Source organism: Mycoplasma sp. 480 (assembly GCF_051353065.1).
Classification (GTDB): Bacteria; Bacillota_I; Bacilli_A; order Mycoplasmatales; family Metamycoplasmataceae; genus Mesomycoplasma_A.
In genome coordinates this window covers 57,672-115,342 of record NZ_CP195722.1, presented here as the reverse complement: position 1 = coordinate 115,342, position 57,671 = coordinate 57,672, and the positions used below count along the sequence as shown (strand labels likewise).

The 57,671-nt window shown below is 26.7% G+C and carries 49 protein-coding genes, 2 rRNA genes and 1 pseudogene (2 of these 52 cut by a window edge); 5 read left to right on the top strand and 47 right to left on the bottom strand.

The genetic code is table 4. The features are described 5' to 3' along the window. From secY to ACR34G_RS00370, 24 genes and pseudogenes are all read right to left on the bottom strand, one after another. On the bottom strand, window positions 1–908 hold the 5' portion of the coding sequence (secY, locus tag ACR34G_RS00485; RefSeq protein WP_436358826.1) for a preprotein translocase subunit SecY. It extends 520 nt beyond the left edge of the window; only the first 908 of its 1,428 coding nucleotides appear in the window; the start codon lies at window positions 906–908; its stop codon lies off the left edge, out of view. Between the two features lies 1 nt (window position 909). Then, window positions 910–1,353, bottom strand: a complete 444-nt coding sequence (gene rplO, locus ACR34G_RS00480) for a 50S ribosomal protein L15 (RefSeq protein ID WP_436358825.1) — start codon at window positions 1,351–1,353, stop codon at window positions 910–912. Between the two features lie 13 nt (window positions 1,354–1,366). Beyond that, a complete protein-coding gene (gene rpsE, locus ACR34G_RS00475; RefSeq protein ID WP_436358824.1) occupies window positions 1,367–2,032 on the bottom strand; it encodes a 30S ribosomal protein S5 in 666 nt (221 codons plus the stop codon). A 2-nt stretch (window positions 2,033–2,034) separates the two neighbouring features. Further along, window positions 2,035–2,388, bottom strand: coding sequence for a 50S ribosomal protein L18 (gene rplR / locus ACR34G_RS00470; RefSeq protein WP_436358823.1), 354 nt, complete (start codon window positions 2,386–2,388; stop codon window positions 2,035–2,037). Between the two features lie 27 nt (window positions 2,389–2,415). Next, window positions 2,416–2,955, bottom strand: a complete 540-nt coding sequence (gene rplF / locus ACR34G_RS00465; RefSeq protein ID WP_436358822.1) for a 50S ribosomal protein L6 — start codon at window positions 2,953–2,955, stop codon at window positions 2,416–2,418. Between the two features lie 3 nt (window positions 2,956–2,958). Next, window positions 2,959–3,351, bottom strand: a complete 393-nt coding sequence (rpsH, locus tag ACR34G_RS00460; RefSeq protein WP_436359213.1) for a 30S ribosomal protein S8 — start codon at window positions 3,349–3,351, stop codon at window positions 2,959–2,961. 8 nt (window positions 3,352–3,359) lie between these two features. Beyond that, window positions 3,360–3,545: a type Z 30S ribosomal protein S14 gene (locus ACR34G_RS00455; protein WP_436358821.1), complete on the bottom strand. Its 186-nt coding sequence runs from the start codon at window positions 3,543–3,545 to the stop codon at window positions 3,360–3,362. A gap of 7 nt (window positions 3,546–3,552) precedes the next feature. Then, the gene (rplE, locus tag ACR34G_RS00450; protein ID WP_436359212.1) at window positions 3,553–4,104 is read right to left on the bottom strand and encodes a 50S ribosomal protein L5; all 552 of its coding nucleotides are present in this window, start codon (window positions 4,102–4,104) and stop codon (window positions 3,553–3,555) included. A 16-nt stretch (window positions 4,105–4,120) separates the two neighbouring features. Next, window positions 4,121–4,441 (bottom strand): 50S ribosomal protein L24, encoded by a 321-nt coding sequence (rplX, locus tag ACR34G_RS00445; RefSeq protein WP_436358820.1) that lies wholly within the window; start codon window positions 4,439–4,441, stop codon window positions 4,121–4,123. A gap of 18 nt (window positions 4,442–4,459) precedes the next feature. Next, window positions 4,460–4,828 (bottom strand): 50S ribosomal protein L14, encoded by a 369-nt coding sequence (rplN, locus tag ACR34G_RS00440; protein ID WP_436358819.1) that lies wholly within the window; start codon window positions 4,826–4,828, stop codon window positions 4,460–4,462. Next, complete coding sequence (gene rpsQ / locus ACR34G_RS00435; protein WP_436358818.1) at window positions 4,828–5,097, bottom strand: 30S ribosomal protein S17; 270 nt, start codon at window positions 5,095–5,097, stop codon at window positions 4,828–4,830. Before rpsQ ends, rplN begins: the two co-directional genes overlap by 1 nt. Further along, window positions 5,097–5,303, bottom strand: a complete 207-nt coding sequence (gene rpmC, locus ACR34G_RS00430) for a 50S ribosomal protein L29 (RefSeq protein ID WP_436358817.1) — start codon at window positions 5,301–5,303, stop codon at window positions 5,097–5,099. Before rpmC ends, rpsQ begins: the two co-directional genes overlap by 1 nt. Beyond that, window positions 5,303–5,728, bottom strand: a complete 426-nt coding sequence (rplP, locus tag ACR34G_RS00425; RefSeq protein WP_436358816.1) for a 50S ribosomal protein L16 — start codon at window positions 5,726–5,728, stop codon at window positions 5,303–5,305. Before rplP ends, rpmC begins: the two co-directional genes overlap by 1 nt. Further along, a complete protein-coding gene (gene rpsC / locus ACR34G_RS00420; protein WP_436358815.1) occupies window positions 5,728–6,378 on the bottom strand; it encodes a 30S ribosomal protein S3 in 651 nt (216 codons plus the stop codon). Before rpsC ends, rplP begins: the two co-directional genes overlap by 1 nt. Window positions 6,379–6,387: 9 nt before the next feature. Further along, complete coding sequence (rplV, locus tag ACR34G_RS00415) at window positions 6,388–6,726, bottom strand: 50S ribosomal protein L22 (RefSeq protein ID WP_436358814.1); 339 nt, start codon at window positions 6,724–6,726, stop codon at window positions 6,388–6,390. After that, complete coding sequence (rpsS, locus tag ACR34G_RS00410) at window positions 6,726–7,001, bottom strand: 30S ribosomal protein S19 (protein ID WP_436358813.1); 276 nt, start codon at window positions 6,999–7,001, stop codon at window positions 6,726–6,728. The genes rplV and rpsS overlap by 1 nt, the downstream gene beginning before the upstream one ends. Then, a complete protein-coding gene (gene rplB, locus ACR34G_RS00405; protein ID WP_436358812.1) occupies window positions 7,001–7,846 on the bottom strand; it encodes a 50S ribosomal protein L2 in 846 nt (281 codons plus the stop codon). The genes rpsS and rplB overlap by 1 nt, the downstream gene beginning before the upstream one ends. 58 nt (window positions 7,847–7,904) lie before the next feature. After that, the gene (gene rplW / locus ACR34G_RS00400) at window positions 7,905–8,327 is read right to left on the bottom strand and encodes a 50S ribosomal protein L23 (protein WP_436358811.1); all 423 of its coding nucleotides are present in this window, start codon (window positions 8,325–8,327) and stop codon (window positions 7,905–7,907) included. Further along, window positions 8,327–9,040 (bottom strand): 50S ribosomal protein L4, encoded by a 714-nt coding sequence (rplD, locus tag ACR34G_RS00395; protein ID WP_436358810.1) that lies wholly within the window; start codon window positions 9,038–9,040, stop codon window positions 8,327–8,329. Before rplD ends, rplW begins: the two co-directional genes overlap by 1 nt. Window positions 9,041–9,159: 119 nt before the next feature. Then, window positions 9,160–9,837, bottom strand: a pseudogene (gene rplC / locus ACR34G_RS00390) (50S ribosomal protein L3); the annotation flags it as partial. 21 nt (window positions 9,838–9,858) lie between these two features. Further along, complete coding sequence (rpsJ, locus tag ACR34G_RS00385; protein ID WP_436358809.1) at window positions 9,859–10,167, bottom strand: 30S ribosomal protein S10; 309 nt, start codon at window positions 10,165–10,167, stop codon at window positions 9,859–9,861. Window positions 10,168–10,418: 251 nt separating this feature from the next. Next, a 23S ribosomal RNA gene (locus ACR34G_RS00380) occupies window positions 10,419–13,309 on the bottom strand. Between the two features lie 303 nt (window positions 13,310–13,612). Further along, window positions 13,613–15,137: ribosomal RNA gene (locus ACR34G_RS00375) — 16S ribosomal RNA — on the bottom strand. Together the 16S and 23S rRNA genes form the textbook arrangement of a ribosomal RNA operon. A gap of 262 nt (window positions 15,138–15,399) precedes the next feature. Continuing rightward, on the bottom strand, window positions 15,400–18,756 hold the full coding sequence (locus tag ACR34G_RS00370; protein WP_436358808.1) for an exo-alpha-sialidase: 3,357 nt from the start codon (window positions 18,754–18,756) through the stop codon (window positions 15,400–15,402). Window positions 18,757–18,969: 213 nt separating this feature from the next. Between ACR34G_RS00370 and ACR34G_RS00365 the strand changes: the two genes are divergently transcribed. Continuing rightward, window positions 18,970–24,876: a beta-N-acetylglucosaminidase domain-containing protein gene (locus ACR34G_RS00365; RefSeq protein WP_436358807.1), complete on the top strand. Its 5,907-nt coding sequence runs from the start codon at window positions 18,970–18,972 to the stop codon at window positions 24,874–24,876. Window positions 24,877–24,918: 42 nt separating this feature from the next. Here ACR34G_RS00365 and ACR34G_RS00360 read toward each other — a convergent pair whose 3' ends face one another. The 8 genes from ACR34G_RS00360 to fba all read right to left on the bottom strand — a co-directional run bounded on the left by ACR34G_RS00360 (window position 24,919) and on the right by fba (window position 31,158). Then, window positions 24,919–25,731, bottom strand: a complete 813-nt coding sequence (locus tag ACR34G_RS00360; protein ID WP_436358806.1) for a TIGR00282 family metallophosphoesterase — start codon at window positions 25,729–25,731, stop codon at window positions 24,919–24,921. Between the two features lie 23 nt (window positions 25,732–25,754). Further along, complete coding sequence (gene recA, locus ACR34G_RS00355) at window positions 25,755–26,738, bottom strand: recombinase RecA (protein ID WP_436358805.1); 984 nt, start codon at window positions 26,736–26,738, stop codon at window positions 25,755–25,757. Window positions 26,739–26,825: 87 nt separating this feature from the next. Beyond that, complete coding sequence (locus ACR34G_RS00350) at window positions 26,826–27,227, bottom strand: CinA family protein (RefSeq protein ID WP_436358804.1); 402 nt, start codon at window positions 27,225–27,227, stop codon at window positions 26,826–26,828. Then, window positions 27,227–28,057: an ABC transporter permease gene (locus ACR34G_RS00345; protein ID WP_436358803.1), complete on the bottom strand. Its 831-nt coding sequence runs from the start codon at window positions 28,055–28,057 to the stop codon at window positions 27,227–27,229. Before ACR34G_RS00345 ends, ACR34G_RS00350 begins: the two co-directional genes overlap by 1 nt. Before the next feature lie 2 nt (window positions 28,058–28,059). Beyond that, window positions 28,060–28,848: an ABC transporter ATP-binding protein gene (locus tag ACR34G_RS00340; RefSeq protein ID WP_436358802.1), complete on the bottom strand. Its 789-nt coding sequence runs from the start codon at window positions 28,846–28,848 to the stop codon at window positions 28,060–28,062. 2 nt (window positions 28,849–28,850) lie between these two features. Then, window positions 28,851–29,678 (bottom strand): Hsp33 family molecular chaperone HslO, encoded by an 828-nt coding sequence (locus tag ACR34G_RS00335; RefSeq protein WP_436358801.1) that lies wholly within the window; start codon window positions 29,676–29,678, stop codon window positions 28,851–28,853. A gap of 51 nt (window positions 29,679–29,729) precedes the next feature. Further along, complete coding sequence (locus tag ACR34G_RS00330) at window positions 29,730–30,278, bottom strand: thermonuclease family protein (RefSeq protein WP_436358800.1); 549 nt, start codon at window positions 30,276–30,278, stop codon at window positions 29,730–29,732. Between the two features lie 13 nt (window positions 30,279–30,291). Beyond that, window positions 30,292–31,158 carry a class II fructose-1,6-bisphosphate aldolase gene (gene fba / locus ACR34G_RS00325; protein ID WP_436358799.1) on the bottom strand — a complete coding sequence of 289 codons (867 nt, stop codon included), beginning with the start codon at window positions 31,156–31,158 and terminating at the stop codon, window positions 30,292–30,294. A 116-nt stretch (window positions 31,159–31,274) separates the two neighbouring features. Between fba and ACR34G_RS00320 the strand changes: the two genes are divergently transcribed. From ACR34G_RS00320 to ACR34G_RS00305, 4 genes are all read left to right on the top strand, one after another. Then, window positions 31,275–32,084, top strand: coding sequence for an alpha/beta fold hydrolase (locus tag ACR34G_RS00320; RefSeq protein WP_436358798.1), 810 nt, complete (start codon window positions 31,275–31,277; stop codon window positions 32,082–32,084). After that, the gene (locus ACR34G_RS00315) at window positions 32,077–33,057 is read left to right on the top strand and encodes an aspartate--ammonia ligase (RefSeq protein WP_436358797.1); all 981 of its coding nucleotides are present in this window, start codon (window positions 32,077–32,079) and stop codon (window positions 33,055–33,057) included. Before ACR34G_RS00320 ends, ACR34G_RS00315 begins: the two co-directional genes overlap by 8 nt. Window positions 33,058–33,149: 92 nt before the next feature. Beyond that, window positions 33,150–34,406, top strand: coding sequence for a GTPase ObgE (gene obgE, locus ACR34G_RS00310; RefSeq protein WP_436358796.1), 1,257 nt, complete (start codon window positions 33,150–33,152; stop codon window positions 34,404–34,406). Next, window positions 34,406–35,512 (top strand): hypothetical protein, encoded by a 1,107-nt coding sequence (locus tag ACR34G_RS00305; RefSeq protein WP_436358795.1) that lies wholly within the window; start codon window positions 34,406–34,408, stop codon window positions 35,510–35,512. Before obgE ends, ACR34G_RS00305 begins: the two co-directional genes overlap by 1 nt. Before the next feature lie 43 nt (window positions 35,513–35,555). On the opposite strand, the gene ACR34G_RS00300 is transcribed toward ACR34G_RS00305, so the two are convergent. The 15 genes from ACR34G_RS00300 to ACR34G_RS00230 all read right to left on the bottom strand — a co-directional run. After that, window positions 35,556–36,545: a glycosyltransferase family 2 protein gene (locus tag ACR34G_RS00300; RefSeq protein WP_436358794.1), complete on the bottom strand. Its 990-nt coding sequence runs from the start codon at window positions 36,543–36,545 to the stop codon at window positions 35,556–35,558. Next, window positions 36,529–37,545: a glycosyltransferase family 2 protein gene (locus ACR34G_RS00295; RefSeq protein WP_436358793.1), complete on the bottom strand. Its 1,017-nt coding sequence runs from the start codon at window positions 37,543–37,545 to the stop codon at window positions 36,529–36,531. Before ACR34G_RS00295 ends, ACR34G_RS00300 begins: the two co-directional genes overlap by 17 nt. Before the next feature lie 109 nt (window positions 37,546–37,654). Beyond that, entirely contained in the window at window positions 37,655–38,641 is a 987-nt protein-coding gene (gene galE / locus ACR34G_RS00290) for a UDP-glucose 4-epimerase GalE (RefSeq protein ID WP_436358792.1), read from the bottom strand. Between the two features lies 1 nt (window position 38,642). Further along, a complete protein-coding gene (locus tag ACR34G_RS00285; protein ID WP_436358791.1) occupies window positions 38,643–39,536 on the bottom strand; it encodes a UTP--glucose-1-phosphate uridylyltransferase in 894 nt (297 codons plus the stop codon). A gap of 67 nt (window positions 39,537–39,603) precedes the next feature. Further along, window positions 39,604–47,241: a hypothetical protein gene (locus tag ACR34G_RS00280; RefSeq protein WP_436358790.1), complete on the bottom strand. Its 7,638-nt coding sequence runs from the start codon at window positions 47,239–47,241 to the stop codon at window positions 39,604–39,606. 95 nt (window positions 47,242–47,336) lie between these two features. Then, the gene (locus ACR34G_RS00275) at window positions 47,337–48,023 is read right to left on the bottom strand and encodes a winged helix-turn-helix domain-containing protein (RefSeq protein ID WP_436358789.1); all 687 of its coding nucleotides are present in this window, start codon (window positions 48,021–48,023) and stop codon (window positions 47,337–47,339) included. An 86-nt stretch (window positions 48,024–48,109) separates the two neighbouring features. Next, on the bottom strand, window positions 48,110–48,271 hold the full coding sequence (locus ACR34G_RS00270) for a hypothetical protein (protein WP_436358788.1): 162 nt from the start codon (window positions 48,269–48,271) through the stop codon (window positions 48,110–48,112). Between the two features lie 6 nt (window positions 48,272–48,277). Continuing rightward, the gene (locus tag ACR34G_RS00265; RefSeq protein WP_436358787.1) at window positions 48,278–49,231 is read right to left on the bottom strand and encodes a carbohydrate ABC transporter permease; all 954 of its coding nucleotides are present in this window, start codon (window positions 49,229–49,231) and stop codon (window positions 48,278–48,280) included. Continuing rightward, window positions 49,197–50,210 carry a carbohydrate ABC transporter permease gene (locus tag ACR34G_RS00260; protein ID WP_436358786.1) on the bottom strand — a complete coding sequence of 338 codons (1,014 nt, stop codon included), beginning with the start codon at window positions 50,208–50,210 and terminating at the stop codon, window positions 49,197–49,199. The genes ACR34G_RS00265 and ACR34G_RS00260 overlap by 35 nt, the downstream gene beginning before the upstream one ends. Further along, the gene (locus ACR34G_RS00255) at window positions 50,210–51,943 is read right to left on the bottom strand and encodes an ATP-binding cassette domain-containing protein (RefSeq protein ID WP_436358785.1); all 1,734 of its coding nucleotides are present in this window, start codon (window positions 51,941–51,943) and stop codon (window positions 50,210–50,212) included. The genes ACR34G_RS00260 and ACR34G_RS00255 overlap by 1 nt, the downstream gene beginning before the upstream one ends. After that, on the bottom strand, window positions 51,924–52,682 hold the full coding sequence (locus tag ACR34G_RS00250) for a thermonuclease family protein (RefSeq protein ID WP_436358784.1): 759 nt from the start codon (window positions 52,680–52,682) through the stop codon (window positions 51,924–51,926). The genes ACR34G_RS00255 and ACR34G_RS00250 overlap by 20 nt, the downstream gene beginning before the upstream one ends. Further along, window positions 52,682–54,892, bottom strand: coding sequence for a P68 family surface lipoprotein (locus ACR34G_RS00245; RefSeq protein WP_436358783.1), 2,211 nt, complete (start codon window positions 54,890–54,892; stop codon window positions 52,682–52,684). The genes ACR34G_RS00250 and ACR34G_RS00245 overlap by 1 nt, the downstream gene beginning before the upstream one ends. Before the next feature lie 120 nt (window positions 54,893–55,012). Beyond that, window positions 55,013–56,833 (bottom strand): alpha-amylase family glycosyl hydrolase, encoded by a 1,821-nt coding sequence (locus ACR34G_RS00240; protein ID WP_436358782.1) that lies wholly within the window; start codon window positions 56,831–56,833, stop codon window positions 55,013–55,015. Beyond that, on the bottom strand, window positions 56,799–57,338 hold the full coding sequence (locus ACR34G_RS00235; RefSeq protein ID WP_436358781.1) for a hypothetical protein: 540 nt from the start codon (window positions 57,336–57,338) through the stop codon (window positions 56,799–56,801). Before ACR34G_RS00235 ends, ACR34G_RS00240 begins: the two co-directional genes overlap by 35 nt. Before the next feature lies 1 nt (window position 57,339). Then, a protein-coding gene (locus ACR34G_RS00230; RefSeq protein WP_436358780.1) for an ABC transporter ATP-binding protein crosses the window boundary here: on the bottom strand, window positions 57,340–57,671 show its 3' end. The gene runs 868 nt beyond the window's last position; only the last 332 of its 1,200 coding nucleotides appear in the window; its start codon lies off the right edge, out of view; the stop codon is at window positions 57,340–57,342.

Here is a 57,671-nt window from a genome sequence, read left to right as displayed (position 1 = left end):
GAAAAAATGATTGGCATAACACCTGCTGGATTTACTTTAATTGGTAATACTGAAATATCTTTAACATTTTTAGTCATTCCAGATCCTGTTTGTTGAATAGGTATTTTTCTTTCTGCAGTATAAACATATGCAACTATAAAAATTAAAACTAAAAAACCAATAATATAAACTCCAAAGAAAATTATATTACTAATCAAAGAGTCTGAATTAGATCCTGAAATAAAGTAATTAAAGGCTCCTTTTAATTTACTTGGTAAACGTGTTGCGATTCCTGTAAAAATTAAAAGTGAAGTCCCATTACCAACTCCTTTTTCAGTAATTTGTTCTCCTAAAAATAAAGAAAACAAAGAACCGCTAATAAGTATACAAGGTAAAATAAAGTATTTATAATAAGCTGCATTGTTGCTTAAATATACAAAACTTTGTGCTCCTAAATTGGCATCAAACAATGTTCTAATTAAGAAAATTGATTGAGCTATAGCTATAAAAATAGTTAAAAGTCTTGTAATAATATTTATTTTACGTCTACCTAGCGGTCCTGATTGACTTAACCTATGAACTGGTGGAAATAATTTAGTTTGAGCGACCATCATAATCAAAGATGCTGTTATGAATGGTCCTATTCCTAAGGCTACTATTGAAAAGTTAGTTAACCCTCCACCACCTACAATATTAATTATTCCTAAAAATGAATTAGAATCTAAAGAAGCATTTTTATTTATAGATACACCAGGTAATGTGATTGTACCTGCTATAACAAAAATAGCTAAAATTCATATAGAAAATAATATTTTTTTAGTTAAGATTTTTTCTTTGGAAAATGTTTGAATTTTATGTTTTATATTTAAATAGATTTTTGAAAAGATTAATCCTATCCAGTTTAATACTTTTTTTAATCTATAAAACATCTTAAACCAATTCTACTTTTCCACCTAATTTTTCTACCGCTTCTTTTGCTGAGTTTGAAACGGCATTAACTTCTATAAATATTTTTTTAGTTAATGTACCTGAAGATAATAATTTTACAGGCATTGTTTTTCTTCTTGCTAATCTAGTTTCAAATAACATTTCTAATGTTACTTTGTCACCATCTTTAAATGTAGCATCTAATTTTTCTAATGATATAACTTGATATTCAACTTTATTAACATTGTTAAAACCGATTTTTGGTAAACGTCTGAAGAGAGGGTTTTGTCCTCCTTCAAATCCAGGTCTTACAGTTCCACGTTTTGTTTGTCCTGATTGTCCTCTACCAGCTTGTTTTCCTTTACCAGCTGCATGTCCACGACCTTTACGGTGTTTTTCTTTTCTTGAACCTTCAGTGTATTGTAATGTATGTAATTTATATGACATTTTTCCTCCTGGACTATTTATTGCTTAACAAATCTTCTACTTTAATATCTCTTAATTCAGCAATTTTTTCTACTGTTCTAAGATTTTGTAAAGCAATGATTGTTGCTCTAACGATATTAGCTTTTGTTCTTGAACCATAAGTTTTAGTATAAATGTTTGAATATCCTGCTAATTCTACAACTGCACGAACTGTACCAGATGCTATAATTCCTTTTCCTTTTGGAGCTGGTTTTAATAGTACTTTAGATGCTAAGAATTTTTGTTTAATTTCATGTGGTACTGTTGCAGCTTCTTCTACCACTGGAACAGTTATTAAATTGTTTTGTGCATCTTTAACTGCTTTTTTAATAGCATCTTGCACTTCATTAGCTTTTCCGTGACCAAAACCAACTTTTCCTTTTTTATTACCAACCACTACATATGCTGAGAAAGAAAATCTTCTTCCTCCTTTAACAACAGTAGTTACCCTTGCAACATCAATTACTTTTTCTTCGAATTCATTTTGGAAAGGTTGTTTGTTAAATTCTTTTTTTGGTCTTGAGAATTTACGATTATTATTAGATGTTTTTGAATCTTTGTCTTTAGAATGGAAGTGTTTTTTTGGTTCTCTTGAAGATTCTATTTTTTTAGTTGGAGTTGCTTTTTTAACAACTTCTTTTTTAATTTCTTTATTTTCCATTATTAAAATTTAACTCCTTCATTTCTAACTGCTTCTGCAAATGCTTTTACTCTTCCATGATAAATATAACCTGAACGATCAAATACAATTGATTCAATTTTTAATTCTTTAATTTTTTGTCCCATTAATTTTCCAAGTATTTCAGCTACTTTAATATTTCCGCTATATTCTTTATGTTTTAAAGTTGAAACAGATGCTATTGTTACTCCTTTAGTATCATCTATTAATTGTGCATAAAAGTTTGTTAGTGATTTGAAAACTGATAAACGTGGTTTGGTTGCTGTACCTAAAACTAATTTAGATTTAATTCTATGATGTTTTTTAATTCTAGCTTTATTTCTTGATAATTGAGCCATTGATAATACCTCGCTTCTATTCTAAAATTATTTAGAAGCTTTTTTCCCTTCTTTACGTCTAATGTTTTCATTTTTATACATAATACCTTTTCCTGAATAAGGATTAGGTTTTCTAACACTTCTAATAACAGCAGCTAATTGTCCAACTTGTTGTTTATCAATACCAGAAACAATTATGGAAACTGGTTTTGGAACTTCTACTTTTAAAGTATTTGGAACATCTATTAATACAGGGTGTGAATATCCTGCTAAAATTTCAATTTGGTTACCTTTTAATGTAGCTTTGTAACCAACACCCTTAATTTCTATTTCTTTTGAAAAACCAGAGGTTACACCTTTAATCATTCCTGCAAGTAAGGAATTAGTTGTACCGTGTAATTGCTTTGTATGTTTTTCTTCGTTTAATCTTTCTGTTGTAACTTGATTATTTTCTACTTTAATTTTGATTAAATTAGAAAATTCTCTTTTTAATTGTCCTAATTTACCTTTAACAGTAACTAAATTATTATTAACTAATACTTCTGTTCCTTCTGGAACTAATAAAACTCTTTTTCCTACTCTAGACATAAATTATCAAATGAAGGCGATAATTTCACCACCAACATTTTCCTTTCTAGCTTCTTTATCAGTTAATAAACCTTTAGATGTAGAAACAATAACTGTTCCATATCCTGAAAGTACTTTTGGTAAATCATTAACAGAAGAATAAACTTTTAATCCTGGTTTTGAAACTCTTTTAATTCCGGTAATAGCACTTGTTGTACCTTTATATTTTAATTCTACAACAAGTTTTTTTTCTACACCTTCTCCTTGAGTTTCAAAATTTTGAATATAACCTTCTTTTTTGAAGATTTCTAAAATTTTGTGTTTTTTATTAGAATGTGGGATTTCAACAAATTTGTGTTTTCTCATAAATGCATTTTTGATTCTTACAATCATATCTGCAATTGGATCTGTAATTATAGCCATAATTATCAACTCGCTTTCTTAATACCAGGAATTTTTCCTTCATGTGCTAATTTTCTAAAACAAATACGACAGATTTTAAATTTTCTTAAAACAGCATGTGGACGACCACATAATTCACATCTTGTATATTCTCTAACTTTGAATTTTTTATGTTTTTTAGCTTTTGCTTTTAATGATGTTTTTGCCATTTTACTCCTATTTTTCTGCCTTACCAAAAGGCATTCCTAATTGTTCTAATAAAAATTTTGCTTCTTTATCTGTATTTGCTGTTGTAACAATAATTACATCCAATCCCTTAATTTTTCTAATTTTATCGAAACTAATTTCTGGAAAAATAATTTCTTCTTTAATTCCTAATGAATAATTTCCTCTTCCATCAAAAGCTTTAGGATTTACACCTCTAAAGTCTCTAATTCTTGGAATTGCTACATTAATTAATTTATCTAAGAATTCTCACATTCTTTCTCTTCTTAATGTAACTTTTGCTCCCATTGGCATTCCTTCACGTAATTTTCATGAAGCTAATGATTTTTTAGCAACTGTTTCATAAGGTTTTTGCCCTGAAATTAATGCCATTTCATTCATAACTTCTTCTATAGCTTTAGAATTAGTTACTTCTTTTCCAGCTGTCATATTTAAAACAATTTTTTCAATTTTAGGTAATTGCATTACAGATGTATAAGCAAATTTTTCTTGTAAATTCTTTTTAACTTGTTTTTCGTATTTTTCTTTTAATGTCATCTTTATAAAATTACCTTTCTAACTAAATTGTTTTCCCTGTTTTTTTAACAAAACGCACTTTTTTATTATTTACCATTTTGTAACCTATTTTTGAATATTGAGCTGGTTTATCTTTAGTAGCTTTTTTAACTAATAAAGATACTTTTGAAACGTGTAATGGGAATTCAACAACCTCAATTGAACCTTCACTTCTTGATTGTGATGGTTTGTGGTGTTTAGTTTTTTTATTAATATCTTTAATTTTAACTTCTTGTGTTTTTGGATAAACTTCTAAAACTTGACCAATTTTTCCTTTATGTGATCCTGAAATAACTATTACTTCATCATTTTTTCTAATTTTCATATCAATAATTATTCCTTTCTATAAAACCTCTGGTGCAAGTGAAACAATTTTGGAATATCCTTTGTCTCTTATTTCTCTAGCTATTGGACCAAAAACACGTGTTCCTCTTGGAGAACCATCTTCTTTAATAATAACAACTGCATTGTCATCAAATTTTATATGTGAACCATTTTTTCTTTTGATTCCATAAGTTGAACGAACAATAACTGCTTTCACAACTTGTCCTTCTTTTACAATTCCGTTTGGAAGAGCTTTTTTAACTGAACAAACTATCACATCACCAATATTTGAAGTTTTTTTAACTGAACCACCTAAGTTTCTAATTAAACCCACTTCTTTTGCACCTGAGTTATCTGCAACAACTAATCTTGAGAGTTCTTGAACCATTATTTAGCTCCTTCTTTTGCTTTTTCACGAATTTCAACTAATCTAAATGTTTTAGTTTTTGAAAAAGGTCTTGTTTCACTGATTTTAACAATATCTCCTAAAGAAGCTTCTTCTTTTTCATCGTGAGTTGCAAATTTCTTAGTAACTTTAAATCTTTTTCCATATAAAGGGTGTTTAACATAAGAATCTACTGCAACAATAATTGTTTTTTGATTCTTATCAGAAACAACAGTACCAATTAATGTTTTCTTTGTATTTTTTCTTTCCATTATTTTCCACCTTTATCATTGTTTTCTTTTTGTTGTATAGCTGTTAAAACTCTGGCAATATTTTTTCTAATTTCTTTGATTTGATGAGTTTTATCTAAACGTGATGTAGCATTTTTAAATCTTAAAGAAAATAACTCAGCTTTGTGTTCAGCTACTAATTGTTTTAGTTCTGAAAGAGATTTGTTTTTTAATTCTTTAAATTCCATTATTCATCCCCTTCTTCATTTGCTTTAACTATTTTTCATTTTACTGGTAATTTATGTCCACCAAGTCTTAAAGCATCTCTAGCTATTTCTTCTTTTACTCCTGAAACTTCAAACATCATTGTATTAACTTTTACAACTGCTACTCACTTTTCAGGAGAACCTTTACCAGATCCCATACGTACTCCGATAGGTTTAGAAGTTAATGATAAGTGAGGGAAAATTCTAATATGAACATCTCCTTCACGACCCATTCTTCTTGTGATAGCAATCCTTGCAGATTCAATTTGTCTAGCTGTTACTCAAGCAGAAGTTGTTGCTTGTAAACCAAACTCTCCAAATGAAACTTTATTTCCTTTATGTGCTTCTCTTTTATCATGTGAAATTCTAAAATTTCTTCTATATTTGGTTCTTTTTGGTTGTAACATTATTTATCACCCTCTTTAACCTCTCCTAAAGAAATTCATACTTTCACTCCTAAAGCACCATAAGTTGTATGAGCTGTTGCTTGAGCATAATCAACATTTTGTCTTAAAGTGTGTAATTTCATTTCTCCTTCAGAATATCCTTCTGCACGAGCCATTTCCACACCGTTTAATCTACCAGAAACTTGAGTTTTAATTCCTTTAGCTCCTGCTTTTAAAGCAACTTTAATTCCAAATTTTTGAGCTACTCTAAATGATCCTCTGTTTTCTAATTTAATAGCTATTTGTTCAGCTACTAATCTTGCGTTTAATTCTGGTTTTTGAATTTCAACAACATCAATTGATAAATTTAATTTTTTATTTTTAACAAATTTTTGAATATCTGTTGTCATTTTTTTAACATTTTCTCCACCTTGACCTAATACTACACCAGGTTTAGCTGTATGAATTGTTAAAGTAACTTTATTGTTTTGATCTCTTCTAATTTCAACTTGTCCTATTTGATAATCTCTAACAAATTTTTCAACATATTCTCTAATTTTTACATCTTCTAATAAGTAAGTAGCAAAATTAGCTTTATCAGCAAATCAATTTACATTATGTTTTTTAGTAATACCGTATCTAAAACCATTTGGATTAACTTTTTGTCCCATAAAATTTTCCTACTTTCTTTCCTCTACTGTTATTGATAAATGTGAAGTTCTTTTTAAAATTGAATATGCTGTTCCTTTAGATCTTGGTTGAAATCTTTTGTATGTAGGTCCTTCATTAACTTGAACTGAACTTACAAATAAATTATCACCATCCATACCAAAGTTATTAATTGCATTAGCAATTGCTGAATTTAATAATTTAATAAATAATTTTGATGCTTTTTTATTTGTGTTATGTAGGATTGATAGTGCTTCTGTTGTATTTTTATAACGGAATAAATCTGCTACTAAACGAGCTTTTTGAGCAGATACTCTTTGCATTTTAACACTTGCTATTGCTTTTTGCATTATTTTTTCTTCCCTTTATCAGCACCATGACCTGTATAGGTTCTTGTTGGAGAAAATTCTCCTAATTTATGTCCTACCATATCATCTGTTACAAAAACATCATTAAATATTTTTCCATTATGAACTTGGAATGTTAGTCCTACAAATTGAGGAAAGATTGTTGATCTTCTAGATCATGTTTTAATTGGTTTTTTATTTTTTTGTTCATTCATTAATCCAACTTTTTTTAATAAAGATGCATCAACGAATGGACCTTTTTTAAGTGATCTAGCCATTATTTACTTTCCTTTCTTCTTCTTATAATTAATTTTGTTGAAGATTTCTTATTATTTCTTGTTTTAACACCAAGAGCTTTTTTACCTCATGGAGTTAATGGAGATTTTCTACCAATAGGTTGTTTTCCTTCTCCCCCTCCATGTGGGTGATCAATTGGGTTCATTACAGATCCACGAACAGTAGGTCTAATACCTAAATGTCTATTTCTTCCTGCTTTACCAATGTTAACTAATGAATGTTCTTCATTACCTACAACTCCAATGGTTGCTCTACATTTTGCTAAAATTCTTCTATATTCACCTGATTTTAGTCTTAAAACTACATATTTTCCATCTTCGTCTTTTCCTTGGATTTGTGCAGAAGACCCAGCTGAACGAGCGATAATTCCTCCACCTCCAGGTTGCATTTCGATGTTATGAACAACTGTACCTTCAGGAATATTTGATAAAGGTAATGAGTTACCTACTAAAATATCAACTTGTTCACCTGAAATAACTTTTTGTCCAACCTTAATATCTTTAGGTGATAAAATATAACGTTTTTCACCATCTGCATAAACAACTAAAGAAATGTTAGCTGATCTATTTGGATCGTATTCAATAGATTTAATTGTTCCAAAAATATTATCTTTATTTCTTTTGAAATCAATAATACGATATTTTCTTTTATTTCTTCCACCTTTGTGACGTGTAGTTATTTTTCCTTGATTGTTTCTACCTGATTTTTTAGGTAATGTAACTAATAAGCTTTTTTCAGGTTCGTGTCCTGATAAATTTTGCTTGTAATCAAGGGTAGACATACCACGACGACCATTTGAAGTTGGTTTATAATGTTTAATCGCCATTTTCTCTCCTTATTTTATTAATAACTTTAAAATATTTTTTTCTTTAAAGTTCTATGAATTATTTTTTTTCTTTATTTTTTTTAGCTGCTATTTTTTCTGCAACTTTTTTATCAACTTCTGATGCTGATTTAGAAACTTTTGTTTCTTTTTTAGTTTCTTCCACTACATTTGTTTGTTCTTCTGGTGTTGGTGACTCTAAATCTTCATTTAGAACAGCAATTGTGTGCCCTTCAACCAAAGTAACAATAGCTTTTTTGAAAGAATTTGTAAATCCTTGATATCTACCTAATTTTGCAGGTTTTTTTGGAACATTAAAAATATTTACTTTTTCTACTTTAACATTAAAAATATATTCAACTGCTTTTTTAACTTCACTCCTGTTAGTTCTTCTATCAACAGCAAAAACATATGTTCCTGAACTCATTTGTAAATAACTTTTTTCAGTTAAAATTGGGTATTTGATTATTTCATTAATATTCATTATTTAACCAACCCTTCTAAATATTTAATATCATCTTGACTTAAAATCAATATATCTGCTTTTACTAAGTCTTCAATTAATAATGAAGTAACTTTTGTCACTTTTACATTTTGAAGATTTCTTGCAGAAATATAAACTTTTTCATCATTTGAAACTACTAAAATATTTCTTAATTTTTCTACTTGTAAATCTTTTAGTTTAGAAACAATTTCTTTTGTTGAATATTTTTCAACTTTTATTTCCTCTACTATAACTTGTTTGTTTTTAGCTAATTGTGATAAAGAACTTAATAAAGCTAATTGTCTAACTTTTTTATTAACTTTTAAATTATAATTTCTTTCCACTATAGGTCCAAAAGCTCTTCCACCACCTACTCAAATTGGTGATCTCATAGAACCAGCTCTTGCTCTACCTGTACCTTTTTGTCTTCAAGGTTTTTTACCAGTACCACTTACTTCAGCTCTATTTTTTACTTTATGTGTTCCTTGTCTTCTTGAAGCTCTTTCAGCAATAATTGAATCAAATACAGCTTGTTGATTAAATGTTTCAATTCCAAAAACTTCTTTTGGTAATTTAACTTCTTTTCTTACTAATGGAGTATCAACTTTTTTTGATGTTTTAACTTCTACTTTTTTAGTTGTTTTAGAAACAGGTTTTTTTGTCGATGTTTCTTTTTTAGAAGTTGTTGATGTTTTTTTAACAACCTTTTCCATTATTTATCTCCTTCTGCTTTATCTTCAGCTGCTTTTAATAATTCTTTCATTTCTTTTACTGACATTTCCATATGTAGTTCTACATTATATTTTTTAGCTAATTCAAATAAATGATTTTTTTCTAAAGCCTCTTTTAGGTTAACTAATTGCACAGGTGTTTTAGAAGGTAATTGTTTAACAGCTTCTTTTAGAATAACAAATGATTTTTTAGGTCCAGGAACTGAACCTTTAACTATAATTAAATTATTTTCTAAATCAATGCTTAAGATTTCAAGATTTTGAACTGTTCTTTTTACATTTCCTAATTGTCCAGGCATTGTCATACCTTTAACAACTTTGTTTCCTGAAATATCTCCTAAAGATCCTGTTTGTCTTAATGGTTGTGATCCACCACCACCACCGTGTGATTTAGGTCCGATTGCTTGGTTATGTCTTTTAATTGTTCCAGCAAATCCTTTTCCTTTTGATGTTCCTGTAACATCGATTAATTCACCTACTGAAAAAATAGATAAATCAACTGATTGTCCAAGTTCAAATCCAACCATTTCTCTAATTTCTTTTACGAAGCGCTTAGGTGCTGTGTTAGATTTTTTAAAATGACCTTGTTCTGGTTTGTTTTGTCTAGAAACTTTCTTGTCTTCTAAACCTAATTGTAATGCATTGTAGCCATCTTTTTCTTTTGAAAAAACTTGTGTTACAACATTTGGTTTAACTTCAATAACTGTTACTGGTAATAAAATACCTGAATCAGCATATAGTTGAGTCATTCCAACTTTTTTTCCTAAGATTCCTTTCATCTTGGATCCTCCTTATTTTATTTATTTAGTATCTATAAGTATTTGAGCACCTACTGGTAATTCAACTCTCTTAATTTTGTCTAATACTTCTTTTGAAAATTTGTTTAAAACAATTAATCTTTGATGTGTTCTACTTTCAAATTGTTCACGTGATGTTTTATTAACATGAACTGAACGTAAAATAGTAAATACTTCTCTTTTTGTAGGTAATGGTACTGGACCACTAAAATCTACTTTTAATTCTTTTAATAAATTTACTAACTTAAGTGATGCATTATCAACTATTTTATGATCAAATGCTTTTAATTTAATTTTTAACTTATTTTCCATTAAAATTGTTGTCCTTTCTGTTCTTTTTTTGATGAACTAGACTCCACATAAAAACCGTTACTCTGCTAACAACTAATTTCGGAGTATCGCAACCTTATGTTTCAACGTCTAAATTTACTTTTAAATTATACTACATTTTTTAAAAAAGTGAATTAAAAAATAATAAAAAAACTCCTCTAAGGAGCAAATAGTTCTTTCAAAACTGAATAGCAAATTACTTCTCAAATTAAATTAAATACCTAAAATTTTTAGCTATTAAATCAATCAATTTATTAGTATTGGTTAGCTCAATGTATTACTACACTTACACATCCAACCTATCAACCTCATCGTCTATAAGGAATTTCAAGGGAACATTAATCTCTGAGGAGGCTTCCCGCTTAGATGCCTTCAGCGGTTATCCTTTCCGTATTTAGCTACCCAGCTATGCTTCTGGCGAAACAACTGGAGCACCAGTGATACGTCCGCTCCGGTCCTCTCGTACTAAGAGCAGCTCTCATCAATATTCCAACGCCCACATCAGATAGGGACCGAACTGTCTCACGACGTTCTGAACCCAGCTCGCGTACCGCTTTAATTGGCGAACAGCCAAACCCTTGGAACCGACTCCAGCTCCAGGATGCGATGAGCCGACATCGAGGTGCCAAACCTTCCCGTCGATGTGATCTCTTGGGGAAGATAAGCCTGTTATCCCCGGGGTAGCTTTTATCCGTTGAGCGACGGCCATTCCACAATGTACCGCCGGATCACTAAGTCCTGCTTTCGCACCTGCTCGACTTGTAGGTCTCGCAGTCAATCACACTTTTACCTTTGCGCTCTTCATATGGTTTCTGACCATACTGAGTGTAACTTTGAACGCCTCCGTTACCTTTTAGGAGGCGACCGCCCCAGTCAAACTACCCACCACGCACTGTCCCCCTTCCAGATAATGGAAGCAGGTTAGAAAATCAATATAACAAGGGTGGTATTTCAAGGTTGACTCCATAAGAACTGGCGTTCCTACTTCAAAGTCTCCCACCTATCCTACACATGTTAGACCAATTTTCAATACGAAGCTATAGTAAAGCTCCACGGGGTCTTTTCGTCTTGATGCGGGTACCCAGCGTTTTCACTGGGACCATAATTTCACCGAGTCCAATGTTGAGACAGTGGGGAGATTGTTACGCCTTTCGTGCAGGTCAATAATTAGTTGACAAGGAATTTCGCTACCTTAGGACCGTTATAGTTACGGCCGCCGTTCACCCGGGCTTCATTTTACTGCTTCGCTAATGCTTACAGCTCCACTTAACCTTCGGGCACTGGGCAGGCGTCACCCCCTATACATCGTCTTGCGACTTAGCAGAGAGCTGTGTTTTTGATAAACAGTCACCCCCCCCATTTTACTGTGGCCTACATAAAGTAGGCATCCCTTCTTGCGAACTTACGGGATAATTTTGCAGAGTTCCTTAACATTGGTTTTCTCGCTCGCCTTAGAATACTCATCTTGGGAACGTGTGTCCGTTCTCGGTACAGGTTCCTATAAAATTAACGCTAGAAGCTTTTCTTGGAAGCATGAAATCATACAATTCGTTACTTGATTGCTCTTTCACTATGCATCGTAAATTAAAGTTATGATAACCGGATTTGCCAAGTTATCCTTCTTATTACTTACCCCACAATCCAATAAGTGGTAGTACTATCCTTCTCCGTCACTCCATCACTTTTATAGGAAGTATAGGAATATTAACCTATTATCCATCGACTATGCATTTCTGCCTCATCTTAGGTCCTGACTAACCCTGGGTGGACGAACCTTCCCCAGGAAACCTTTCCCAATAGGCGTCGGAGATTCTCACTCCGAATCGTTACTCATACCGGCATTCTCACTTCTAAGCACTCCACTAATCCTCGCGGTTTAGCTTCACCGCCGCTTAGAACGCTCCTCTAACGCATTTTCATACCCGTAGCTTCGGTATTATGTTTAGTCCCGTTACATTATTGGCGCAAGATCTCTTGACTAGTGAGCAATTACGCACTCTTTAAATGATGGCTGCTTCTAAGCCAACATCCTAGTTGTTTATGAAACCTCACAACCTTTCTCACTTAACATAATTTTGGGACCTTAGCTGACGATCTGGGTTGTTTCCCTCGCGACCACGGACGTTATCACCCATGTTCCGACTGCATAGTAATACACACTGGTATTCGGAGTTTGATTATAGTCAGTACAGCTAGGCGCCGCCATTCCATATTCAGTGCTCTACCCCCAATGCTTAACACTACACGCTAGCCCTAAAGCTATTTCGAGGAGAACCAGCTATCTCCAGGTTCGATTGGAATTTCACCCCTATCCACAAGTCATCCGGGCACTTTTTAGCGTACTACGGTTCGACCCTCCACTTAGTTTTACCTAAGCTTCAGTCTGCTCATGGATAGATCACCTGGTTTCGGGTATATATCAACATACTATGGCGCCCTATTCAGACTCGGTTTCCCTACGGCTCCGTTTTTATCCACTTAACCTCGCATGTTAACATAACTCGCCGGTCCATACTGCAAGATGTACGCCATCACCCATTAACGGGCTCTGACTAATTGTAAGTATACGGTTTCAGAATCTATTTCACTCCCCTCCCGGGGTTCTTTTCACCTTTCCCTCACGGTACTGTTTCACTATCGGTGTCTGGTTAGTATTTAGCCTTACCAGGTGGTCCTGGCAGATTCAGACAGGGTTTCACGTGCCCCGCCCTACTCAGGATACATTCAAGAGAATTTATTATTTCGTTTACGGGGATATCACCCTCTTTGTCAAAGCTTCCCAACTTTTTCAACTATAATAAATTTTTGTAACTCTATATAGAATGTCCTACAACCCCATCTAAATGATGGTTTGGGCTTTTTCGTGTTCGCTCGCCACTACTAACGAAATCATTATTTATTTTCTCTTCCTGTTGCTACTAAGATGTTTCAGTTTACAACGTGTCTCGCCTTTACAACTATGAATTCATTGTAAAGCAACTAGAGTTTATCTAGTTAGGTTCCCCCATTCGGAAATCCCCGTTTCATAGCATAATCCAGCTCTACGAGGCTTATTGCAGGTATTCATGTCCTTCATCGACTTCCAGACCCAAGGCATCCACCATATACTCTTACTTATTTAAAAGCTAATATAACTTATATTTTTTTAAGCCTATTGTTTTTGTTTGTATATCTAAGGTATCTAATTTAATTCTAACTTTTTACAGTTAGACTTGGTTATTTTTTGTAATGTTGTTGTTGAAATATTTTGAAATTTTTCAAATATTTGCTATTCAGTTTTCAAAGAACTATTTAATGAAAGTTAAACCTTTCAAAACTAGATGCAATGCTCTTTAGCTAAGCCCATAATTACCTAAAATGATATTAATTTACGCTTATTTTAGGATTTTTAAATTGCTAAATAAAGATGTCTATATGTACTCCGTAGAAAGGAGGTGATCCATCCCCACGTTCTCGTAGGGATACCTTGTTACGACTTCACCCCAGTCATCGGTCCTGCCTTAGACAGTCGTCTCCGAAGTTAACTAACCGGCTTCGGGCATTACCAACTCCCATGGTGTGACGGGCGGTGTGTACAAGACCCGAGAACGTATTCACCGCAGCGTAGCTGATCTGCGATTACTAGCGAATCCGACTTCATGAAGTCGAGTTGCAGACTTCAATCCGAACTGAGATTGGTTTTTTGAGGTTTGCTCCATGTCACCATATTGCTTCTCTTTGTACCAACCATTGTAGCACGTGTGTTGCCCCACTCGTAAGAGGCATGATGATTTGACGTCGTCCCCACCTTCCTCCTGGTTACCCAGGCAGTCTCTCTAGAGTCCTCAACATAATCTAGTAACTAAAGACAAGGGTTGCGCTCGTTGCAGGACTTAACCTAACATCTCACGACACGAGCTGACGACAACCATGCACCATCTGTCACCTTGTTAACCTCCGCTATATCTCTATAGCATTGCAAGGGATGTCAAGAGTGGGTAAGGTTCTACGCGTATCTTCAAATTAAACCACATGCTCCTCCGCTTGTGCGGGTCCCCGTCAATTCCTTTAAGTTTCACTCTTGCGAGCATACTACTCAGGCGGATCATTTAATGCGTTAGCTGCATCGGTAAATTCTCTACCAACTAATGATCAACGTTTACGGCGTGGACTACCAGGGTATCTAATCCTGTTTGCTCCCCACGCTTTCGTTCCTCAGTGTCAATGTACAACCAGTTAGCTGCCTTCGCCTATTGGTGTTCTTCCTAATATCTACGCATTCCACCGCTTCACTAGGAATTCCGCTAACCTCTTTGTAATTCCAGTTTGCCAGTATCCAAAGCGGGCTGGAGTTGAGCTCCAGTATTTAACTTCAGACTTAACAAACAACCTACGAACTCTTTACGCCCAATAATTCCGGATAACGCTCGCGACCTATGTATTACCGCGGCTGCTGGCACATAGTTTGCCATCGCTTTCTAACAAGGTACCGTCAATATAAAGTCATTTCCTACTCTATTTTTTCTTCCCTTGCAACAGCAGTTTACAACCCGAAGGCCTTCATCCTGCACGCTGTGTCGCTCCATCAAGCTTTCGCTCATTGTGGAAAATTCCCTACTGCTGCCTCCCGTAGGAGTCTGGGCCGTATCTCAGTCCCAGTGTGGCCGTACAGCCTCTCGGCCCGGCTAAACATCATCGCCTTGGTAGGCCTTTACCCTACCAACTAGCTAATGTTCCGCACCCCCATTTCTAAGTGAAGCTTTGAAGCTTCTTTTAAATTTTCTTCATGCGAAGAAAACCCATATTCGGTATTAGCTACTGTTTCCAGTAGTTATCCCAATCTTAAAGGTAGGTTAGGTACGTGTTACTCACCCATTCGCTACTAAGTCAGTGCAAGCACTGCTTCGTTCAACATGCATGTATTAGGCACACAGCCAGCGTTCATCCTGAGCCAGGATCAAACTCTTGAAATTGATTTGTGTGTTTATTATGGTTATTGCATCTAGTTTTGAAAGATCTAATTTTCATAATGATTTTGCGTGAAAATCATACAAGTTTAATTATAACACTTTTTTCAAAAAAACCAAATATTTTATGTTTTTTTATTTTTTATAAAGTGTCGCAAAATTAAATTGCTTTATTATTCTACAATATTTTTGAAAAAATCAAAATATTTTTGTGAAATTTTTTTCTTTTTTATGTCTTTTATATTATATATATAGTAAATTGAAATTACTATTTTATTCATAATCTAAATCTATCGATTTGTATTTCTTCACCTTGCTCTCTTGCACCATCAAATCCTCCATTAAAAATTTTAAAAATTTGAGAAGATTCATATAAAGAAATAAAATCTATATAATCATTTGTTTGGTTAACCACTAAAGGATAATTGTATGCAAAATGTTCTTTTTGTTCATCATCATATTTAAATAATTCGGTTATTTGATCAAAATTACTATTAGCTATGAAAAGTGCTCCATTTCTTCTAGCAACTGTTTTTGGTAAAGCAAATAAAAAGTAATCTTTATTTTTTCAATTAAAATAACTAATACCTGAAAAAACATTTCCATCATAGTTTTGATCAATAACTATATCCTTACCTTTTGCCAAAGAATTTCCATCTGGAGAACTTCAAGTTAAACCACCATCTATACTTTTAGAAACATAAAATTTGTTTCTGTCTGTGCTTCATCCACCTGCGTTTCTTAAAAATCAATAAATTGCTCCATCATTAGCTTCTATTAGGGATGATTCTGATAAATTTGCTTTAAAACCGGTAGGTTTACTAATTTCATTTCAAGTTTGACCATTGTCATCACTATATAATAAAAACATGTCTGAAAGTGAATACATAGGTATAATCACTCTTCCATTTAAATTAGAATTTTGTTGATGGTGTAATTGAATTCCATTTCCTACTCCAGTTCCAACAAAAGGATGTTCGTTTCTCGAACTACTAAATTTTTCATCCATTCAAGTCAAGTTAGTTCATGTTTGACCGCCATCAAAACTTTCTAAAGATGCAACGTGGCTATTAAGAGCAAGAGCGTAAATTGCATATTCTGGTCTAACCGCTCCGCTTTTGTATGGTTCATCAAGAACACTGTGGATTGTTTTTTTAGAATTTAAAATTTCTGGATTATCAAAATCAGTTTCTTGAACATTTTCATAAACCGAACCAGTGATGGTTCTTGTGTCACTGTGATAACTTAAATCCACATATGTGTTAGTTTCTTCTAAAACAGTTCTTTCTGTAAAGCTACTATTAAATCCAACTCCTGCTGGTAAAATGTATCTTCTGAATCAATTTTTTCTTCCATCTACTTCTTTCAAGACTGAAACTCTAGAATCAAATGAGTTAGGATCGTTGAGTTTAGTTCATAGTTTTAAATAAGCATTATTTCCAACGTAAAATCAAGGATTTCCCCTTTTTAAGTTGACAACAGATGTATCTTTTCCAGGGAAAACATCGAAAATTAACTGTAATTTATGTTTATAACTATTGCTAGTGGTATCTAAATATTTTATTTCGCTAATTATTCCATCTATTGCAATTCCACCATTGTTTCTTTTTGGAACTACAATTTTGACTACATCATAATTTTGACTTCAAGTTTTACCATTGTCTTTTGAAATTTTAACTACTTGAGAAATAGAGTTATTATAGTCCCTTTCACTTTCAATTCTTTTATCAGCAGAACTTACTAAATCACCATTTGCTAATTTTATAACACTTGGAATACGATACGAGTGTGAGTGATCTTCATTGTGTTTAAATAATGTTTCACTAGAAAGTCTTTTTAATTTAAAGTGTTCATTTTCAATTACTTTTCCCTTAATATTGTGACTAATATACGGGTTTTTTAGCACTATTATGTTTTTTGAATTATTTTTATTGGCTATTTCAAATTTTTCATCAATGTCACTTGTATTTTTTAGTACTAAAGCCGTATTATTTAGTACAAAATAAAATATTCCATTATCTTCTGTATAAAAATTTGATTTATCACTTATTGATAATCTTAAAATTACTGCTTTATTATCAATTTTTATTCCGTAATTATCAATAAGTTTTTCATAATTGTTTTCTATCAAATTTACTAAAGCATTTTTTATAGATTTACTTTTTTGTTGGTCAAAATTGTTTGAAAACAAATCATTAAGAAGATTAGTAATTTTTTGATTATTTCAGTTATTTTTTAATTTTAAGTCCACAAAAACATAGTCTTTATATTGTGATTTTTCTCAAGCACTAGAATTTACTAAATCGGGTTCTAAAGTTTTAGATAAAGGAAATTCCACATTATATTCCCTATTAACGCTATCAATATTTAAAGTTTGAAAAGAAGATTCTCCCTTATTTTTGATGGAAACATCTTCTAAAACATAATCTTCCCCTTTTTGGGAATTTTGTATTTTAAAAGATAAAGAATTATTATCTTCATCGTATTCTAAATCAGAAGCATATATTTCTTCGTTTTGTCCATTATTATTTTTAGTAAATTTTAATTTTATACTATCGTTAATTTTACTTAATTCAATTTTTCTTGTATCTAAAACTACTCCATTTAAAACATATGTAAGTTCACTATTTTCATTTTCAAAAGGATTTGCATTTAGTTTACTAGAAATTTTTAAATCAAATTTAGCATTGGATTTAAAATGAGTATCAGAATAAGTCTTGAATTTAAAAAGGATGTTTGAAGGATTATTAGAGTGCAAATTATAAATATTATTGTCAAAATTATTATTGATATTTTTAAATAACTCTTCTGGTTTTTTAACAAATTTTATATCTTCAAGATAATAAGTTTGTCCAGATGATAAATTATTTAAATTTACTTTTATAAAGGTTTTTCCTTGTATTTTGTTTAAAGTTCCTTTATAAATAATATAATTTCTTAAATTATTTTGCTTATAACTAAATTTAAGTTCTAATTGCTTATTATCATCTATCATTATTCCATCTTTTGAATCTAATTCAAAATTTAAAATTGCTGAATTTTCACTTAAATTTGATATTTTACTATTTTTAAAATTTATTTGTGTTAATGAAGGTTGAGATGTGATGGAAATTCCTTTTATATTGATAATTTCTTTATTTTCGTTTTCTTCAATAACAACTGACTGCACATCAAAATTTCTATTTTTAGTTAGGTTTTTCATATAAAAACTAAGTGTTTTAGTTTGCTCATTAATTGTAAAGCTATCTACAGTTTGTTCTATTTTATTGTTATCCAATAATTTTAATTTAAATTTTTTTGTGGATATTGTTTTAAATCCTGAAAAATTCATAGATAACATTAAAAGATTTTCATCTTTTTTTAAAATGGAAAAATTAAAAAATTTAACATTTTCTTTATTTTCATTTTGTGTAGAATTATCTTTTTTATCTACAACATCTTTTTTAGAATTTTCATTAGTATTAAAATGAAAATTATTTAAATTAGATAAGTCATTTTTATGATCTTTATTATCATTCTTACTTTGTTTAGAAGTTACAAAAAAATATGTAGAGAGCGAAGCAGATGTTAATGTAGTTCCTAAAAGAGCAAGAATTAATATTGTTTTTTTAGCACTCTTTTTCATATTAAAAATTTTAACACTTTTTATCTATTCGATTAAAAATTATCAAAAAATTACATTTTTTTTATATAAAAATCATTTTTTTGGTTAATTTTAAATATATTCATTATAATTAAAATATAAGTAATTATATTAAAATCACCAATCTTGCAATAAAAATATAAATTTTATATTTTTTAAGTTTATCAAAAATAATTTTTAATTATAGGAGTTTTTATGAAAATAAAAATTAAAAATATAATCAAATCTTCTTTTGTTTTATCACCAATAATTCCTCTTTCATTTTTCCTTTCTGCAGAGCAAAATACAGATAATCAAAAGAGTGATATTTACAATTTTAACCTAAATATTTTAGCTAAAAATATTCAATATAAAGATAGTTACACAGTAATAAAAAAGGATATCAATTTTGTAACTAGTGAAAGCAAAATTAATGATGAATTAAATTCTTTAATAGATTTTTTAAAAGCAAAAGAATTTAATATTTCCATTTCTTCTAAAATAGAAGAGAATAAGACCAATATTGTTATTTCAAACTCAAGTACAAAAAATGATTATATAGATTCTTTATTTAAAAATTATTCTGTTTCTTTTGAATTTCAAACTAATCATAATGATGAATACTTTATTGAAAGTAATGATGCAAATATTTTCTTTTTAACAGCACAAAACGATAGAGGAATATACTATGGTATTCAAAAAATTCAAGATATTATTGAAAATAGTGATAATTTAGCTATTCAAAATTTTAAATTAAATGATTTTTTTGACATTCCTAACAGGGCCATTTATGATGATTTAAATTTAAGTATGGAAACAATTAAAGAAAATATTCAAATTTCTAGCAAAAATGGTTTTAATATTTATTCTTTCTTTGATAAAAACAATCCTAAAAATAGCGAAAAATGAAGAGAATTATATTCTGAAAAGGAAGTTCAGAATATAAAAGAACTTTCTAATTTTGCACAAAAACATAATATTGATTTTATTTACAATATTGATTTTTTTCAATATGAAACTATAAATGGTGGAGATAATTATAGTTCTGATTTAGAAATTTTAAAAGGAAAACTTAAACAATTAATTAATATAGGTATTAAATCTTTTGGATTTGTTGCTTCTTCTGAAAATAATTTAACTACCGATCTTCAAGTAAAATCTTTAAATGATTTAACAAATTGACTTACAGAAATAAAAGAAAATTATGATTTAAACGACAACATTTACTACTTTTTAAACAATTCTAGTGATGAATCTATTCCTAATTATGTTTCTAATTTTAATGAAAAAATAAAAATTGTAATGACAGGAAAAGAAAATCACTACAATTTTAATAATGAATTTATTGATAGTTTTAATCGTGTAACTAGTAAAAAAGCTAATATTATGTTTAATACCATAAGTTCCTATAATAAAGGAACTATTAAATGAAATATTATTGATAATAATATTGAAAATAATTTTTTAGAAAAATTAAATTCTTATATTGTAACTGTTTCAAATAATACACAAGTTAATGATTTTTATCTTAAACAATTTAATCTTAAATTTTTATATAATATTCAAAATAAAGAACTCTTACAAAAAAATATAATTAAAAATATTTTAAAAGTAAATTCAATAAATGATAATTCAATTCAGGCATTTTTAGAAACTTACAAATATATTATTAACCAAAATCAAAATGATAATTTTAGTGCTTTATTTGATGTTTTGATTCAAAAAATCAAAAATAAAAACATTACTGAATCAGATTTAAATGAATTGAAAACTATGTTTCAAAATTTTGATAGTAATGTAAAATTATTGTTAAATTTAAATAATGATTTTATAACATCTTTAAAACCTTGATTAACAAAATTATCATTATTATCAAATAGTTTTTTAAATTTAGCTAACTCAATTGTATATAAAAGTCATAATATAATTTCAGAATCTAGTAAAAATCTTGTAATAACTGAAAAAATGTTGAAGCAAGCTAAAACAATGGTTTTTAGTGATTCAAATATAAAAATAAATGGAGAATTTGATAAATTTATTCCTTATCTTGAAAAGATAATAATATATTTAAAAAATTCTTCAGAAATTTTAATAAATAAAGATATTCATAGTGTAACTCAAAAATTTATTAGTAATAGAGGTAATAATTCCAATCTTTCTTTAGGTGTGTCTATAGAGAATATATTCAAAAAATCAAATGAATCAGTCGCAGTATTTGATGGTAACAACAATAGAATTAATGCTAATGAATATATAGGTTCAGAATTTTCCAGTCCTATAACTTTAAACAAAATTTATCTAAAAATGGGTGGTGGAGCAGATCATTTTTATAATTTTGTTTTTGAATATCTCCAAGATGGTGAACAAGAATGAAAAAGCATTGGAGATGCTTACGTTTCTAATAGAGGAAATTTTAATCCTATAACTATTGAAAATTTAAATATTCCAAATGTAAAATCAGTAAGAGTTAGAAATTTACAAGATAACAGCGACAATGGATGGATAAGATTATTTAATTTTGTAATAAATGATTATGACGAAAAAGACTCTATTTATGAATGATTCAAGGACGGAGTCTTTAATCAAACGGATTCTCCAAATTTACAAACTCACGGCGGTAATTCAAACAATATTTTAGATAACAACGAAAATACAGAATGATGAATTACATCTAATGGTTCAGGTAATTTTGCACAAAATGCTGCTGTTTCTATTTCATACCCTTCTAGAAGGTATATTACAAAAGTTTTAGTTGAGCAAGGTGCTTCAAAAGAATCAGATACTCTAACTGATTTTCATATTGAATATTTTGATTATGATTCAAATTCTTGAAAACAATTTGGTTCATATCATTTAAATAATAAAAAAAGACAAATAATTTCTGGAATTGGTTTCACAGATAAACTAAGAATAGTTAATGATGTTTCCAGACCTATTTGGTGACGTCTTGGAACTTTTGTAGCAGGCGGAGAACAAAAATCATTAAAACCCGAATTTACTATCAAAAGTCCAAATTTACAAATTGCCAATAGCGAAACCGTTAATAATGAATCTAAAAACAATCTTTTTGATTATATAACTGATAAAGATGATTCCACATATGCCTTAATTTCCCGTATAAACGATAATGGAACCATTAAAGAAAATGACTATTTAGATATTTTATTTAATGATTACAGAGAAATTAAAGCAGTAAGATTATTACAAAAAGAAGGTAATACTTTAAATCATTTTAAAATTCAAAAAATTATTAATAACACTTATACAGATTTAACGCAAGAAATTAATTCCAATAACAATGATGAAATTTCAATTGCTATTCCTGAAAATTCAGGAAAAATGAATGGAATTAGAATTATTTCTACTAGAAATTCTTTAACTTGATGAGCATTAAAATCAGTTGATATCATTAATAAAGAAGTTCCTACAAATGAAAATGTTTTTGTGTCCAACAAAAATAAAAGAAATAATTTCAATGTTCTTGTAGAAAATAATAAATTTACTTTATTAAATGCTGATTTAAGTCAAAACCAAACTTATACATTAGAATCAAATGAGTATATAGGGATTGATTTTAAAAAAATATATAAACTCAAACAAATAGAAAATCAGTTAAATGATCCAAACTTAAAATTGTTCTATTCCATAAATGGTGTAATATGAACAGAAATTACAGATGCTAACAATATAGACACAAATACAAAAGCTAGATACTTAATTATTAGAAATATTTCAGAGGTTAGTCAAGAAATTTCTTTTCAAAAATTAGTCGTTTATACAGAAAATAAGATTGAATTTGGAAAAATCATAGACACTAATCTAAATTCTAAAAATATCGATAAAAAGGTTGAATTTGACAACAATATCAATACAAGTAGAGTTTTTGAAAATCCAAGTGATGGAAAATTTGTAACATATGATTTATCTAAAAATATCGATATTGATTCAATAAAAATTTTCAATTCTAAAGAAAGTTATGATTTTCCAAGATTTATAAGTGTTGAAGTTTCTAGTGATAAAATCACTTGAACAAAAGCTTTTGATATTAGCGATGATTCAATAAATAATAATGCAAAACTATCTGAAACCACTTTTGGTTTAAACGATCCTAAATATCCTGATTTTAAATATTGAGAATCTTCTGATTTAAACTTATTAAATGTAAGATATTTAAGACTAAAAATAACTCATAATTATCCAGAAAATAAAAAATTAGAAATAAATGAAATTATCATCAATGATCAAAGTTCGCCAAAAGATGAGTACGATTTTAACTTATCCGGAACTAACCTAGATAGTAATCCTAATCTTATGTTTGATAAAGATTTGACAACAAGTTTTATTCCTACAAATTCCAACGGAATTATCAAAATTGCTTTAAATTCTGATGATATTAAAAATAAAATGGTTAGAATTTTAAGTGAAAATACATCTAAAAATGTTCAATTTAAAGCAAGGATGTTTAATCTAGAAAGTAACTCTGAAAAAGAAATTTTAATTGGTTCATTAGTTAATAATTTAATGTTTTTTAACTTACCTTCTAATATTAATGAAAAAATTATCGAATTAATAATTGAATGGAATGATTTTAAACCAAATATAAACGAAATTTCCTTTATGAACAATTCTAACAATGATAGCAGCAATGCTAAAAATTCTTTAAGAGAATTTATTAACAACCAACCTGAAAACTTTGATAATTGAACAGATGAATACAAAGATAAATATAACGAAATAAAGGAAAACTCAAGTATTGCTTTAAATTCCAAATATCTTTTAGATGCTACTTTTATAGATTTACAAAACCATTTAAACTTTATTAAAAATAAGGCTGAATTAGTAGCTGATTATAGTCCAATAAAAGAATTAATTGATAACAAAATAACTAATATAAATGAATTTTATACAGAAAATTCCTTTATAAAATATAAAAATAGCATAACAGATGCTGAAAAATTATTAACAAAAAGTACTAATATAAATAATTCTAAATTAGAGAAAATTAAAAATGAAATTAATTCAGCAAAATCTCAATTAATTTTCTCTATAAAGCAAAAATCAATAGCTTATGAAAATTATTTCATATATACTAACTTGGAGAGAGTTTTATACACTACTGATTCAATAAAAAATTTAGATATTGTAGCAACTGATTTGAAAAAATTACTAGATACAGTCGAAACTCATCCATCAACTTTTTTAGTTGCTAACAATTCTTTTAAAGAAAAAATTAATTTATTAAAATTAAATGAAAGTGGTGAAAAACTAAAAGAATTAAAAAATATTTTATTTGAAGCTGAAGCCATAAAAAAAGAAGATTTTAAAAACTGAACAACTTTACTTACTCATCTTCAAAATGAAATTCAAAAAACAAATGATTTAATTCAAAATAAAAATAAAACTTTTTCTTCAATAGAAGAGCAAATAAATATTCTACATAAAACTATTAAAGAATATGAAAAAGAAAAACAAAAGAAAATTGATTCTTTAAAAACTCATATTGATAATAATTATTTATATTTAAAAGATTATTTTATTAAAGAAACTTTTGCAAATTATAAACAAACATTAAAAAATATAAATAATAAAATAAATAATTTAGAAATTTCAGAAACTAATATATCTAACAATTTAACAGAAATTAAAAGTTCTATTAGTCAATTAAAAATTGATGAAAACTATCTAAAACAACAGATAAATTTAGTTAAAGAAAAAGAAGTTCAAGATTGGTTGAATCAAGTTTATAAAAACGTTAATACTCATCAGCAATCTCTTAAATTTTTAGATGATCTATATAATTACCAAAATCCAGATTTCTTAAAAAGCATAAACGAATATAAAGATTTATTAAGAAAATCAATAGAATCAATAAAAGACAAATCATTATATAACTCGTTATTTTCTAATATAAATAAATCTTATAATAAAAATTCTTTAGACAACCTAAAAGAAGAAATCATCAATTACAATAAAACATCTGAAAATAAACAAACTGATAAAATTAGTAAAACAAATAATATTACATCTATAGCTTTAGGTACAACTTTTGCTTTATTATCCATTTTTACATTAGGTGGATTTCTTATATATTACTGATTTTGAAAAAAGAAAAAATTAAAATAAAGTTATTTAAAAACACAAATCAAAAAGGATTTGTGTTTTGTTTTACTTGTTTAAAAAAATTTTTTCTATTTGGTTTAATTTTTTATTTTCTTTGTTTAATTTTAAAAATACTGCATTAAATTGTACATCGTTATCAGAAACTTTGAATCTTACTTTTTTGTTAAATCTCATTTTTTCATAAACTTCTTCAAAATTAGCACCAATTGCACTATTTTTGGGTCCCGTCATACCGACATCACTAATATATAAAGTTCCATTGGGTAGTTTTTTATCATCATTAGTTTGAACATGTGTATGAGTTCCTAATAATGCATCAACTTTTCCATCTAAATATAAACCAAAAACATTTTTTTCAGAAGTTGTTTCAGCATGAAAATCTATAATATGAAAATCTTCGGATTCTTCTTGTTTACTTATTATTTCATCTATTGCATCAAAAAAAGAATTAGCTTCATCTTGTTTTCAAGGAGAGTTTAGTTTATTAAATGTTTTTCCAAGCATAGAAGTGACTCTAATATTAAAACCATTTATGGAAAAAACACTAGAACCAGAACCTGGATAATCGCTTGTTATTACATTGTAAGGTCTTAAAACATTTTTATTATCAATAATTTTATATATATCTTCATTTGCTCAAACATGATTTCCAAGTGTAAAAACATTTACTCCGATTTCCATCATCTTTTCATAGTCTTCAGAATTTAGTCCTTTTCTTCCTGAAACATTTTCAGATTGAGCGATAATTAAATCTATTTCATATTTTTCTTTAACTACTGGTAAAAATTTTTCAATACATTTTATTCCAGGAGTTCCAAAAACATCTCCAATAAACAATATACCTATTTCTTTTTTCATAATAAATATATTTTATAGCATTTTTAATTTTCTTCTAATTTATCTAATACTTTTTGTTTAATTTCTTCAAAAAATGATTGGGAATTTTCTAAATATAATCTTAAATTTACTTTTCCTTGTGCTATGTTTTCTCCATTATATGAGTATCAAGCACCTTTTTTTATTAAAATTCCAAAATCTTCAGCTAATTGTGCAATTTCAGCATATTTTGAAATTCCTTGAGAAAAAATAATTTCCACATTTGCTGTTTTAAAAGGTATAGATAATTTGTTTTTTACTACTTTAATTTTTACAAGGTTTCCTGTTATATCACTTCCTGTTGTTAATTGTGTAGATTTTCTAACTTCCATTCTAATAGAAGAATAAAATTTAAGTGCTCTTCCACCAGGGGTTGTTTCAGGATTACCAAAAATTACACCAACTTTTTCTCTAATTTGATTAATAAAAATTACAGTTGTTTTATTTTTATTTAAAGAACCTGTTATTTTTCTTAAAGCTTTTGACATTAAACGTGCTTGAGCACCTATTGTTTGATCTCTCATTTCCCCATTTAATTCTGCTTCAGGAACTAAAGCAGCAACAGAGTCAACAACTATTAAATCAATTGCACCTGTTCTCACTAAGGTATCAACAATTTCGAGAGCTTGCTCTCCAGAATCAGGTTGTGATAAAATCAAATTATTTATATTTATTCCAAGATTTTTTGCATATGTTGGATCGATAGAATGTTCAGCATCTATAAATGCTGCTATTCCACCATTTTTTTGTATTTCTGCTATTGCATGTAAACTAATTGTTGTTTTTCCTGAAGATTCAGGACCGAAAATTTCGATAATTCTGCCTTTAGGAAAACCTTTAATACCTAAAGCGTGATCAATAGCTATAGAACCTGAAGAAAAAGTTTCTATATCTACTGGAGGTTTTTCCCCTAATAACATAATTGATTCTTTACCGAATTTTTTTTCTATTTCATTTAATGCTTCTTTTAAAATTTTATTATTTTCCATATTTTTCACCTCTATTAAAATTTCTTAAAATTTACTTTTCTATTGATAAAAAAACAAAAATAGGAAAAAACGTTGAATTTTCCTATTTTAAGATTTTAATTTTAGAAATTTTTCATAAGCAAAATCTACTGCTTGATTAATTATTTGTTCTCTATTTCCGCTTAATAATAAAGGAAAAACTTCATCATTTATAGCTATATAAACTTCGCCTACCGCTTTATTTTCCATAACTGTTGGTCCTGCATTTCCTGTAAATGAAATACAAAAATCTACATTAAAAAATTCTTTGCCTTTTAAAGACATATTAAGTGCAGTTTCTGAATTAACCACACCTTTTGATGTGTTAACACCTAATTTTTCCTTTATTTCATTTTGGTAGGTCACCAATGAACCTTTGAAATATTTAGAAGCACCTGGTTCTAAAACCAATCTACTTGCAAATGCCCCACCTGTAAAAGATTCTACTGAAGCGAATGTTTTTACTTTCATTATTCACCTCATTTAAATTTTTTAACAGAAATTAAAATGAAAATAGCTGCAATTGTTATTCCAATTATTGGAAATCCAAAACTTTGTCATCCCATGTTTTCATATAAATTACTATATCCACCATTTTTGAAAACCTCAAATAAAGGATCTGTGGAATATTTTGTAGGAACTAAATATGAAAAATATTTAATAGCTGGCGCATATTCTAAATTAGGTTGTCCATTACCAAAACCACCAGATAAAAAGGAAATAGGGAAGAAAATTAAATTAGCTACTGATGATGCTCCAATTGTGCTATTTATAGTAGAAATTATTAAAAATCCCATAGAAATTGAAATTAAGAAAACAAGGGCAATTAAAGGCAAAATGCTCAATAATCCTATGTTAAAACCAATTCCAAAATCTAAATATTTATTAAAACCAAGTAATAAGGATCCTAATAAAGGAACTCAGATGATTACAAATAAAGTTCATACAAATTGGTAAAACAAACTAGCTATCATAAAATGTGTTTTACTTATATTGGCAGAACCAATTCTTTTTATAAGTGTTGATTTTTTGAAATCAACTATTATTGTTGAAAAACCTATTAATCCATTAGAAATAATTGTTGAGATTAAAACTCCAACAATTATTGATTTAGCTAGTGAATATATTTGAGTTTCAATGGTTTCTTGAGGTAAACCTGTTTTTTCTAAACTAGATAGTGTGGTTGAATAAGTTACATTTCCTAAAAGTAAGAAAACTAAAAATGGTCAAAAAACAGTAAAAAATGGACCAAAAAATCCTTTTCAGTAATAAGCATTAATTAATTTAAAAATCGCTTTCATATTTATCCTCTTTTTCTTAATTTTTCCTTTATTTTAGTTAAAAAACTTTTGTTTTTTGTTTTTTCGTTTTCCTTTTGTTTTTCATCTTCTTCTGAATATACTGTATCAAAAAACTCATCAACAAATGTATCTATATTTCCCTTTGTTCTTAGTAAATTATCAATTGTTTCATTTACAAAAATCTTTCCTTTATTTAATATCACAATTTTATTACACATTTTCAATGCTTCAGAAGTATTGTGAGTAATTAAAATTAGTGAACAATTAACATTCGCCCCTAAATAATCCATAACATATTGTCTAATTTCTCTTCTTATTTTAATATCTAATCCTGTTGATAATTCGTCCAAAATTAAAAAATTTGGTTTATGTACAAGTGATAATAAAATATTTACTCTTTGTTGTTGTCCGCCAGATAATGTATAGATTTGTTTATTTTCTAATTCCTTTAGTCTAAATTTCTTTTTTAAATCTTCAACATACTCTTGACTAACTTGTTCTCTACCATAACTGTCAAGATAAAAATCAATCAACATTTTTACAGTTATTCCATGCGGATATTTAGATTCTTGAAATTGAATCCCTAATTTTAGATTTTCATCTCATCAAACTTCACCAGATGTAGGTTTTTTAATTCTTGCTATGATTTCAACAGTGGTCGATTTTCCTGAACCATTACCACCTAACAAAGCTATTCTTTCACCTTGATAAATATCAAAGTTAAAGTTTTCTAAAACTTTTTTATGTCCATAAAACTTATTTATGTTTTTTAATGAAATAATTTTTTTCATAATTATTTAAAATCCTCTCTGTAAAAATAGAAATTTTCTTTACAAAAATGACATTCTACTTCTATTTTCCCATCTTCATTCAGAATTTTGTCAATTTCTGTTTTTTCTATTAATTTTAATGAAGATAATACTTCTTCTTTATTAAATTTACATTCTCAAAAATACTGTTTTTCCTGTAAAAACGTTGCTTCCATTGAGTCTATGTATTCTTCTAAAGACATATTATCTAAATTATTATTTTTTAAAAAGTTTTCAATTCATACGATATCTTCTTCTGTGTGACTTGGTAATAATTGAAAAATCACTGAATAAACTCTTTCAAGTGTTTGTTTGTTTTTAAATTTAACACTTGAAATTATCGCTGTATATATTTGTTCAGAAACTTTAAAATAATAGGCTAAATCTGTAACAATATCTGACTTCATTAGTTTAACTTCTCCACCAAAATGTTGAGATCCATTATTTCTTGTAATTCTTAAAAAGCCATCATTACCTAAACCAAGAACAAGTGGTATATTTTCAAAATCTGAATCATCTTTTTCTGTAACAATATCATTATTATCTAATAAAGCCCTTAATGAACCATCTGTTCTTGATTCAACAATCAAATTTTTTATTGTTCCATTTTCACTTTTAATAAATGTAGTTACTTTTCCACTTTTTATTGATAAAATCGAAGAAAGTGGACCAAAAACAGAAATTGCTTTTGCTAAAACTAAAGCTGGAAATGGATTACATTTTTGCACTTCAATATTTTTTTGTGCTGATTTTGTTAAATCAGAAACTATTATCCTTATATTATTCTTTATAAAAATTTGAACTTTATCCATAATTTCAAAATTATACCACTATTATTTTTTTAAAATATAAAAACTATTACCTTAATATAAGGCTTTTTCAACTTCTTTTTGTGATGAATAAAATTTTCAAAAACCTAACTTGTTTTTTTGAGCATAATGAAAATCAGAAAGAAGTTGATCATAATAATCAATATCTTCAGTATAAAAAGGAGAAGTTTTATCAATTGAAATGTATCTGACTATTACTAGACCGTTTCTTAATAATTGACGTCCTATATCAATATTATTTATAAAAATTTTAGACACATTTCTTTTATATTTATCTTTTTTAATAATTTGAATTTGAATTTCTTTTTTATCAATCTGTTTTCTTAAAAAATTTCTCGCTAAAAGAGCATAATAATGTTTATTTCCTTTTGTTTCGACCCCATCTCTATCTTTTATTTCTGGAGCGTCTATTCCAAAAAATCTATACCTTTGATTCTTATTATCCGTAAATGTATCACCATCATAGACTGAATTCACAAAATAGGTTTTTATTTTTGTTTCAGTCTTTATAGAGCATGAAACTGTAAAAAAATTAAAAAATAAAAAGAAAATGAAAAGGATTTTTCCTAAATTTTTCCGCATAAAAAAATAGAGTCTATTTAACTCTATTTTCTGATCCAAATTCTTTAATTTTTTCAATTACTGTTTGTCTCATTGCTGCTGTTCCTGGAGCATATAATTTTCTTGGATCAAAGTTTTTTCCTTTTTTAGCTTCTCCAGATTCAACATATGCTCAAATAGCTTTAGCATTTGCTTGTTGTAATTCAGTGTTTACATTAATTTTTGCAATTCCTAAAGAAATTGCTTTTTTAATTTGATCGCTTGGTATTCCTGAACCACCATGTAGAACAAGACCAATTTTTGCTTTAGCAGAAATTTCTTGTAAAGCTTCAAAATTTAATGATTTTCATGAAGCGGGGTATGGACCGTGAATATTTCCAATTCCCGCTGCCAACATATCAATTCCTAAAGCTGCCATTTTTTTAGCTTCTTCTGGGTTTGCTAAATCTCCATTTCCTATGATTCCGTCTTCTTCACCACCAATAGTTCCTACTTCAGCTTCTACAGAAACTCCGTGTACTAAAGCAAGTTTGGTTAATTTTTTAGTATTGTTATAGTTTGTTTTAAAGTCAGAATGTGATCCATCATACATTACTGAAGTATATCCTTCTTTTATAGCTTTAACACAAGCATCATATGAACCATGATCAAGGTGTAGAGCTACTGGGATGGTTATTTTTAATTCACTAATTAACCCTGTAACCATTCCATAAATGGTTTTAAAACCACCCATATATTTAACAGCACCTTCTGAAGTTGCAAGAATTAAAGGTGATTTCATTTCTTGAGCTGCTAATAAAACTGTTTTTGCTCATTCTAAATTATTGATATTAATGTGTGGAATAGCATATTTTCTTTTATATGCATCTTTCATCATTAATTTTGCGTTTACTAAACTCATTTTTCTCCTTGTTTATTTTTATTATGCTTATTTAATTATATTTTATTTTTGAAGAAAATTATATAATTTAATAAAAAAGTATTTTTTAAAATTAAAAGAAAAAGGAAAATTAAAAAATGAAAAAAATAAAATATGATTATCCCTTTGTTTTCAAAGATAATAATCAACCCAAAAATCCCGTAATTTTTGTTCATGGTTTTAATTCAAATCACAGCAGACACAATGTTTTTATGGATAAATGAACTTTAAGTGATTATTATGCTATATCTTTTCCTGGAAATGATTTATTAGAAGCTAAAAATAACGATGAAATTAGCGTTTATTCTTTTGCAAATCTTTTAATTAAATTTATTAAAGAAAATAATTTAAAAGATGTGGTCTTAATCGGTCATTCTATGGGTGGGGGAATAATTTCTCTTGCTTATTTACAAGAACCATCTTTATTTTCAAAATTAATTTATGTAGCACCAATGAACAAATCTTCACTAGTTAAAAAAGAAGATTACTTTAATTCTTATTTTCCAAAAACTTTTGAAGAATATAAGACATTTTTGAAATCTTTGTATTATGATCCAACACCTTTATTTATGAATAAAGAGTTTATCGAAAAAGAAAAAAATAATTTTGATCCTTATCTATTCAACAATCCAACTATAGTGAAATTAGGGGAAAGTTTGCCAAATATAAATTTAATGAATAATATAGAAAAAGGTTTAAATTCAATTAAAATTCCTACTTTATTGTTACTTGGAGAAAAAGATGCTGTTATAGACAGGGAAAATTGTATAAAATATTTTTATAATAATGTTAAAAATATTCAAATAGAAGTTTTTGAAAAAGTTGGGCATATGATTTACTATGAAAACTTTGAAAAATATTTTAATATAATTAAAGATTTTTATTTAAAAGGAGAAAAAAATGAATAAAACAAAATTAAATATAAAAGAAACACAATTAGCAATTCAAAACTTAAAAAAAATATTTCAAGAAGAAATTAAAAAAGAATTAAATCTAACTAGAGCTACCGCTCCTCTTTTTGTTGAAAAACAAACAGGGTTAAATGATGGTTTAAACGGAGAATCACCAGTAAGTTTTACCACTAAAAATAGTGATGTTAAACTAGAAGTTGTTCACTCACTTGCTAAATGAAAAAGACAGGCTTTAAAAGACTATAATTATGACTTTTATGAAGGTATTTATACAGACATGAATGCAATCAGAAGAGAAGAAGACTTAGATGAATTACATTCATACTATGTAGATCAATGGGACTGAGAAAAAATTATAAAAGCTTCTGATAGAAATATTGATTTTTTAAAAAGCATTGTTAATAAAATTTACAAAGCAATTTTGAAAACCAAAGAAGAATTAAAAAAGCAATTTCCCGTATTAAAAGAAGAATTAGTTAAAAATGTTTTCTTTATTTCTTCGCAAGAATTAGAGGATTTATATCCTAACTATTCCGTTAATGAAAGAGAAAATTTAATTACCAAATCAAAAGGAACTGTCTTTATTTATCAAATAGGACACAAAATGAAATCAGGTTTGATTCAATCATTAAGAGCGTTTGATTATGATGATTGAAATTTAAATGGTGATTTAATAATTTATTCTCAAACTCTTGAAAAAGCAATTGAAATTTCTTCAATGGGTATTAGAGTAGATTCAGAGTCCATTTGTACTCAAGCAAATAAATCAAAAGCAGAAGTGGAAAAAATTTCACAATATCACTTTAATGTTGTAAACAATCTTTTACCTTTAACAATTGGGGGTGGAATAGGACAAAGTAGATTAAGTATGCTTTTACTTGAAAAACAACATATAGGTGAAGTACAATCCAGTTTTTGACCTAAAGAATATAAAGAAGAATTAGCAAAAAAAGGAATAAAACTTTTATAACAAGTTTGATTCTTTCTTTTTTATTTGTGTAAATGTGTTATTATTTAAAATACTAAATAATATTAGCATTTATTTATAGATATGGAGAATTAATGAAATTTATAGATGAAGTAAAATTGAAAGTACAAGCCGGAAAAGGCGGCAATGGAATGATTGCTTTCAGAAGAGAAGCACACGTTGATCGTGGTGGCCCTGATGGCGGTGACGGTGGTAATGGAGGTTCTATTTATTTTGTAGGAGATCCTGGAATGAACACCCTTCTTCCTTTGTATTTAAAGAAAATAATTAAAGGAAATGACGGGGAAAATGGTAGAAGAAAAAATCAATATGGAGCCGCTGGAAAAGATATTTATATCAAAGTACCAATAGGAACTCTTATTTATGATGGAAATAAATTGTTGCATGATATCATAACAGAAGAAAATTATTTAATAGCAAAAGGTGGTAAAGGTGGAAGAGGAAACACTAAATTTAAATCTTCCAAAAATACTGCTCCCAAAATTAGCGAAAATGGTGATTTTGGTGAAAAATTTAATCTAACTCTAAATTTAAAAGTTTTAGCTGATGTCGGTTTTTTAGGAAAACCTTCAGCTGGAAAATCTACAATTTTATCTAGAATTTCAAATGCAAAACCAAAAATTGCAGATTATCATTTTACAACTTTAGTTCCACAATTAGGACTTGTTCAAGTTTTTGAAAATTCCTTTGTTGCTGCTGATTTACCAGGTTTAATTCAAGGAGCGGCACAAGGTAAAGGACTTGGAATTCAATTTTTAAAACACATTGAAAGATGTAGAGTTATCGCTCATATAATTGATTTTGGTGACGAAACTAAGAATCCAATAAAAGACTATATTGAAATTAATGAAGAATTAAAAACTTATAATTTAAATTTAGAAAAAAGAAAACAAATAATAGTTGCTAATAAATCAGATCAAGAAGTTTTTAAAAAGCAACTATCTAAATTTAAAAGGAAATTTAAAAATTTAGAAATAGTGGAAATTAGTGCGATTGAAAATAAAAATATTGATACATTAAAAATCAAACTTTGAGAAGCATTAGAAAAAGAAAAAACCCCTATTTTTGAAAAAACTTTCTCTGAAGTTACAATTACTTTAGAAAAATATCACGAAGTTAAAAAAATACACGAAGGACTGTTTGAAGTGTTTGGTCCTGAAGTGGAAGAAATTTACAACAAAATTCCTATTGTATCACATGATAATTTAATGAGATTTAATCAAAAACTAAAAGAAATTGGTGTTTGAAATGAACTTATTGAACTCAACATACAAGCTGGTGATGTAGTTAGAATATATGAATATGAATTTGTTTGGGAGGATGAACAATAATGGAAGGATTTATTGGTTCAATTTTAAATACATTAAACTCAATGAAAGGTTCTTCACCACATATTTGAGTTCCAATTTTATTTGCTTTTTCTATACTTTTTTCTTTAGTTACCGGTTATTTTTTAAAACTTAAATTTACCATTTTTAAGTTTGTTTCCATAATTATAACTATAATTGGTACAGTCATTTTTTATAGCATTGCTAATAAATATGCTAAAGAACATTTTGATGATCCGGAAGGTTTTACTACTTTAGCTGCAACAGTAGTTGCATTAATAGTTTATTGAATTTTTAGATTTATTTTCTTTACAATTGCACTAGTAATAGCAATTTTCAGTAAAATTAAAAAGAAAAAAAGCAATAAAACTTTTACTAAAATAAGCAAATTAATTTATGGTGGTGTTTTTGCAGGAACTAATCTATTGTTAACAGTGCCAGGTGCTCTTCTGTTTTCTAATGTATTGCTTTTCCCTTCTGATAAAAAAACAAGTTATGCAAATTCTACAGAGATTGGTGTAAAAATACTGACAGGTGGTAAAGGTACAGGAATTCATAACTTATATGGAATTATTAAAAATGGAGCAGATCTTGCAACTAATATTAACAAATTACAAGATTTATTAACCAAAGATTATAAAAATTTAAGCGAAGAAGATAAAGAAACACTTAAAAAAATATTAACTGATGTTTCTAATTTAGTTAATGATCAAAGAATACAAAACATTGTATTTCCAATTATAAAAAATCAATTTGAATCATTTAATGTAGAACCTACTTTAAATCAAGTAGTTGATAAAACCATAAAAAGATTAACTGCAGATCGCCCAGATTACTTAGTAGCAACAGCAGAAGAAAAGAAAAAAATTGTTACTGAATACTTAAAAGAAAATATACAAAAATTATATAATGAAGCAAAATTAACAAACCCTGACATTGATGAACAAAATGCAAAAATTAAAGACTTACTTTCTAACATCAATGACAAAACAGAAAAAAAACTTGTTGATTTTGTAACTCCTTTAATAAAAAGTGAAGAATTAAAATCAAAAGTTGATATCCAAAATGCTTTAGAAACAATTATTTCTTTCTTCAAACATGAAAAATAAAAGTAAAAACAATCCAGTGCATCAAAGCATTGGATTTTAATTATTAAAAATCTCTTTTAATATGTCTAAATTTATCATAACTTCTTAATGAATTATTAAATTTAAATGTAAAATCTTTTCTATATTTAGAAAGTTTTATTTCTAAATCATACTTATCAATAAACTTATAAAACTCTTTTAAAGCATCTTGAAATTTTTTGTCTATATTTTGCTTATTTTTATTATAAAAAATATGTATAAAAATTGAACATAAAACTGTTTCTTCAAATGTTTTTTCAAATAACTCATATTTGTTTCTTATTTTTAATTGTAAATATAAGTAATCTAAATTTTTTGCTATTCCTATTATTTTATCAGTAGTATGACTTTTAAAATCTGAATTTGAATTTCAATCATATTTATATAATTTTTTATGAATATAATAAATATTATCAGTTAATAAAAATAAAACCAAAGCAAGAGAAAATTCTTCATAAGTATAACCTAAATAAAAAGGTAAATATAAACTTTTATATCATTCTTTATTAATTAATTTGTTTCAAATAAAAGTAAATTTCTCTATTTCAAAATTTATTTTTTTTCTGTATTTTTCCTTTATAAAAATTCTTTTTTTAAATATATTCATAAGTAAATTATTTTTATTACTAAATGAAAAATCAGAAAGGATTATATTGTATTTTTTCTCTGCTGAATACAATACTTTATTAAATTCTAAAATAGCATTAGGTTCAAGTTCATCTGTAAAATTTAAAAAAATAAAAAATTCAGTTTCACAATTATCAATTAAGTAATTTTTTATGTGAGAACTTTCTGAGTGTTGAACAAAATCAATAATTTTTATATCAATATTATTTTTATTTTCATCTTTAAATTTATGTAGAACTGTTTTAGTATTATCTGTAGAACCATTATTTAAAAACAATACATTAAATCTTGCATCTGTTTGCTTAGTTATTGATAACAACAAATTTTTACAAGTTTTCTCTCCATTAAAAATCGGTATCAAAATAGTTATTTTATTCTTTGTTTCCATTAAAATCTTTCTGTAAATTTTCTAAATTGTATTTTTTATATCTTAATTTTTCATAATTAGAAAAAGCAATATTAAAAAGAGAAAAAAATTTAGTTTTATATTTAATTATTCGTTCATCAATTTGATATTTTTCTAAAATATTATAAAAATCAATTAAAACTATCTGAAACTCGTTTTCTTTATTTAAATTATGGTGAGCTCAAAAAATATGAGTGAATACTTTTCTTATAAAATATTTTTCAATATTTTCTTTATATACATTAAAAATGTTTCTTTTTTTAAGTTCGCTATATAAAAAATCTAAATTTTTAGTTATACTAACTATTTTTTTAATATTATGTTTTTTAGATAAACCTTGTAAATTTAAATCATATTTATATGTTTTTTTATTAATGTGATAACTATTTATTGTCGATAATAACGAAATGAAAGAAATAGGAAAATCTTCATAATTATAACCAACTAAAAAGGAAATGTCTAAATTTAAAAATCAATCTCTATTTATAGCTTTGTTTCAAATAAAAGCAAGTTGATCTTGTGTATATTCAATGTTATTTTTATATTTAGGTTTTGTTAAAATTTTTGTTTTTGCTAAATTTAAAATGGGAATATTTTTAAAAATTAATGAAAAATGAGCAGTAATAATATCATATTTATGACTTGAATAGATGGGTTTATTAAATTCAAAAATGGCATTTTTTGTAATAAGATCATCTGGATCTAAAAATAAAAAATATTCTGTATCACAATTGTTTATTAAAATGTTTCTAGCATTTGCTAATCCGCCATTTTTTTCTAAATTTATTATTTTAATATTAAATAAATCATCATATTTATTTTTAAATTCATTTAAAACTTCTAAAGTGTTGTCTGTAGATGAATCGTTTAAAAAAACTAAATCAAATCTCTTATCTGTTTGTTTAATCAAGCATTTAAAAACTCTTTTATAATACTTATTTTTATTGAAACAAGGAATCAAAATAGATAATTTATTTTTCATTTGTTCTCCATTTATTTTTAATTAATTTTTATTAAATAATAGTATTACAATTTTAACACATACAAATGAAATAAAAATTAACTTTGTAAAAAGTTAATTTCTTATACTTTTATTTGAGATTTTTTAATTTTTTTCTTCATTGAATTTCGTGGTTAATTATATCTTCTAAACTATATTTTAATTTAAATCTTAATTTTTGCTGAATTTTATTTGAATCTGAAACTAGGAAATCAGGATCTCCTTCTCTTCTTGCTCCAAATTTAAAATTAATTTTTCTATTTAAAATCTTAGAAAACATATCTACTACTTCTTTATTAGAATAACCTTTATTACTTCCTACATTAAAAATTTCACTTTTATGTTTATCTAAATATTTATCTAATAATAAGTGTGCTTCTGCTAAATCTTTTACATGGATGTAATCTCTTATACATGTACCATCAGGTGTATTATAATCATTACCAAAAATTTCAAATTCTTCTTCTTTTAAAACTTTATTTGCAATAACAGGTATTAATAAAGAATAGTTATTGGTTTTAGAAAAAAGACCTGCTCTTATTTGAGGATCTGATCCAGCAACATTAAAATATCTTAAAATTCCATATTTAAATTTTTCATTGGTTTTAGCGTAGTCTTTAATAATTTGTTCACAAAAAACTTTAGAGTTACCATAGGGATTTATAGGTTTCTTTGCATTATTTTCTTTGAAAGGTAATCCTTTGCCCTTTCCATAAACAGCAGCAGTAGATGAAAATAACAATTTATTTATAGAAAATTTATCCATTAAAGTTAAAACATTAATAATACCATTTATATTATTTCTATAATAATCAAGTGGTTTAGTAACTGATTCTCCAACTTTTATAAAAGCAGAAAACATAACTACTGTATCAATTTGATGATTGACAAAAACTTTTTCCATTTCATCAATATTATTATGATCAATATTATAAAAAATCATATTTTGATCTAAAAATTCTTTATTTCCAGAACTTAAATTATCAATAATTATAACTTTATGGTTGTTATCTAAAAGGTAATAAGCAAACACTGACCCAATGTAACCTGCACCACCAATTAATAAAAAAGTTTTCATATTATTTTATCTCTTCTTTTTCTTTTATAAAGGATTTTATGCTATTTTTTAAACTATTTTCTCTTAATGCATAATCAATATTAGCTTTAACAAAACCTTCTACTGAACCTAAATCATATCTAATTCCATCAAGCTCACAAGCATAAATTTTTTGAGTTTCCATTAATTTTGGAAAAGCATCTACTAGCTGAATTTCACCACCAAAACCAGGTTCTAAGTTTTTTAATATTGGCATAATTTCTGGTGTAAAAACATATCTTCCAATAATTGCCTTGTTACTTGGTGCTTCTGAACGCTTAGGTTTCTCTATCGCATCCATTATTTCAAAAACTTTTCCGTGTCCTTGATTAATATGTTTAGGAACTACAATACCATATTTATGTACTTCATTTCATTCTACAGCAGATACTCCTAAAATAGAACATTTATATTTTTCATATTGTTCCATAAGTTGCTTAATTGCTGGTTTTTTACTGCTATAAATTAAATCATCACCTAAAATAACAGCAAATGGTTCATTCTTAATTTTTTTAGCAGCAACTCAAATAGCATGACCTAATCCTAGTTGTTCATCTTGGTGTATTTGTTTAATTTTAATATTAGGCTTTTTAATAAAATTAGTTCTTTGCAAATCATTTAATAAATCAGTTTTATTTTTTTCCACTAATTCTTCTTCTAAATCATAATTAACTCTAAAATAATCCATCATCCATTCTTTTCTAGGTGAAATAATAATTCAAATTTCTTCTATTCCGGATTCAATAGCTTCTTCTACTAAATAATCAATAGTTGGTCTATTTAAAACCGGTAATAACTCTTTATGAACCGTTTTAGTAAAAGGTAAAAATCTAGTTCCTCACCCAGCGGCTGGTATAATTAATTTTCTTATTTTCATATAAAAATTATATATATAATTTGCATTTTTTGATTAAAATTAAAAAAATAACCGACATAATTGTCAGTTATTTAATTCTATTCATTTTAATAACTTGCTGCACAAGTGCATCTCCTGGAAAATCCATAATTGTAATTCCAGAGATAAATCTATGATCTCTTTCATAGGTTTTTAGAAGATTTAAAACTTTTGGATTAGCCTGTTCAGCTAATCTAAAAATTGTGGTAGGTAAATTAGTGTGTGATGTAAAGTTTAAAAATAACACTCCTTGACCTTTGTACTTGGTACTAATGTCATATTGCCCTTTGATAGAATCATATTTATCATTTGGAGTAGCTTCAAAGTTATCTTGTGTGTAGAAAATATAAGGTTTTGCCGCTTGTCCACCTGAGTTATATTTTGGACCTCAAGAAGTATCGGTTGTAATTTCAGGATCTAGATCATTGAATATCATCATTTTTCCTCTTAAATCAGCAACTGTTGGTCATAAAGTTCCTTTGTATGATTCTCTTTGATATAAATAATCATAATGTTTTAAAAGAGCATTTTCGAATTTTTGTCTATATTGTTGTCTAAACTGTGCACTTTGACCTGGTTTATAATCTTCACTTTTTATTCTTAATAATAAGAATTCACTTGGGTGTCTTTGTAAGAAATAAGCAAAATCTCTTAGAGCATTACTTAAGTTTGTTGTAGCATAAGTTACACCATGTCTTAAATTCATATTTTCATCAATTCTTAAGTCAAAAAATCTAATTCCTTGTTTTAGTTGTGTATCATAGTCATTAGCTTGTGTTTTTGCATAATCCTTACCAAAAAAGTAATAGAAACCTGTTCCTGAAAACATCGCACTATCATGAGTTCCTGGAATACTTAAATCTGAAATTCTAGCAGAGTCATCTAAGGATTTCATTCAATCTAAATTGTTTAAACTTGTTCCACTATAGTATCTAGTGTGCTCACTTTGATTATGTGGTTGATCATAGTTATAGTTTGGTTTTGGTTTTGGAGCAGGAGTTGGTTCAGGATTTGGTGTTGATGGTTGATTGTTTGAAGGTTCTTCAGTTGTTGGTTCTGGATCATCTGGTTCAGGCGGTGTTCCGTCCGAAATTAAAGGTTTTGCCCGTTTAAATGGTTTAAAATCATCTACATTTGGAAACTTAATTGATACATTGTCAAATAAAACATCAGTTATTCTAAAAATTCCATTGTTAACTAAAGAATTAGTTGAAAGAGATATTTTATTATCAAAATCAAGAGCTATATCTTTGGATTTAGCATAAACCGTTCTTCTAGCCTCATTAACATCTTGAATTTTGATTTTGAGTTCTTTTTTGCCTGTAAATAAATCTTGATTTTTAAATCTTAAAACAAAATCAGCACTTACTCCATAATCAGATTCAAGGTTTTTAACTTGAATTGATGCAATTTCTAATTTTCTAGCTTCTGTTCTAAAGTTTTTAACTACTTCTGGTTTGATTTCCAAACTTCTACCATCATAAGTAATACTTTGCAATACATATTCAGTATTATCGAGTAAATTATCAAGACTTAAACTTATATTATTATTAAGTAAAACGATATTTGTAAATCTTTTAGAATAATTATTATTAAAATTTAAAACCAATTCTTTTGTTTTATCAAATTGAGAAGCGTTTTCAAAAGAAATTATCATATTAGCACTTGAAGTTGTAATATGTTCTGTAGAAATGTTTGAAACTTTAATTCTTTGTGGGTTGTCTTTAGTTGTGAAAGAAATAGTTCTAAAAGATGAATCTTTTTCCATTGACTGATTGTTGTATTTAACATTATTTACTGTATAGTGTGTATTAAAATCTAAATTATTTAACATTAAATCAATTGTTGTACTATCAATTATTCTGAAATTATCAATATTTTTTTCACGATTATTTAATACAACAGTTAATCTATCGCTAGTTGAAATATCTTTTGTAAATCTTAATTTTAAAGTTAATTTAGCAGAAGCAATTTGAACATCACTGCTTTGCATTGTTTTTAATAAAATATCCTTTTTAGTGCTAAATTCCCGTGTATTAGTATTTATTTGAAGATCAATATTCTTGTGATTAATTCTGCTTATTCTATAAGTAGAATTACTATCTAAATTATTTAAATTTAGTGTTATATTGCTATTATTAGAACTTAAAGTTACTTCTTTATTAATTTCAGTATTAGTATTATTTTTAATTAAATAAATAACTAAATTTTGATTTTGTTCTAGTCAATCAGTGTTAGATAAATTTATATTTAAATTTGCTGAATTATAAGTTATATTACTAAAGTTTAATCCGCTAACTACTGTAACACTTTTTGCTGTGGTAAAACTTGTATAAACTCCAGAATGATTTAAAATTCTATTACCTAATTTTATATTTTTAAGTGTATAAGTGGTGTTTTGATTTAATCCAGAAATGATTTGTGATAAAGAGTTGTTGGTGATTAAATTGTGTGAAAAAGTTTTCACTAATCCATTAGAAAACTCTAAAGTTATATTTTCATTTGAATTTAAATATTTAGGATTATTAAATACAACATTTATACTTGCGGAATGCTCATTAACATTAGCAACTGAATAATTATTAATTGATACAAAATCATCTGTTCTAAAATTAATTGAGTTTTCAATTAAATTTTTATTTTCATATTTAATTTGAGTTATAGAGTAATTTTGTGATTCAACTAAATTACTTAAATTTATTGTTACTATATTGTTGTTTATAGAATAATGAGAAATTATTTTGGTTTCCCCACCTTGAAATTCGATTATAAAGGAATTATGGGTATTAATGTCTTTAATAGCTCTAAAATTTAAATGTAAACTTGCTGAATTTAAAGTAATATTATCTATTGAAGTGCTTATTATTTTAACATCTTTATTAGTTGTAAAATAGTAAGAAGAATTTTCTGGTAAAAGATTAATTTCTTGGTGTTTTACACTTTTAACTTTATATGTTGTATTACTAATTAAATTATCAAAAGCAAAGTGAATTTGATTATTTTCAACACTAAATGTATTAAAAGTTTTGCTTATGATTTCATTGTTTGAAGTATTTAGTAACTCTATTACAAAAGGTTGATTAACATCTATTCATTCTTTATTTGAAAAAGTAAAATTTAATTTTAAACTATTATAACCAGTTAATAAATTATTGATACCTAATAAAGAAGAAATTCTTTGTTTTGTTTTAAAATTGATTGTTTCATAATTATTTAATAAACGAATATTTCCATAATTAATAGATGTTATTTGATAATCTGTAAATGCAAACAAATTATCTAATTGAAAAGAAACTTCATTATTATTTAAAACATAATGAGTAAAATTTTTGCTTGTGCCATTAGATAATACTACAGTTATAGGTTCTAAATTATTTAAATCCTTATTATTCTCAAATGTTAAATTTAAAGTTGCAGCATTTGTTGTAATATGATCAACTGACTTACTTAGTAAATGAATGTGTTTTGTAGTTGCAAAAACATAGTGTGAATTACTATTTAAAATATTTTGTTGCTTATGTTCAACTTTTGTTATTTGATAATTTGAATTGCTTTCTAAATTTTGAAAACTAAATTTAGCTAAATTATTTTCAATATTAAAATGGGCAAATTCTTGTCTTACCACTTTATTATTAGATAAATTTTTTAATTCAAATGTTATTGTAGAACTTAAATTCATTCATTCTTTGTTTGAAAACTCAAATGCTAAGTTTAAAGAGTTATAACTTTTGTTTTCTTCTGTAACATTAACTACAGAAGAAGCGGTTTGTTCTGTTCTAAAAGAATTTACACTTAAGTTATTTAAAATGTTTTTTCTATTGTATTTTATGGCAAAAACAGAATAATTTGTATAAGGAACTAAATTATTTAAATGAAGCGAAATAAGATTTCCTTGTTTTTCATAGTTTGTGAATTCCAAAGTTGTACCATTTGAAAATTCAACAGCAATAGGAACTGTATTATCTATGTCTTTTAATGAGTTAAAAGTTAAATTTAAAACTGCAGAATTTGTTGTTACAAAGTGAATAATTGCATTTTCTAAATTAATATTTTTGATTGTTTGAAGCATAAAAGAATTTGTTGTAGTTAAAAGTTCTGTATTTTTATGCATTATGCTTTTTATTTTATAAATTGTATTACTTTCCAAATTATTAAATGTAAATTTAGAAGCTTTGTTTGCTAAATTAAAAGGATTAAAAGTTTTAGAAATTTCTTCTTTTGTGTCATTTCTCTCTAAAACTATGGTTATTGGTTTATTTGTTTCTATTCACTCAGGATTTCTAAAATTCAAAGTAAAGTCTATCGAATTATAAGTACTTGAATTTTGAGTTACATAAGAAAGAGAACTCGGAATTAATAATGTTCTAAAGTCCATTTGCTCATTACTAATTAAATTTTGGTTATTATGTCTTATTGATAATATTTTATAAGCAGTGTTTGCTGATAAACTCTCCAAACTTAATGAAATACTATCATTTTCCTTTTGATAATCATTAAAAGTGTATGAATCTCCATTATTTAATTCTACAATTATAGGTTGTCTAGAATCTACATCATTTATATTTTCAAAAGTTAATACTAAAAGAGCAGAATTATGAGTAATGTTAGTTATTGTCTTATTACTTAAATTTAAATTAGCAAGAGTTTTGAATGAAAAATCTCTTTCTTTTTCTACATTATTATTATTTAGTGTTATTTGTTCTAAAGTATATAAAGAGTTTGAATGTAAATTATTTAAGTGTAAATTTAAACTATTATTTAAAATTTTAGAAGATAAAATTGAAATTGATTCTAAGTTTGAGAATTTTATATTGAATATAGAATTGGAATTGTAAATTAAATTTTCGAAATTTAAAGTTAAATCCACTGAATCGGATGTTATAGAATTTACAGTAAAATCCTGTATTTTTGGATTTTTTAGAGTTTTAAATTGAGTATTTAGATTACTAATATTAATCTCTTCATTATCAATCATTATTGAATTAATAGAATAATTTCTATTAGGTTGCAAATTATCAAAACTAATTTCTAATTGGTTAGAATCATTCAATATAAAAGAAGTTTGAAAATATCTCTCATTATTATCAAGTGTTATATTTAAATGTTTATTAACGTTTTTATCTATTACATTTGTAAAAGTTAAAATTACAGTTGCAGATTTTTGACTTATGTCTTTATATGAAATATTTTCAATTTGCAAACTGTTTTTTGTTTGAATTGTTGGAAAACTATGATCTAAAACCACCGTTTCTTCATCATATTTAAAATTAACAACGTTATAAGTTGTATTTTTGTTTAAATTATCAATTGTGAAATAAATATCATTTCCATTTACTTCATAGTTTTTTGCTTCTTTTTCTTCTTGCTGTCCTGAGTTGGATAAAATTAATTTTATTCTATTTCCTTTATCAAAAAGACTAATGTTATTTAAAGAAACTTTTATTTTAGCACTATTTTCTGTTGTATTAATAACTTCAAAATTCTCCATTCTTAAAGCTGAAGTATGAAAATTTCTATTTGTACTTTCAATAAATATCTCTTTGTTATTTTTGTAAATTTTATTTATGTAATAGCTAGTGTTACTTTTTAAGTTGTTTAATATAATAGAACTATTTGAAGCTCTTCATTCTTGTGAAAATTGTTGAAATTGTCCTTGTTCATCTCTTGTTTCTATTACTAATAAATCTCCGTCTATAAAGGCATTTCCTTTGTTAAATGATAATTGAAGTTGTGCAAAGTGTGTATTTAAAGATAAAATTTGTATGTTAGTATTTTTTACTTCTTCCTCTTTTGTTTTAAAAGAAAAAACGTTAGTTGGATTATAAACTACATCATTTATTTTTAAATTTTCTATTTGATAAGTTGAATTTTCATTTAAATTACTTAAATAAATTTGTATTACATTATCTTCTTTTGTAAATTCAACATTTTTATAATCTTCTTCATTAACTAATTTAATTTTTATATTTTCAATATCATTATTATCTAAATTATCCGATAAGTTGCTTAATTGAATAACAACTGAATTTGTTGTTGAACTAACTTCAGACAAAGTAATATTTTTTTCATGTTCAATAACGATATCAGATGTTCTAAAAGAAAAATTAGAAACTTTACTTTTTAAAACATTCCCTTCAACTTCAACTTTTTTAACTTTATAAATAGTAGAAGGTAATAAATTATAAAAATTAAAATGTTCTGATAAAGAATTTTCATTATTATTGATGGTAAAATTAAATTCTTTTTCTTTTATTTCTTCCCCTTCTTTAAATTCTAAAGTTATTGTGATAATTTTTGAAGTAGAAAAATATTCTTTATTACTGAAAATAAAATCTAAGGTTGCTGTATTTGTATCCTTTTCAACTAAAGAAATATTATTTATAATAGGTGCTGAAAGTTGTGTTTTAAAATTAAAAATAGGAAATTGAATATTTTTATCATTGATTTTTATATATTCTATGAAATAGTTTTGATTATCCATTAAATCATTTAAAAGTAACTCTATATTTTTGTTTGTGTTGGAAAAAGTAAAAACAAAAGGTTCTATTTTTTTATCTAATTTTATATCAACTTTTTGTAGTTTTATATTTTCATTTAAATCTAAAACTAATCTTGCACTATTGGTTTCAATATCTTTAACTTTTATATTGGAAACAAAATAATGTTTTTCTAAAGTTTTAAAATTAAAATCACTATTATTTAGATTTCAAAAATCTTGATTATTTTTTATAGTATCTATTGTATAACTTGTGTCGCTTTGTAAATAATCTATAACAAAAGTGATTTTATTTTCAAACACGGAAAAATTATTGATTCTTTTTTCTTCGTTTCCATTTTTACTTCTTAAATTAATAAATATCTCTTGATCATTGGAAATTAAATTTGAATTATCAATAGATATTTCTAATTTGACTGAATTTTCTTTATTTTCTAGAACTTTAAAGTCTCTTAAAATTACTTTTTGTTTTTCTAAAGTTGTGAATTTAATATTTTTTTTCAATATGTTATGTTGATTATACATTATTTTAGTTATTGTATAATCAGTAGAAGCAATTAAACTTTCAAGTTTCAAATCAACTTTATGGTTATTTATATGAACATTAGAAAAATTTTGAGCTTTTCCATTTAAAAATTCAATGGATAAAGAATTAAAATGATTTATGTTTTCTTCAAAATCAAAATTTAAAGTTGCTTCTGTTTCTTTAATATTTATAATCTCTGTATTTTGGGCAAAAAATTGTTTATTTGTTTTAAAAGTTTTTTTAGCTAAACTATTTATTTGTAAAGGTTTGTTGTCTACTTCTATTCCATAAATAGTATAATTAGTATTTTCTTTTAGTTTATTTATTTCTAAAACAATGTTTTTATCATTAAATTTTCACTTTTCAGCAACTGCTTTTGTACCATTACTTAATTCTAAAGTAATTTTGGAACTTGGTGAAATTTCAAATTTATTTTCAGGTTGTAAAGAAACACTTACTGAATTTTCAGTAATGTTTGCAAATTCTATTTTATTTACCTTGTTAATTGATGCTTTTTGATCTCCAATAATAGGGTTTTTTTCTATTTGTTCCTTTTGTTTTTTAAAAAAAGCAAAAGGAAGAGTTGCAGCTGTAGCAATAAAACCAGGCACTAAAATTAATAATAATATTAATAATGATTTTTTCTTTTTATTTTTTATTTTCATCTCCGCCTCTTCTTACACTCATTTCTTTATTAAATGATACTACAAAAATCGTTTTAAAACAAAAGAAAAAAACATATTTTTTATATGTTTTTCCTTTATTTAAGATTTTTTTCAGTATGGAAGAATGTGAAGTATTCTGGATGAACTACATAACGCGATGCTACTGAAATACCGGCTTCATCATATCCCCATGCATAGATAACAACAAGATATTCAAAACCTCATTTATCAACTTTTTCATATTTTAATTTATAAGCCATTTTAGTAATTGCTAAAGGTGTTTTTACTAAGTGTTCTAGTATTGAAAATTGTTGATCCATTTTTTCTGGAAGTTCATATCTTCTTGATACATAATGTTCTGCAACCATTATTTCTTCTTTGTTTTTGTTAAAATATTGTTTTCTAAAAGCATTGAATCCAAGTAAGAAAATTATATTTTGACGATAGAATCATTGTGGTTCATCGCCTTCAATTCTTTCTATTTTTTGTGTTGTGGAATATTCGTATTTAATTAAAGATGAATAAGCTTTAGCAAGACCACTAAAATTTTCAGCTACATATCTTCCTAATTTGCTTCTTGTATAAATAGCACCTATTCCTTCTAGTTGTTGATAAGCATTAATTGCTGTTATTCTAGATACACCAAATTTTTCCATTAAAAAGTGCTCTGAAGGCATCAATTCATTTGGTTCTAAAACTCTATTTTTAATTAAATATAATAAATATTCTATTAATTCGCTTTTTTTAGTTTTAGATTTTTCTTTTTCAAATTTTTCTTTCATATTAATTTAATTATAATACAAATTATGTTATATGTAAATAAATTACTTATATATATGTTGAATATATCTAATGTTAGTTTATATATTTATATAAAATTACCACTTAGTAATTCTATAAAAACTTTAAAAAATCCTCAAGCAGAGAAAACTGTAAAAACTATTCCTAATGCAACGGTTAAAGAGATTAAAACTCATTTTGTAGAAACTGATACTCTTTTTTTAACTTTTTTTACTTTTTCTTTTGTCATAATTAATTATCCTTTAATTGTTGAACCTTGTCTAGATATTGCGTTAAGAATTTTTCTTCTAAATAAGAAGTAAGTTATGAACATTGGAAGAATAGCCAAAATTGCACCTGCAAGTTTTACATTTTTAAATAATTTTATTGGATCATCCGGATCTGGATTCACCCCAACATCTAATAGATAAATATTAATTAATTGTACTGGTGAATCTTTTCCTAAAATTAATAAAGGTCATAATAGTGAATTTCAAGCAGCAAATGCAGTTAAAATACCAACTGTTCATATGGTTGGTGTCACCATTGGAATTGCAACTTTGAAAAAGAAATTAATTCCTGTACATCCATCTACCATTGCAGCTTCTTTTATTCTATCAGGAATATCTTCAAAAGCATTTCTGAACATAAAACCAGAAAATACAGAAGCAGCATATGGCATAATTAAAGATATAGATAATCAAAAAGCATTTGTTTCTCATTTTAGTGTTATTATCGTTTTATATTGTCCAATAAAAAGGGCAACTTCTGGCAAAATTAGTATTGAGAGAAAAAACAATCAAGATAGTTTTTTAAATTTTCATTTTTTTAATGAAAAAGCATATCCAAATGTAGCAGAAAAGAAGAGTTTTACAATAACTGATACAAAAGTTACTAAAAGACTTCAACCCAAAGCTTCTCAATAACCATCATTTAAAGCTCTTGAAAAATTATCTCATTGAAATTTTTCTGGAAATAAAACAATTTCATTAACTCTTTCGTTTGCTTGATCATCTGGTGCCAGAGCAAAAACAAGCATAAAATAAAAAGGAAAAATAATTATTACACCAAAAACCAGTAAGATTAATAATTTAACTGACAAGGATAAAATGGATTTTCATAAAGAAATATTTCTAACTTCAGAAGAAATTTTTTCTATTTTTCTTTGTGAAATCTTATTTGAGATTCAGTTTTGTAACTTTAACAGCATTCAGAACATGTCTTTCTCCTAACTTATTTATTGTTAATAAAATTATTTTTATCCCTTGTTTTAAGAAAGTTGATAAAGCTAAACCAAGAAGAAAGAGAATAATTGTAGCTGCTCCAGCTAAATCATAATGTCCTTGTTTTACCATATCATAGATAAAGAGAATTATGGTGGAACCACCATTAGTTTTTGCTGCATTTAAATCATTATTAAATATAGCAATAGGGAACACTTTTATTCCACCTATAATTCCTATTGTAATTAAGAAATTTAAAGTTTTTGTTATTGATGGTAAGGTAATTTTGAAAAATTGTTTAGTTTTGGAAGCACCATCAATAGCTGCTGCTTTGTAAAGAGTTCTATCTACTCCGAGCATTGCAGTTGTAATAATTAAAATTTGAAAAGCTAAATTTTTTCATATTCCATATACTAAAATCACAAAAATAGCATTATATGACTGATAATGTCCGGAATTTAGTCATCTAGTTTCGATTCCAAAAATTTTGTTAACTATACCTATTTGTGTATCAAATATATAGGCAAAAGTTATGGAAATGGCAATTGCACTTGTTATATAAGGTAAAAAGAAAATTGTTTGTCAAAATCCTCTAGCTCATTTTTGAACAAGTGAAGAAATTACACTAGAAATTAGTATCGAAATAACTAAAGTTATTGGTAAAGATAAAATGGAATAAATTAAGGAATTTCTTACACCAATTTTAAAGTTATTATCATTTAGTACATCTACAAAGGCATTAAATCCATATTCAATTTGTTGAGCATCGTTTGGATCTGATTGATAACTAATTGATGAACCAATTGAAAAAATAAAAGGGAAAATTGTGAATAAAACTATGATGAATAGAGAAGGTAATAAAAGTAAAAAAGGTTTTCAATAAGCAACTTTTTTATCTAAAATCCCTAAATCTTTTTTAGTTTGTTTTTGTTTTCTTTGCAAAAGAAATGAATAAATTTTTCTCATTAGATATCAATTCTTTCTTTAGTTATTGAATCGAATAAATGAATTTTATTTGCAGGAATGTTGAATTTAACTTCTTCATTGATCTCATACATTTTTTTCAATTTTAAGAAAATGTTAAATGTAGCAACATTATCAACTTCTATTTTAGCGAAAATCTCTTTTCCTAAATATTCAATGGAAACTATTTTTCCTGTAAGTTTCCCGTTTAAGGATTCTTGAATATCTTCTGCTCTAATTCCTACTCTTACATTTTCTAAATTAGTTTCAAAGTGTTTTAATACTACATCATTTAAAAATACGTGATTTTCCTTTATATTTGCATCAAATATAGTCATTTCAGGTATTCCTAAAAACTTAGCAACAAACTCATTTTTTGGTTTATTATAAAGTTCCATAGGAGTTCCTATTTGCTGAATTTTTCCAAAAGACATACATACTATTTTATCTGAAATTGACATCGCTTCTTCTTGATCGTGAGTAACAAAAACAGTTGTTAATCCTAATTCAGACTGTATTTTTCTGATTCATTGTCTTGTTTGAACTCTTAATTTAGCATCTAAGTTAGATAAAGGTTCATCCATTAAAATAATTTTTGGTTCTCTTACTATACCCCTAGCAATGGCAACTCTTTGTTGCTGTCCTCCAGATAATTTAGTTGGTTTTTTATGTAAATTTTTTGTAATTTCTACTTTTTCAGCAACATTTAAAACAGCATTTTCTATTGCTTTTTTAATAGAAATATTTTTAGTTTGTAATTCTTTAAATCTATTAGTTTCATCTACATTTAATTTAGAAATATCGAGAGTATATTTTTTAATTAATTCTTTTTGATAGGAATAATAGTCATTTTTGGTTATTTGAACTACTGATTTATATATACCTTTAAGTTGCTTTAACTCTAAATATTCACTATTTTGTTTTAATAATTGTTTTTCTTTTTCAATTTCATTTTTCAATGATTTTCTTAAATCTGAATATTTAGTTTTTATTTCTTTAATTTTAAGAGAATGTTCATATCTTGTTAATTTTGCATCTAAGCTTTTGTCTTTTAATTTTTCAATAGTATCTAAATTTGCTTTTTTCTGTTCATTTTGTTTTTTGATTAAAGCTAATTCATAATTACTATTAAGTTCATTTAACTTTTTATAAACACTAGAATTTAAATTATTAATTTCTAAATTTAATTCTTTATAAACATCAAAGAAGTTAAAAAGCAATTTATTAAAATTATCAATTTCTTGTTTAGTTGCACCATTTTTTTCTAAAATAATTAAATTTGCTTCATGCTGTGCTTTGGTAGATTTTTCAATCATTCTAACTTTTCAAGTTTTATCATTGGTTAAAGGGAAAGAAATATTATCATAAACATTTAAATGTGGATATAAAGCATAATTTTGAAATACTAAACCAATTTTTCTGTCTTGAGGAGTAGTTTTAGTTACATCTACACCTTCAAATAAAATTTGTCCGCTTGTAGGTGTTAATAATCCAGCAATAGCATTTAAAGTAGTAGTTTTACCACAACCAGAAGGGCCGAGTAAAGTTACCAATTCTCCCTTTTTTATCTGTATATTTGCATTATCAACCGCTACAGTTTCTCCATAGTCAATTACTAAATTTTTTATTTCAATAGCATTTAACTCATCTTTATTTTTATATCTTTCATCAGCTGTTTTTTTGATTTTCCTTATAAAGTCATATATCTCAGCTTTATTAATTTTTTTGATTTGCATTTTTCTCACTTTCTTCATTATCAACATTTGTTTTATGTCTTGATAAAACATTATCTTCTGTAGATTTTAAAAATGCTTGATATTGTGGAACACCTCTAGATTTATAAACTTTTTGTGCAAATTCATAAAGTTCACTTTCTGAATTAATATTTTGATAAAAATTTCTATGATTTTCAATAGCATTATAAAAAGCGTTTCACATTTTTATACCTTCATAATATTCTACATTTGTCTTAAAACTAACATCTCAAGCTTTTTTTATATTTGGTAAGGTTAACCCTTCTCTAATTATTTCTACAGAATAATCTTTTCAAATATTGTTTTGTTTATAAAAAATTCAACCCACTACTCTTTCGTAAGATCTAGTAACTTTACTTCCATAAATAAAAGTTACTTCTGTTCCAGGAGGTAAAGTATTTTCTCCAAATTTGGATGCTTTTTCAGCTCAACTTTTTTCAAAATCATCTATTTTATGATCTTTACCTAAATTTTTTTCAGGTGTATCAATTCCAGCAACTCTAATAGATTGTTGTCCTTCTATTGTTTGGTTATCTCCAAAATCTAAAACAGGTGTATCTCCATCTTTTCATTTAACTATTTTTGCATTTAATTTTTCAAATGGAGGTAAATCAGTTGATTCTTTGAAATATTTAGCTTCGTTATTATTACAAGAAACAACAAAAGGTATCGCTATATATGGAAAAACAACCAATGAGGTTGCTTTTATAATTTTTTTCATTATTTAGTAAATGATGCTCCTAATAGGTTTTTAAGAGCTGCTAAGTATTCTTCAAATGTTTCAGCTTTACCTTTATTATTTGCTGCTCTATCTGCATAATTAGTGAATGAAGTATCTATTCCATCTCTAAAAGTTGAAGATCTTGAATCTGTTGGGTCTTCATAAATAGCATATTGATCTTTGTCTGCACCTTCTGTTGCTTTTTTAAATAATCCAAATGCTTCTTTATTTAATTTATCATAACCTGCTGGTGCTTCTTTACTTAAAACTCCTTCAGAAGTCACAATGTATCCACTGTGTTGTCCAAAGAATTCAAGTGGAGTTAAGTTTGTGTAGTTTTTAGCTTTATCATCTTTACCAACTGTTCAATCTTGTTTTTCTGTTATATATCATTTTAAGAAATTTAAAGTTGCTAAATCTTCAACTTTATTTGAGTGAATACCAATTAAAGAAGGTCCTTGAGCAATAATTGTTTTTTTAGCATTATCAGTTTTAGTTGTATAGAAAGGATTAGAAACATATCCTAACTCATTTTCTTGAAGAGTTTCTGTAGAATCATGAGAAACTTTACGGAATCCATCTGATTGATCTGTTTTTTCTCATTTAATATCAATTAAATAAGCATCGTAACCACCTGATTTTCCGGCTGGAATAATATATTTTTGTTCTATTTCTTCTTTTAAATCTTTAAAACTAGAATTTGTAGAAGAAATTCCTAATTTTTCTCCGGCAGCTGCATTTGAAAACTTAGATAATTTTTGCAATGCATCTTTTCATTCTTGTGTTGCTTCAATGTTTTTGTTTCCTTCTTTATTAAATTCTGAAGCCCCTGTTCCATTTTTATCATAAATATAAACATATTTGGTATTAGCATCTACAGTTTTACTTGCACTATATAATTTAGCAATTACACCTTTAGCAATTTCTTCTGCTGTTGGTTTATAAATGTAATTTGCATAGTCCGCTGTTACTTTATCTTCAATTTTCTTAGAACCAGAATTGATTGTTAAAATGTATTCTGAATATCCATTTTTTGAAAAATTATGTCTATATCCAGCTGTTGAAGCAATTGCAAAAGCAAGTTGATGTCCTTTTAGACGATTTGACGAATAATCGGAATTTTCCTTTATAAATAGAGATTTTTCATTAATTAATTTTGCTATTTTTTCAAAACTTTTCTTGAAAAGTTCGTTTCTTTCTGTTCCTTTTTTCAATGCATTTACATAATCAACGGAAGTCTGTTTATCATTTAAACCAAATAAGAATTTAGAGTAATCTCCATCAACATCTGAAAATGTCATTAAGTATAATAAACTTGAAATTGAGTCAACTCCAAAAACATTTTCTGCTCTTTTGTTAATATCTCCTTCTGGTGCTTTTGGGAAGGATTTTTTGATTCTTGAAACTAAGTCAAATAGTGAATCATAACTTTCAAATACATCTTTTCTAAACTCATATCCACCAAGACCACCTTCAGCTTTAGTTGATGCTACATAGTCTTTTCAAACAGTTTTAACAAATGTTTCATCGTGGTTAGATTTTTTAATTTCATCGAAAAATGCTTTATCTTCTGCTTTAATTGTAGCTTTTTTATCCCCTAAAGTTTCTGCTGTTGCTTGTCTAATGATGTAACCAAAAACTTCTTTGTTAATAGTTATAACTTGAGATGATCTACTACTTGGAATTAATCATAATGAATCTTTATCCCCTTTTTTACTAATTCCTGCTATTTGAGTATTGCTTTGTAAAAATTTGTCTGAGAAAGTAGATCTAACAGTTTCAGCTAATTTAACTGCTTTTTCTTCTGGTGTAGAACCATTTAAATCTAGTTGCATATTGTATTTAGCTAAAGTACCTACTATTGCTGGATAGTTGAATGCAACATTATATAAGCTATTTGCTGCTTTTGCTGTTAATTTTTGTTCTAAGTCTGATGTTAATCCGTTATATCCACCATTGATAGCAAATAATTCTAATTTTAAATAATTTTTGTTGTTTGTATCTTTAACTTCTGCTTTGTTGTTTCATTTTTCTACAATTGCTTGTAATGCTTCAGTTTGTGCACCTGTAGAACCAAATGTGTTAGCTATTTTAATTGTTTCATCGTTAGTTTGATCAAATCTTGTTTCTCTGGAACAAGATACTAAACCAGTTAATGATGCCCCTGCTAGGGTTAAACTTGATAATGTTAATAATGTTTTCTTTTTCATATTCCCCTCTTTTTTTGTTTAAAAAAATTAGAACAAATGAATTTTGTAAAATTTGTTTAATTTTGTTCTAATGTTTTTTCATAATTAAAAATATTATAATCTAATTTTTTGAAATTTCAATTATTTTATTTTTAAAATTATTAATCCCATATTTCCAATTGAAATTTGCTTATTATTTACCTTGGAATTATAAGAATAAATGGTTTCTACTTCTACACCATCTTTAAGTTTATAATTAATATTATCATTAATTCCAACAGTGTTTATAAATAGATATTTTTCTTGTTTATCTTTACTTTGTCTAATAATAGTTTGGTCTGAAGTGTTTTCAAGATAATTTGAAGCATCTCCGATTGTCTCTAAATCTTGAGAGTACATAAAAGGGTGCTTGCTTCTAAAGTCTAATAAAAATTTAATTATTGAATAAATAGAATTTTTATCTTTAACTTGATCTTCAACATATGGGGTATCTTTTGAAAAATTTAAATGAATATAGTCATTTAGACTTTTCTTTTCTTTGAATTCTACTCTTTTAGATGTATCTTTTCATTTAAAAGGTTCTCTTATACCAGGATCACCAAAAGTTTTATTTGCATGCATCATTAACTCATCACCATGGTAAATAATAGGGGTTGATGGTAATATTAAAAGGTAAAAGTAAGCATTTCTTATTGCGTCTTTTTCTCTTTGTGATAGTGGCGTATTTAATTCACTTGCCTTTAAAGGACTATCAAAGGTTTCTGGATCTTTGGTAGGTCTTGGCATATTTACTCTAAATGAATTAATTCATCTATCAGTATCATGATTAGTTAAAAAAGGTACTCAAGGATGTTCTTGGTGCGATCCTATTTTAGTTAATTGATTATTTAAATCATCTTTATTAATTGAAACGAATCAATTTTCTTTTCAATGTTTTCCATCATAAATGGTTCCAAGTGCTTTTTCATTATTATAATTAAAGTATACAGTAGCTTTTAAAGCATCATCTAGTCACTCACCCATCATAAAAATATCTTTGTCTAAATTTTGTGATTTTAAAGCTTTTTGTGAACTTTCTCTAAGTTCACTAAAAATTCTTTGCTCATTATAATTTTCTTTTGTTTCTCCCATTGAAGAAAAAAATTCAGCAAAAGCATCATATCTAAATCCATCTACTCCTATTTTGGTTCAATAAGATTGAATGTGTTTTAATTCTTCAATAACTTCTGGATTATCTAAATTGAGATCAGGCATTCCTGCTCAAAATTTAGAAGTATAAAATTTATTAGTTGCGTGTTTATCTTTTAAATTAGGAAATAAAGAGCGTAACTCTGAACTATCTTGATTAGTATCTTGTATTTTTGTACTATAAAAGCGATAAAAATTCTTGTATTTCGAATCACCTTCCAGTGCCTTTTGAAATCAAGGGTGTTCAAAAGATGTGTGGTTAAACACTAAATCTAAATAAACTTTTATTCCTTTTTTATGTGCTTCTTTTAGAAAATCTAAAAATGCTTCTTTTCCACCTAATTCTGCTGCTACGTCTGTATAATCAATTACATCATAACCGTGATATGAGCTAGCTGGATGAATTGGAGAAAGATATAATTGATCAATACCTAAATTAGTAAAATAATCTAAATTGTTTTTTAAACCTATAAAATCACCAATACCATCATTATTTCCATCTGCAAATGAATAAACTAATACTTGATAAATAACAGAAGAGTTTTTTTCATTTTTAGCTAAAGGTGCTATTAACTTTGCATTTTCATCATCTTCTTTATATGAAAGTTTTTCTTTCTTATTTGTCTGAAATTGTGCATCACCTCATAAAGAATATTCTTTATGAAAATTATCTGTGTTGTTGCATGATGTTAATAAACTATATGATAAAAGCGGAAATACTCCGCTTTTTATCATAAATTTAACTAGCAATTTGTTTCAAATGTTCTTTTTCATTTTTTACTAAATATCCATAATTTTTTAAAGAAAAGATTCCAAAAATAGCAACAACTACAGAAAAAGCAAATATTAATCAACCTGAAATATAATTAGGTGGATAAATAATGTTTTCTTCATCTCTTTCATCAATAGGTGGTTGGAAAGAGAGTAAAACTGATGTTAGAATTATAGTTAAAACCAATAAAATAATGTTTATCTTAATAAGTAAACTAGCATTGTTTTTTTGCTTTACTAATAACAGTATAGAAAAAATAGAAATAAAAATAATTACAAACCAAAGCACACTATTTATTGATCAAAATGTTATAAAAATAGGAATTTGTGGATTTATAACTGAACTTTTATTAAATGCTTCATCAGTGGTATAAATTTGCTTTTCTATTAATAAATAATCATTTGCTGAATTATAGAAAGCAAAAAATAAACCAAAACAAGTTAGTGATACAATAACAGATAAAATAAAGAAAATTTTTCTATATTTGTATGTTTTAAAAAATTTCATATTAGTTTAATCTTTCTTCTGTTTCTTTATCAAAAATGTGTATTCTGCTTTCATTAAAACTTACTCATACATCTTGGTAAAGTTCAAAGTCTCTATTGTTAAGAACTGTAGATACAACTTCAACATTATCAGAAATTTTTACAACAATTGATAATTCTTTTCCAAGAGATTCAATGTTATAAATTTTTCCTTTAACTGAATTAGCAACTTCTTTTTCATTGATTAAAACATCTTCTGTTCTAAATCCAACTATTAAGTCTTTGTATTTAGATAATTTTTCTTTATTTTCTTCTGGAAGATTTAAAGAAAAATTAATTCCATCTAATTTAAAAG